The organism is Herminiimonas arsenitoxidans (assembly GCF_900130075.1).
Classification (GTDB): domain Bacteria; phylum Pseudomonadota; class Gammaproteobacteria; order Burkholderiales; family Burkholderiaceae_D; genus Oxalicibacterium; species Oxalicibacterium arsenitoxidans.
On the sequence record NZ_LT671418.1, the window covers coordinates 1,211,102 to 1,268,772 of the forward strand.

Annotated in this window: 54 protein-coding genes and 2 tRNA genes (1 of these 56 cut by a window edge); 17 read left to right on the plus strand and 39 right to left on the minus strand. The window is 49.4% G+C overall.

All coding sequences use genetic code 11. The features are described from left to right. The 6 genes from BQ6873_RS05685 to BQ6873_RS05710 all read right to left on the minus strand — a co-directional run. A protein-coding gene (locus BQ6873_RS05685; RefSeq protein ID WP_076591784.1) for an MFS transporter crosses the window boundary here: on the minus strand, positions 1-54 show its beginning. 1,137 nt of this gene lie to the left of the window's left edge; only the first 54 of its 1,191 coding nucleotides appear in the window; the start codon lies at positions 52-54; its stop codon lies beyond the left edge, outside the window. Then, positions 55-1,125 (minus strand): ACR3 family arsenite efflux transporter, encoded by a 1,071-nt coding sequence (gene arsB / locus BQ6873_RS05690; protein WP_076591785.1) that lies wholly within the window; start codon positions 1,123-1,125, stop codon positions 55-57. It lies immediately after the preceding gene. Between the two features lie 21 nt (positions 1,126-1,146). Further along, positions 1,147-1,656 carry an arsenate reductase ArsC gene (locus BQ6873_RS05695; RefSeq protein ID WP_076591786.1) on the minus strand — a complete coding sequence of 170 codons (510 nt, stop codon included), beginning with the start codon at positions 1,654-1,656 and terminating at the stop codon, positions 1,147-1,149. Positions 1,657-1,699: 43 nt separating this feature from the next. Further along, a complete protein-coding gene (locus BQ6873_RS05700) occupies positions 1,700-2,035 on the minus strand; it encodes an ArsR/SmtB family transcription factor (protein ID WP_076591787.1) in 336 nt (111 codons plus the stop codon). Between the two features lie 208 nt (positions 2,036-2,243). Beyond that, positions 2,244-2,537 carry a hypothetical protein gene (locus BQ6873_RS05705; protein ID WP_076591788.1) on the minus strand — a complete coding sequence of 98 codons (294 nt, stop codon included), beginning with the start codon at positions 2,535-2,537 and terminating at the stop codon, positions 2,244-2,246. Then, positions 2,534-2,800, minus strand: a complete 267-nt coding sequence (locus BQ6873_RS05710) for a hypothetical protein (protein WP_076591789.1) — start codon at positions 2,798-2,800, stop codon at positions 2,534-2,536. Before BQ6873_RS05710 ends, BQ6873_RS05705 begins: the two co-directional genes overlap by 4 nt. A 639-nt stretch (positions 2,801-3,439) precedes the next feature. On the opposite strand from BQ6873_RS05710, the gene BQ6873_RS05725 reads away from it, so the two are divergent. Then, positions 3,440-5,419 carry an AIPR family protein gene (locus BQ6873_RS05725; RefSeq protein ID WP_076591792.1) on the plus strand — a complete coding sequence of 660 codons (1,980 nt, stop codon included), beginning with the start codon at positions 3,440-3,442 and terminating at the stop codon, positions 5,417-5,419. Between the two features lie 460 nt (positions 5,420-5,879). Here BQ6873_RS05725 and BQ6873_RS18010 read toward each other — a convergent pair whose 3' ends face one another. Then, positions 5,880-6,239, minus strand: coding sequence for a hypothetical protein (locus tag BQ6873_RS18010; RefSeq protein WP_157889132.1), 360 nt, complete (start codon positions 6,237-6,239; stop codon positions 5,880-5,882). A 10-nt stretch (positions 6,240-6,249) separates the two neighbouring features. Further along, positions 6,250-6,450 carry a hypothetical protein gene (locus BQ6873_RS18235; RefSeq protein WP_231949288.1) on the minus strand — a complete coding sequence of 67 codons (201 nt, stop codon included), beginning with the start codon at positions 6,448-6,450 and terminating at the stop codon, positions 6,250-6,252. Positions 6,451-6,643: 193 nt separating this feature from the next. On the opposite strand from BQ6873_RS18235, the gene BQ6873_RS05730 reads away from it, so the two are divergent. Continuing rightward, entirely contained in the window at positions 6,644-6,886 is a 243-nt protein-coding gene (locus BQ6873_RS05730) for a helix-turn-helix domain-containing protein (protein ID WP_076591793.1), read from the plus strand. Here the strand turns inward: BQ6873_RS05730 and BQ6873_RS05735 are convergent. The 3 genes from BQ6873_RS05735 to BQ6873_RS05745 form a co-directional block, all read right to left on the minus strand. After that, positions 6,883-7,947: a tyrosine-type recombinase/integrase gene (locus tag BQ6873_RS05735; protein ID WP_076591794.1), complete on the minus strand. Its 1,065-nt coding sequence runs from the start codon at positions 7,945-7,947 to the stop codon at positions 6,883-6,885. The genes BQ6873_RS05730 and BQ6873_RS05735 overlap by 4 nt on opposite strands. Before the next feature lie 668 nt (positions 7,948-8,615). After that, the gene (locus BQ6873_RS18140) at positions 8,616-9,116 is read right to left on the minus strand and encodes a hypothetical protein (RefSeq protein WP_197685171.1); all 501 of its coding nucleotides are present in this window, start codon (positions 9,114-9,116) and stop codon (positions 8,616-8,618) included. 61 nt (positions 9,117-9,177) lie between these two features. After that, complete coding sequence (locus tag BQ6873_RS05745; protein ID WP_076591795.1) at positions 9,178-10,032, minus strand: hypothetical protein; 855 nt, start codon at positions 10,030-10,032, stop codon at positions 9,178-9,180. Positions 10,033-10,152: 120 nt separating this feature from the next. Between BQ6873_RS05745 and BQ6873_RS05750 the strand changes: the two genes are divergently transcribed. Beyond that, positions 10,153-10,428, plus strand: a complete 276-nt coding sequence (locus tag BQ6873_RS05750; RefSeq protein WP_076591796.1) for a hypothetical protein — start codon at positions 10,153-10,155, stop codon at positions 10,426-10,428. Between the two features lie 71 nt (positions 10,429-10,499). Next, positions 10,500-13,199, plus strand: a complete 2,700-nt coding sequence (locus tag BQ6873_RS05755; RefSeq protein ID WP_076591797.1) for a hypothetical protein — start codon at positions 10,500-10,502, stop codon at positions 13,197-13,199. 64 nt (positions 13,200-13,263) lie between these two features. Here BQ6873_RS05755 and BQ6873_RS05760 read toward each other — a convergent pair whose 3' ends face one another. The 5 genes from BQ6873_RS05760 to BQ6873_RS05780 all read right to left on the minus strand — a co-directional run bounded on the left by BQ6873_RS05760 (position 13,264) and on the right by BQ6873_RS05780 (position 18,733). Beyond that, entirely contained in the window at positions 13,264-15,054 is a 1,791-nt protein-coding gene (locus BQ6873_RS05760) for a recombinase family protein (RefSeq protein WP_076591798.1), read from the minus strand. 50 nt (positions 15,055-15,104) lie between these two features. Continuing rightward, a complete protein-coding gene (locus tag BQ6873_RS05765; protein WP_076591799.1) occupies positions 15,105-15,911 on the minus strand; it encodes a ComEC/Rec2 family competence protein in 807 nt (268 codons plus the stop codon). 8 nt (positions 15,912-15,919) lie between these two features. Then, on the minus strand, positions 15,920-16,717 hold the full coding sequence (locus BQ6873_RS05770; protein WP_076591800.1) for a TatD family hydrolase: 798 nt from the start codon (positions 16,715-16,717) through the stop codon (positions 15,920-15,922). 71 nt (positions 16,718-16,788) lie between these two features. Then, on the minus strand, positions 16,789-17,475 hold the full coding sequence (gene lolD, locus BQ6873_RS05775) for a lipoprotein-releasing ABC transporter ATP-binding protein LolD (protein WP_076591801.1): 687 nt from the start codon (positions 17,473-17,475) through the stop codon (positions 16,789-16,791). Continuing rightward, entirely contained in the window at positions 17,468-18,733 is a 1,266-nt protein-coding gene (locus BQ6873_RS05780) for a lipoprotein-releasing ABC transporter permease subunit (protein ID WP_076591802.1), read from the minus strand. Before BQ6873_RS05780 ends, lolD begins: the two co-directional genes overlap by 8 nt. A gap of 447 nt (positions 18,734-19,180) precedes the next feature. Here BQ6873_RS05780 and BQ6873_RS05785 point away from each other — a divergent pair, with 447 nt between their 5' ends. Beyond that, positions 19,181-20,227, plus strand: coding sequence for a hypothetical protein (locus tag BQ6873_RS05785; RefSeq protein WP_076591803.1), 1,047 nt, complete (start codon positions 19,181-19,183; stop codon positions 20,225-20,227). Continuing rightward, positions 20,224-21,921: a single-stranded-DNA-specific exonuclease RecJ gene (recJ, locus tag BQ6873_RS05790; protein WP_076591804.1), complete on the plus strand. Its 1,698-nt coding sequence runs from the start codon at positions 20,224-20,226 to the stop codon at positions 21,919-21,921. The genes BQ6873_RS05785 and recJ overlap by 4 nt, the downstream gene beginning before the upstream one ends. A 4-nt stretch (positions 21,922-21,925) precedes the next feature. Here the strand turns inward: recJ and BQ6873_RS05795 are convergent, their stop codons facing one another. Then, a complete protein-coding gene (locus tag BQ6873_RS05795) occupies positions 21,926-22,651 on the minus strand; it encodes a hypothetical protein (protein WP_076591805.1) in 726 nt (241 codons plus the stop codon). 140 nt (positions 22,652-22,791) lie between these two features. Here BQ6873_RS05795 and prfB point away from each other — a divergent pair. The 3 genes from prfB to BQ6873_RS05810 all read left to right on the plus strand — a co-directional run bounded on the left by prfB (position 22,792) and on the right by BQ6873_RS05810 (position 26,348). Then, positions 22,792-23,896, plus strand: a protein-coding gene (gene prfB / locus BQ6873_RS05800) for a peptide chain release factor 2 (protein WP_157889133.1) whose coding sequence is annotated in 2 segments (ribosomal slippage) — positions 22,792-22,872 and positions 22,874-23,896 — 1,104 coding nt in all. Because the reading frame shifts where the segments join, the coding sequence is not laid out codon by codon here. A gap of 60 nt (positions 23,897-23,956) precedes the next feature. Next, positions 23,957-25,492, plus strand: a complete 1,536-nt coding sequence (lysS, locus tag BQ6873_RS05805; RefSeq protein WP_076591807.1) for a lysine--tRNA ligase — start codon at positions 23,957-23,959, stop codon at positions 25,490-25,492. Between the two features lie 190 nt (positions 25,493-25,682). Beyond that, on the plus strand, positions 25,683-26,348 hold the full coding sequence (locus BQ6873_RS05810) for a glycine zipper 2TM domain-containing protein (RefSeq protein ID WP_076591808.1): 666 nt from the start codon (positions 25,683-25,685) through the stop codon (positions 26,346-26,348). A 71-nt stretch (positions 26,349-26,419) separates the two neighbouring features. Here BQ6873_RS05810 and iscX read toward each other — a convergent pair whose 3' ends face one another. From iscX to iscR, 8 genes are all read right to left on the minus strand, one after another. Continuing rightward, positions 26,420-26,614, minus strand: a complete 195-nt coding sequence (iscX, locus tag BQ6873_RS05815; RefSeq protein ID WP_076591809.1) for a Fe-S cluster assembly protein IscX — start codon at positions 26,612-26,614, stop codon at positions 26,420-26,422. An 11-nt stretch (positions 26,615-26,625) separates the two neighbouring features. Continuing rightward, positions 26,626-26,964 carry an ISC system 2Fe-2S type ferredoxin gene (gene fdx, locus BQ6873_RS05820; protein ID WP_076591810.1) on the minus strand — a complete coding sequence of 113 codons (339 nt, stop codon included), beginning with the start codon at positions 26,962-26,964 and terminating at the stop codon, positions 26,626-26,628. 114 nt (positions 26,965-27,078) lie between these two features. Then, positions 27,079-28,941 (minus strand): Fe-S protein assembly chaperone HscA, encoded by a 1,863-nt coding sequence (gene hscA, locus BQ6873_RS05825; RefSeq protein ID WP_076591811.1) that lies wholly within the window; start codon positions 28,939-28,941, stop codon positions 27,079-27,081. 114 nt (positions 28,942-29,055) lie between these two features. After that, positions 29,056-29,571, minus strand: a complete 516-nt coding sequence (gene hscB / locus BQ6873_RS05830; protein WP_076591812.1) for a Fe-S protein assembly co-chaperone HscB — start codon at positions 29,569-29,571, stop codon at positions 29,056-29,058. Positions 29,572-29,727: 156 nt separating this feature from the next. After that, the gene (iscA, locus tag BQ6873_RS05835) at positions 29,728-30,051 is read right to left on the minus strand and encodes an iron-sulfur cluster assembly protein IscA (RefSeq protein ID WP_012079111.1); all 324 of its coding nucleotides are present in this window, start codon (positions 30,049-30,051) and stop codon (positions 29,728-29,730) included. 78 nt (positions 30,052-30,129) lie between these two features. Continuing rightward, on the minus strand, positions 30,130-30,534 hold the full coding sequence (gene iscU / locus BQ6873_RS05840; RefSeq protein WP_076591813.1) for a Fe-S cluster assembly scaffold IscU: 405 nt from the start codon (positions 30,532-30,534) through the stop codon (positions 30,130-30,132). Positions 30,535-30,592: 58 nt separating this feature from the next. Beyond that, positions 30,593-31,846 (minus strand): IscS subfamily cysteine desulfurase, encoded by a 1,254-nt coding sequence (locus tag BQ6873_RS05845; protein WP_076593963.1) that lies wholly within the window; start codon positions 31,844-31,846, stop codon positions 30,593-30,595. Positions 31,847-31,863: 17 nt separating this feature from the next. Then, positions 31,864-32,337 (minus strand): Fe-S cluster assembly transcriptional regulator IscR, encoded by a 474-nt coding sequence (iscR, locus tag BQ6873_RS05850; protein ID WP_012079108.1) that lies wholly within the window; start codon positions 32,335-32,337, stop codon positions 31,864-31,866. Positions 32,338-32,849: 512 nt separating this feature from the next. Between iscR and BQ6873_RS05855 the strand changes: the two genes are divergently transcribed. Continuing rightward, complete coding sequence (locus tag BQ6873_RS05855) at positions 32,850-33,578, plus strand: TetR/AcrR family transcriptional regulator (protein WP_076591814.1); 729 nt, start codon at positions 32,850-32,852, stop codon at positions 33,576-33,578. Between the two features lies 1 nt (position 33,579). On the opposite strand, the gene BQ6873_RS05860 is transcribed toward BQ6873_RS05855, so the two are convergent. Then, the gene (locus BQ6873_RS05860) at positions 33,580-34,362 is read right to left on the minus strand and encodes a uracil-DNA glycosylase family protein (RefSeq protein ID WP_076591815.1); all 783 of its coding nucleotides are present in this window, start codon (positions 34,360-34,362) and stop codon (positions 33,580-33,582) included. Positions 34,363-34,470: 108 nt separating this feature from the next. Continuing rightward, on the minus strand, positions 34,471-36,555 hold the full coding sequence (gene uvrB / locus BQ6873_RS05865) for an excinuclease ABC subunit UvrB (RefSeq protein WP_076591816.1): 2,085 nt from the start codon (positions 36,553-36,555) through the stop codon (positions 34,471-34,473). 117 nt (positions 36,556-36,672) lie between these two features. Between uvrB and BQ6873_RS05870 the strand changes: the two genes are divergently transcribed. Further along, the gene (locus BQ6873_RS05870; protein ID WP_076591817.1) at positions 36,673-37,887 is read left to right on the plus strand and encodes an amino acid aminotransferase; all 1,215 of its coding nucleotides are present in this window, start codon (positions 36,673-36,675) and stop codon (positions 37,885-37,887) included. Between the two features lie 106 nt (positions 37,888-37,993). Next, positions 37,994-38,069 (plus strand) — tRNA-Asn (locus tag BQ6873_RS05875). Positions 38,070-38,169: 100 nt separating this feature from the next. On the opposite strand, the gene BQ6873_RS05880 is transcribed toward BQ6873_RS05875, so the two are convergent. The 4 genes from BQ6873_RS05880 to BQ6873_RS05900 all read right to left on the minus strand — a co-directional run bounded on the left by BQ6873_RS05880 (position 38,170) and on the right by BQ6873_RS05900 (position 41,543). After that, complete coding sequence (locus BQ6873_RS05880; protein WP_083664398.1) at positions 38,170-38,841, minus strand: RluA family pseudouridine synthase; 672 nt, start codon at positions 38,839-38,841, stop codon at positions 38,170-38,172. Positions 38,842-39,055: 214 nt separating this feature from the next. Beyond that, positions 39,056-40,393, minus strand: a complete 1,338-nt coding sequence (locus BQ6873_RS05885; protein ID WP_083664399.1) for an SAM-dependent methyltransferase — start codon at positions 40,391-40,393, stop codon at positions 39,056-39,058. Between the two features lie 418 nt (positions 40,394-40,811). Beyond that, on the minus strand, positions 40,812-41,177 hold the full coding sequence (locus BQ6873_RS05895; protein ID WP_076591820.1) for a hypothetical protein: 366 nt from the start codon (positions 41,175-41,177) through the stop codon (positions 40,812-40,814). 51 nt (positions 41,178-41,228) lie between these two features. After that, entirely contained in the window at positions 41,229-41,543 is a 315-nt protein-coding gene (locus BQ6873_RS05900; protein WP_231949289.1) for a hypothetical protein, read from the minus strand. Positions 41,544-42,289: 746 nt separating this feature from the next. Between BQ6873_RS05900 and BQ6873_RS05905 the strand changes: the two genes are divergently transcribed. Both BQ6873_RS05905 and BQ6873_RS05910 read left to right on the plus strand, forming a co-directional pair. After that, positions 42,290-44,986, plus strand: a complete 2,697-nt coding sequence (locus tag BQ6873_RS05905) for an EAL domain-containing protein (RefSeq protein ID WP_076591822.1) — start codon at positions 42,290-42,292, stop codon at positions 44,984-44,986. Between the two features lie 199 nt (positions 44,987-45,185). Beyond that, entirely contained in the window at positions 45,186-45,980 is a 795-nt protein-coding gene (locus BQ6873_RS05910) for a hydroxymethylpyrimidine/phosphomethylpyrimidine kinase (RefSeq protein ID WP_076591823.1), read from the plus strand. A gap of 297 nt (positions 45,981-46,277) precedes the next feature. Here the strand turns inward: BQ6873_RS05910 and BQ6873_RS05915 are convergent. The 4 genes from BQ6873_RS05915 to BQ6873_RS05930 all read right to left on the minus strand — a co-directional run bounded on the left by BQ6873_RS05915 (position 46,278) and on the right by BQ6873_RS05930 (position 48,390). After that, positions 46,278-46,352 (minus strand) — tRNA-Val (locus tag BQ6873_RS05915). 37 nt (positions 46,353-46,389) lie between these two features. After that, on the minus strand, positions 46,390-47,097 hold the full coding sequence (gene dnaQ / locus BQ6873_RS05920; protein ID WP_076591824.1) for a DNA polymerase III subunit epsilon: 708 nt from the start codon (positions 47,095-47,097) through the stop codon (positions 46,390-46,392). Between the two features lie 69 nt (positions 47,098-47,166). After that, positions 47,167-47,601, minus strand: a complete 435-nt coding sequence (gene rnhA, locus BQ6873_RS05925) for a ribonuclease HI (protein WP_076593965.1) — start codon at positions 47,599-47,601, stop codon at positions 47,167-47,169. An 18-nt stretch (positions 47,602-47,619) separates the two neighbouring features. Then, positions 47,620-48,390, minus strand: a complete 771-nt coding sequence (locus BQ6873_RS05930) for a class I SAM-dependent methyltransferase (RefSeq protein WP_076591825.1) — start codon at positions 48,388-48,390, stop codon at positions 47,620-47,622. Positions 48,391-48,394: 4 nt separating this feature from the next. Here BQ6873_RS05930 and gloB point away from each other — a divergent pair, with 4 nt between their 5' ends. Together gloB and BQ6873_RS05940 are read left to right on the plus strand one after the other, a co-directional pair. Beyond that, the gene (gene gloB, locus BQ6873_RS05935) at positions 48,395-49,168 is read left to right on the plus strand and encodes a hydroxyacylglutathione hydrolase (protein ID WP_076593966.1); all 774 of its coding nucleotides are present in this window, start codon (positions 48,395-48,397) and stop codon (positions 49,166-49,168) included. Between the two features lie 256 nt (positions 49,169-49,424). After that, positions 49,425-50,972: a transglycosylase SLT domain-containing protein gene (locus BQ6873_RS05940; protein ID WP_231949290.1), complete on the plus strand. Its 1,548-nt coding sequence runs from the start codon at positions 49,425-49,427 to the stop codon at positions 50,970-50,972. A gap of 9 nt (positions 50,973-50,981) precedes the next feature. Here the strand turns inward: BQ6873_RS05940 and BQ6873_RS05945 are convergent, their stop codons facing one another. From BQ6873_RS05945 to BQ6873_RS05960, 4 genes are read right to left on the minus strand one after another with little or no spacing between them, the layout of a single operon-like run. After that, positions 50,982-52,586: an ABC transporter ATP-binding protein gene (locus BQ6873_RS05945; RefSeq protein ID WP_076591827.1), complete on the minus strand. Its 1,605-nt coding sequence runs from the start codon at positions 52,584-52,586 to the stop codon at positions 50,982-50,984. After that, positions 52,583-53,641: an ABC transporter permease gene (locus BQ6873_RS05950; RefSeq protein ID WP_076591828.1), complete on the minus strand. Its 1,059-nt coding sequence runs from the start codon at positions 53,639-53,641 to the stop codon at positions 52,583-52,585. The genes BQ6873_RS05945 and BQ6873_RS05950 overlap by 4 nt, the downstream gene beginning before the upstream one ends. Continuing rightward, on the minus strand, positions 53,638-54,699 hold the full coding sequence (locus BQ6873_RS05955) for a microcin C ABC transporter permease YejB (protein WP_076591829.1): 1,062 nt from the start codon (positions 54,697-54,699) through the stop codon (positions 53,638-53,640). The genes BQ6873_RS05950 and BQ6873_RS05955 overlap by 4 nt, the downstream gene beginning before the upstream one ends. Before the next feature lie 10 nt (positions 54,700-54,709). Then, complete coding sequence (locus tag BQ6873_RS05960; protein WP_076591830.1) at positions 54,710-56,527, minus strand: extracellular solute-binding protein; 1,818 nt, start codon at positions 56,525-56,527, stop codon at positions 54,710-54,712. Positions 56,528-56,768: 241 nt separating this feature from the next. Between BQ6873_RS05960 and fabI the strand changes: the two genes are divergently transcribed. Then, positions 56,769-57,557, plus strand: coding sequence for an enoyl-ACP reductase FabI (fabI, locus tag BQ6873_RS05965; protein ID WP_076593967.1), 789 nt, complete (start codon positions 56,769-56,771; stop codon positions 57,555-57,557). Positions 57,558-57,671 lie beyond the last annotated feature (114 nt).

Here is a 57,671-nt window from a genome sequence, read left to right on the forward strand (position 1 = left end):
GGTAAGACCTAAAGCCGGTATAAGCCAGCTTCGTTTGGCGGTAGCAGTATCCATTTAGTTTTTTGCTTCGTACCATCCTTTGCTGCGATTGACGATACCGACGATCAGCAACATAACCGGCACCTCGATTAGTACACCAACTACAGTGGCAAGCGCTGCACCAGACTTAAACCCGAACAAGCTGATTGCCGCTGCTACTGCCAATTCAAAGAAGTTAGATGCACCAATCAAAGCCGATGGGCATGCAACCGAATGCTTTTCGCCGACAACTCTATTCAACCAATACGCCAGTGCTGAGTTGAAAAATACTTGAATGAGAATTGGGACCGCTAGCAATGCAATAATTAGTGGCTGTTCGATGATTGCGCTACCCTGAAACGCAAACAGCAATACCAAGGTCAACAACAAAGCCGAGATTGACCAAGGCTGAATGCTATCCATGACCTTGTCGAAACTAGCTTGTCCCTTCTTCAATAACAACTTACGCCAAAACTGAGCGATTAAGACTGGAACAACAATATAAAGTACGACCGATGTTAACAACGTATCCCATGGCACTGTAATACTAGACACCCCCAAGAGAAACGCTACCAGTGGGGCAAACGCAAACACCATAATTAGATCGTTCATCGCGACCTGCGACAACGTAAAGTATGGGTCACCACCAGTAAGGCGACTCCAGACAAATACCATCGCTGTACAAGGTGCTGCCGCCAATAAAATTAATCCTGCCACATACGAATCTAATTGATCTGCAGGAAGGTACGCAGCAAACCAATGCCGAATAAATAACCACGCTAGGAAAGCCATTGAGAACGGCTTGACAGCCCAGTTAATGAAGAGGGTTACACCAATACCCCGGACGTGACCTTTGATCTGATTCCATGCTGAGAAATCAATCTTGATCAGCATGGGAATGATCATTACCCAAATCAGTATGCCAACAGGCAAATTAACTTTAGCAATTTCCAACGAACCAATTGCTTGCACGCCAGACGGAAATATCTGCCCAAGCAAAATCCCGACAACAATACATACTGCAACCCAAATGGTGAGGTAGCGCTCAAATACACTCATTGATGCACTTGCGGCACGCTTGCCGGTGACTTCGCATTGAACAGACATTATTTTTAGCCGTAATTGATATTAAAGTTTGGTGCCAATGGCATCCATCTCGCGTTTGAGTGCTGTTTTTTCCAGCATCGCGATTGGCAAGCTATTGAGAAGGTTTACTCGGGTATAAATCTGTTTTGCCACCTTGGAAAACACCGCACGCTTTTCTTCGTCCGTACCTTTTGCAGCTGCTGGATCTTCAAATCCCCAATGCGCAGAAACCGGTTGTCCCGGCCAGAATGGGCAAACTTCACCCGCTGCGCTGTCGCATACGGTAATCACGATGTCCATGTGTGGAGCATCTGGCAAGGCGAATTCATCCCAGCTTTTGCTTCGTAGGTTGTCGAGCGCATAGCCTGTGCCTTTAATTTGCTCAATCGCAAAAGGGTTAACTGTGCCGCCAGGGTGACTACCCGCGCTATATGCTTTAAAGCGTCCCTTACCCATGGTGTTAAGCATTGCTTCAGCCATGATGCTGCGTGCGGAGTTGCCTGTGCAGAGAAAAAGGACGTTGTACGTCTTGTCATTCTGATCGGTAGTCATATTTCTTCCTTTGTGGGGAGGGTTGGTAAAACAGCTGTAACAACTAGGAATGCTCTTCTTCGTGGGTGTTGCAAGTCCCATTAGGCAAGCAAACATTTCCGCCACAACAGTTTTCCGTCAGAAAACCGATCAACGAATTCATCGTAGTGAAGTTGGCGGAATAGATCACAAACCGACCTTCATGCCGTGCTGTAATCAGATCGGCGTGGGTTAATTCTTTGAGGTGAAAAGACATCGATGAAGGCGCGATGCCCAGTTGCTCTCCGATTTTGGTAGCAGCCAGCCCCTCTGGACCAAGTTGAACCAGCAGACGAAAAACTGCTAGGCGAGATTCTTGCGCCAAGGCTGCTAATGCAGCAATAGTTGCTTTGGTGTCCATAGAAACTCCTTTATTCGATAATTCAATAATAGTTGAATTATCGAATAAATGCAAATTTCAAAGATATTTTTTCATGCCAAGAGTTTGCATGGAAGCATGCAATTTACTCGACACACTCGCGCCTAACTTATTATTAAACCTTCTGGCGCTGTAATTGGGGATCGGGTCGAGCGGGATCAGTAGCTCAAAATTGAACCATATCCCGATGTCACATGTACTTGTCGAGATCGGGATACTTGTCCAGCATTGGCCGCAGGCAGTCACGCCACACATCCATGATCTCCTTTCGTGCTCGCAGCCCTCTTTCGCTGTGTTCCTGCCTAATTCGGGGATCAGGCGCATCCGGCACTTTGACTCGATACTCGATGGTGATTACGTGTTCTAACGTTTCACAGTCAAAATCTTGCTCAATGCTTTTTACACTTGAAGACTCCCTGTCTTCGAAATGAAATTGCATGTCCAGTGCGGTGACGTACCTTGGGTAGATGGGTAACTGTCTCATCGCGTACCTCTCAACGAGGTCTCGGTTATTACATCAATCAATCGCTTCCGCTTTTCGGGTTTAGTTACACCGTCTGCCATTGGCCCGTATTTAAAGTCCTCTGGTTCAAAGACATCAGCTTTCATGCGATCTTCAAGTGATACAACGTGTTCTTGAGTAGCGATATCGGTAGTACGCTCTACCGTCTTTGCTGTTGATGATGTCCCCGTGTGTGAATTAAATTTTTGATTTAATGCTGGCAATAGCTCGTTCCACTTGGCCATGTTATATCCTCCGTTAAAAGGGTATTTATGCCCACTATCTTCCAATGACAGACATCTATTTTTAATACGGAGAATTCAAATGGAAATAGGCAAGTCGTACGATATTGTTTTTTCAACGGGAGACTATGAAATCGAATACGAAAATAATGTGAAGTGTGTCAAGAAAACACCGAAATCATATCGAGTTGAACGAGCGGACGGTAAGACAAGACTAGTGGGACAAGACTCGATTCTGAGGCTAAAAGAAGTTTCTGCGCTTACAGATCAGTGAAACTTGTTGCTCCCAATGACAGCCCGATGAGCGTACTTTATATCACCATCATGGTTCTCTAATCACACATTGGTGTGTATACACCCAACTTACACCTTCCAACTTCCTGAGAATCGCCGGAATGTTCTGCGACCTGCCATAAAAAATGGCCCAGTTTTTCAACGGGCCATCTAACTGTTTGATTTCCTTAGCGTTCTGTCGGTGCACCAAGAGCTTAGTAGGCTCTTGATGCACCTTCATTGAGTCGATTGTTACTGCCAACATAAATTCGTCGCAGTCGGTAATTATCAAAACAAATCTTTCTTAAATATCAACATGAATGCCCATTGTTTAATTATGATTGGTCATTCTTTGTGTGAAAGACTGCAATGGCAAAAAATGACACCATTCTCATCGATACCCTTTTACAGCACCATGCAGCAAAAAATCCAACTGAACAGTTGAGTGACGTCTTTGAAAAATTCGTTATGGATCAGGTTCTAAAAAATTTCGATCTGACGAATGAAGAACTGAATTACGGCTGGGTAGATGGTGCTCTCGATGGGGGCATTGATGGCTTCTACGTATTAGTCAACGGCAGATTGGTTACAGAGGCAAGCGATTTTTCGTGGCCACGCTCGGGAGCTGAAATCCAAGTGTATCTAATCACTTGCAAACATCAAGCGACGTTTTCCCAAGCCCCTCTAGACGCACTGCTGGCTACAGTACAGGATATATTTGATCTCGATCGTACTAATGCAGAATTAGTAGGGAAATACTCACCGGGCATCAAGAAAAGTCGTGACGCATTTGCTGCAGCGTTTAGGAATCTTTCACTTGGTCGTCCCTCACTCTCATTTAATCTCATTTACGCATCGCGAGGTGACGCAACAAAACTGGGGGAAAGTGTTGCTGCGCGAGCTCAGCAACTTACCGACTTGTTTCAATCATATTTCAGCGCATCCACTGCTACATTCGTGCCGTTGGGTTCTACAGAACTTGTGGAGATGTACAGAGAAATACGTACCTTCGCATTGGATCTTCCAGTTCAGGAAAGTTTAACGGCAGGTCAGGAAGGATACGTTGTACTGACAAGCCTTCATGATTACAGCTCTTTCGTTCAAGATGAGAAAGGTCAACTGAGGAGGTATTTGTTTGATTCGAATGTTCGCGCGTATTTAGGTGAGAATCTGGTCAACGACGATATTACCCAAACACTTGCAAACAGAGATTCCCCCAATTTCTGGTGGCTCAATAACGGCGTCACGATTCTCGCAACAAGCGCGTCATTAGTAGGCAAGATTCTTAAGTTAAAAGATATTCAAATTGTGAATGGACTCCAAACTACTGAATCTATTCACAGATTTTTTTCAATTAAGAACAACGTCCCTCCGCTAGAGGACAAAAGGAGCTTGCTTGTAAAAGTAATCGTGTCTCAGGAAGAAAATATCCGAGATCAGGTAATTCGCGCCACCAACAATCAAAGTACGGTTGAACCAGCGGCTCTCCACGCTACAGATAGAATACAAAGAGATATTGAGGACATTCTTCTTCGCTATGAATGGTATTACGAACGTAGAACAAACCATTATAAAAATGAAGATCGCCCCGATGCACGAATTATATCTCCGCTACTAATTGCTACGGGAGCTGTGGCACTTCTCCTAAAGAATCCCATTAAATCTTCCAAATTCAGACAAAAGATCTTACGTTCACCAGAAGCCTATCACCTCGTGTATTCCGAACATTTCCCGCTGGACGTTTGGCCGGTTGTCGCTGCATTGATGCGCGGGTCTGAAAGCTCCATTTTGCGGACAAAAACCGTCAACAGGGCAATCTTACAAAAGCGAGTGTCTGCTTGGCGAGGAGTACTTTCGTATTTTGCAGCAGCCAGATTGACAGGATCGTGTGCTTTTACCCATCAATGTCTAATTAGTTTAGATGTAAATAAACTGACTGATGAGTTTATGGATGAATGTTGGACCGAGATGTTCAAAGCTATCGCAAATCCTAATGCGCCGAAGGCCAATGAAACTCACATTATGAATATCGCACAAGTGTTTAAAACAAGATGGATGGTTAATGGGCATCCTGCAGATGGCTTACGTGCTATACCTGAACCAACTAATGGATCTAGCTTTCACAGAACTGCTAGCGAAGAATTTTTAAAAATGGTTTACGACGCACTTCCGGTCCAACCTTGGATGACTGGCGTGCATCATCAAGTCGCTAAAGCTTTGAATATAAAACCTTCTCGGGCAAGTAAAGCTATTCAGATATTGATGGATCGTGGGTCTGTATATAGACAGATTGATGGAATCGTTTATGACGATGATGGTCACGAAGTTTCAAGAGATGAGGCCCGTTAGAAATTCATTCGCCGTGCCACGATGCACGGCGAGCTTCATAAATGATTGATGTAGCGTGATATTCACTGCCTGATCTGAATCGTCTCCAAATCCTTCTTCTGCGCCAATGCCCTGCCAGTATCGTTGTACACGATTACAAATCCCATAGGATCTTCCCCTTGCGTCTACACTGGGATAGGTTTAGCTGCAATATTGCAGTCATCAGGCATCTGGACATAAGGATTATTAACCCGTTCCATGACCTGTAACGGATATAAAGAAGTCAATCATCTTTGATCGCTTTGTATAAAAATATGACATAAAACTGCCCGTCTTGGGTTCCGATACCTTCTCACACGTATCCCCTCGCATCCCCACTGGATATAAGGCTTTCATCCATTACCTTTCACAATTCTGGGGGTGCAAGAGTCCGTTATTAAAATGCGCATCTCCTGAAGCGCATCAAAAATTAGTCTAATCCTTACCGAACACGCGTAACTCTCTCAGCGACATACGGATGCGATGGATCAACCGTACAGATAACTACTTTTGATGGATTATTTTCAACCATCACATCAAGACGCTTGCGCTGCCCCGGTCGTATATCCTGCGTCAAAACGGCTCGATTGCTCATCATTACTCCTGAATCGTCATAAGCCCATGCAGTAGAGAGTCTTGATATTGATACTTGGCCTGTATTTTCAAACGTACAAAGCACCCAGCTCCCTTCCTTTTTGCAGTCGGTAATTTTCAGCGGTTCTGGGCATTGGTAAAGTTCGTAAGGTACACGCCCACATCCTGCCAAAAATGCTAATGCCGCTATTGCCCATGCTTTGTTCATGATGACTTCCTTAGTCTAAATTGTTTAACCAGCGGCACAAAAATGTCAGCCAAGGTGAAATGGGATTGGGACCGTAACCTGCGTTGTTATCCGGCCCAGCCAATGCCGCGATAAATCGATATAGATTACTAGTTGAACGTGGGCTGTGAATCACCCATGTCATGTGCGGCATTGTGATTTCTTCCAACAATTGGTCATGCTCGTCTGCCATACCTACTCCCCTTGTAAAAATGGAGGGCGAATGCCCTCCGAATTCCCAGCTTTGTCAGTTTTTTGACCGCATCAACGCTGGCAAACAGTCTTTGGTTTTTAGCCATTCGACTATCTGTTCATAAATCTGAAATATCAACATTGACGGTACATGTACCGTGGCTTTATGCGCATCATAACGGAATCATGTTTAGATGCCAAATCTTTCAAAAATGCGCCAAGACCCTGACCTTATTGCTCTTGGTTCTGCCCTGCGACGATTACGTTTAGAACGCGACATATCCCAAGAGCGTTTGGCCTTATTGGCTGACGTCGACAGAAGTTATGTTGGTCGAGTTGAGCGAGGTGACAACAACGTAGCACTGCTGACGTTGAAACGTTTAGCGGCAGCGCTAGAGCTATCGATGGCAGACTTAATGACCGAAGCTGGCCTTTAACCTATTCGACTGTTAATGCGATTGATGGCATCACGTGCTTTCATACTTGTTTGACTCAATTCCAAATGTGCGTAAATCATCGTCGTTTCAATTTTTGAATGTCCGAGGATTTCCTTCACTTCATATAAGCTCAACCCGTTCTGCAATAAGCGTGTCGCCAATGTGTGTCTGAAGGTATGCACATGACAGCTTTCCAGCCCGGCACGACGAATCGCCTTACGTATCGATTGGGTTGAGTAGCCGCGAGCTAGACCTTTGCGGTTTTGGAATACGTGTGGCCCGTTTCTTTTGCGCTTGAGCAGCATGTAGTACACCCGATCAGTCATATACAACACAGATCCATTGGAAACCTTTGATCTCCAAAGATGAATAATCCGGGTGTCCATATCGATACGTGCCCATTCTATGTTTGCCAATTCGCTATAGCGGCCACCGACATCCAATAGCAATATGGTCAAGTCGTATGCATCCTGAAGCATTTGCTGCATTTCTTCGGATCGCTCTACAAATGGACTAAGTCCCCTCCCTTCCCTAGCTGGATCAAGACAAGTGAGCAGATGTGTTTCTTCCTCTTCAGACATGAATCGAACAGGTGGTTTAATAATTTTTACCTGGGGAAATTCAATTACACCGACTTGATAACCCATTTTTCGTGCAAATTCACACGAACCACGGATCAAATTCAAGTTGTGCTTGATCGTTTGGTTGCTAATGCCAGCACTAGTGCGGATTTGCTTGAATCGCTCCAGCTCATGGGATGTCAATTCATCGATGTACTTAGTAACCGAGAAATGCCGAGCAACCACGTTTGCGCATGACATCAGGCCTTGATAACTAGGTGTGTTCTTACGTGAGTCACAGAACTGGGCCATTGCTTGGCCTAGCTGAATGCGCTCTTTGCGACCCAGGAATAGATTGGCATGCAATTGAGTGCGCCATTCCGCCTCCATTTGCACCGCGGCCTTCTTGTTGGTTGTTTTCGATGAACGGATGTAGGTGACGCCATTTAACTGGAAATGGATATACCAATATTTGCTGTTACCTCGTTTGACAATACTCATGGCATTACATAGGTCTTGAATACCTGACCATCCATGGATACCCAGCTGATGACAACCTATTGATTGAGAAAATCTGTTGTTGCATGCAACCACGAAGCAACGCTGAAGGTGGTTGCATGCAATCAATCATTCGCCGTTGGCGAATGCATACATCGTTGATGATTGGGATTATTCGTGCTTCGCACGTGAAAGATTCGATTTGCCGCACTCGCTTTGCGAGTTTGCAGATCTCATCTTTCAGTATTTGTTGTTCTGATTAATGCGGAAATAATAAAAATCTATGGCCCGTATGTGGCATTTACCAGCTACACACAACTCTTATCGGTTCATTGCGCTGTCATTACTGACGGTCATTACATCTTGTGGATAAAAAAAGAAGCTTGATTCCCAAGCTGACACATCAAAACTGCTATCCACAACAGCAGTAGTAAAACTTTAACCAGTGATCATCTGGCAGGCTCGTTAATGCGGCTTCACGCATTCTGTTCCCAACTCCACCGGACAGTAAGGGTATGACCGGTTGCGGCGTCTGTTAGCTTGTACTCGTGCTTGTTCCGACGCTGATTATCCCGAAGGACAAGAGTATTTATGTTGGCAAACAGATTGTTAGTCTATGGAATAAAGAAACGGCCATGGTGCATTACCACCATGGCCGTTTGTATCTCACTTTACTGCGCGGGCTTCTTTTCCTTTGAAGCGCGGCGTCGGCAGTTATACCAATATGTTTGCGCACCTTTTGGGGTCAACGTCGCACCTTCAACAAAAGCTGCAATGATCATTTCCTTTGATTCATTGCTGATCTGTGGGTACATGACACGCGCTGCATCTGCTTTCGTTTTACCTTCAGCGATCAACGCTTTTCCTTCTGCAATCGCCTTCTGGATCGTTGGCTTTGTCAAATCAATGACGACTGCTATCTCCGCTTCTTTGCTGATTTCAGGTTTGCTTGTGTTTCCTACAGCTGCTTCTTTCTTGGACATAACCATTCCCCAAAGTTGATTGATGATTTCATCTGCCTGAATAGGCGGAATCGTCTCGAATCCAGGAATGTTCTCGAAATAGTCGTTCACCACCTCCGCAAATTCGCCACGGCTCATTTCTGCAGATGGGCAATGGTCCATAACCATTTGAACGAGTACTTCAGCCTGTTCGGTTGTAAGCGTGTACATGAACATCCCTTTAATCAAGACATGTCCACCATCCATTCAAACGGGTAATAGGTCCACAGAACTACTTCTGATACTTTGGGAAAATACCCTTACAAACGTTTTCAATCATGAAGTCAGCGCATTTTTTGTATCTTGCTATCGTGGCAGCCTGACTTTCGTAGGTTGGCTCGTGGGGTATTTCGTATGGCGTCACGTTGATCTTCTTCTTACGAGCAATGATTTCGTCGCCAGGTTCCCGCTGGCTGGCTATATGCGCTTCAATTTGGTTCTTTGGAATATTAAGTTCACCTCTTTCTATCAGTTCATAGGTGTCGTATACCTCCAGCGCGTTCCTAAGCAACCGCGTCCGCGGTTTACAGCGTGCATTTTGGACTGCATAGATGTAGTACCCATCATCCAAACCCGGCACAAGATCTTGTGAATTAAAGTTCGGATCATAGCGATATCGCCCTTTCACTACGTGCTTTTTCTCCCATGTGTCTATCATTTGTGAGAAGCGCTTCATGAGGCGATCTTTTGACCAAGAAAGCTGAACAACGAACGCCTTCATGTCACTGTCCTCTTGGTAGATATCTGGTTCAAACATACCGATTTCGTCTTCGCCTTCCAACTGTTGAATGTCGAATGACCTCATTCGTCGAAAAACCCGGCTGTGCTGAAACCACCATTCCTCAAAGGTAAGGATGGTCTCACCAGCAGTAGCTGTGACGTTGGCAAAGTCATGCCGAACATCTTGCGTCCATTCTTTTCGATCCGAACGGCGCATGAATTCATACCAGTAATAGAAAACCTCTATTTCGTAAGCGCTGAACGGTTGTGACAAACGCCGATCACTCTCTGTCCATCCATCCCCGTCGCACTCTGGCACGTCAAAAAGTAATTTTTCACGCCCTTTTCCATCGATTTTTACTTTCATACGCCTCCTTTCTTAACAACATTAAATCATAAAATTCATTGGTATTTGTTAAGTTTGTTTATCAGGAGATGATTCTTCCTGTCGATTCACGACACTTTTTAAACAACTAAGGAGTACTACATGACATGGCTGAATCTGCCTGATGGCAACCAAATTGACACCGTTCTCGTTCGCTCGGTGATGCTTTACAAGGGAAAAGGAATTGCTGTTCGTGACGCGCAGCAGCGCCTCGCTGCGTACGTGAAAATTGAAGATCACCAGAAAGGCGAGCGTGCACGCGATGCCATTCTTCTGCGTGTGAAGAACCAGCGTTCAGGAGATATCGACTGGACCTTCTTGAGCGAGACATCCTCATTTCCACCTATCGAAGCTGCCAATTCTGAATCGCCACAATAATCCGCCGTTTAATTAATAACCCACTCGGTCCGACTTCGCGTCGGACCATTTAAAAAATCAAGGAAAATTGAATGAACATTCAAACAAATAATACGAACGCCACCGAAAACCAATCCGAAGAGTGCAACAAGCCACCTCTGGTGAGTGAACCGCTCAAATACACCATCAGCGACGCTTGCAACGATGATGATTTCACTGACAATCTAATCGATCCAGAGAAAGAACTTGAGCGTGAACTGCAAATCTTTGACCGTCAGATTGAGGAGTTGACGAAGGCAGGTGACACTCCCGTCATTGGCCAAGGTCCAGAAGTCGTGATCGGCTTCGATTCCGAATATGTATTCGCCAGCGAAGAAGAAAAACGCAACCGTTATCTGAGCCTGCAGTTTTATGTAATCGGTGAAGGAAAGACTTATACAAAGGTCATTTACCCATCTGGCCCACTGCAAACTGATCGTCCCGCTTTCTATCCCACAATCATCAGCTTGCTGCAAGAGTGTGTTGATGATGGCGTGATTCGTGAATGGCCAAGCAAAGTGATCTTGTCAGGCTTCTTCCTGCGTACCGACTTAGCAGCCTTCCGCGATCTATCTTCGTTCAAAACACAACTTGATGTCGCCAGTGGAAAAGTGACGACTGTAGGCTCGCCAGTTCAATTTCAGCCCGAGTCGCCTGAACACGACGGGAATCGCCTCAAACCCAAGTTTGTGGTCGTAAAAGAAGCTGCCGGTTTCACTCGTGGGCTGGTAGTTCGTTTCATCGATATCGGTAGCCATGTCGCCGTAGGCACAACGTTAGCTGACATCGGTGAACAGATCGGATTGCCCAAATTGGCCATCCCTGATGGTTATAGCATTGAGCGCATGGATGAACTTTTAAAGGGTAACAAACCTGCATTTGAAGAGTACGGGATGCGTGACGCCGAAATCGCTGCCCATTACTACCAAAAACTTAAAGCTTTCGCCCTTACCCATACAGAGAGTCGCTCAGTTCCTTCCACTGCTTCGGGGCTGGCTGTTCGCATGCTCTTGTCGCAACTGGATCAGCAAGGCACCAACTTTCATGACACGTTTGGCTTCGAAGAAAAGAAAGGTGTGTACTGGAATAACGTCAAAGGTTCTGTGGTGACTCAGAAATCCGTCATTCCGACCGAGATGCGTGCAATCACGGAGCCATTCGTTGCTAAGTGTTATCACGGTGGTCGTAACGAATGCTATACGTTTGGACCAACACAGGTTTCGGTGTGGAACGACTTCGATCTGGCTGGTGCATACACAACTGGCTTAGTTGATCTGCGTCCCGTCGATTACGACAGCTTCTGGCATACAAAGGATGAGTTGAATTTTGTTGGTCACGTTGTTGGCTTTGCCCTCGTTGAATTCGAGTTCCCAGCGGATACAAAATTTCCATGCCTTCCAGTCGAAGGTTCAAATGGCGGTTTGTTTTATCCCCTCAGCGGCCGCTCCTATTGCACCGCTCCAGAAATCGAGGTCGCATTGGGCATGAATTGCTCAATTAATGTTCTTCACGGTGTAATTATTCCTTGGTGCGAAGATGTGGACGATAGCGATTCACGTATCTTTGAAAAATTTACCACCGGGATTCGTGATCTGCGTCGTAGTTTTATCAAAGGTTCGCCGGACGAGCTGTACGCTAAGCTGATCGGGAATTCGCTTTACGGTAAGACGGCTCAAGGACTGAAGAAGAAAACTGTTTTCGACACACACGGCTTGAAAAGCATCGAACTGCCTCCTTCGAAAATCACGAATGCCATCATTGCGGCGCATACAACCGGATTCATCCGCGCTGTATTGAGCGAACAGATCGCCCGCGTTCCTGCCGGAAAAACTGTAATCAGTGCCACCACAGATGGCTTCATTACGGATGCTGAATTGTCTGAGCTTGACCTGACAGGCCCCATGGCTATTCGGTATCAATCTCTATGTGACCGCGTTGCTCCCGGAACAAAGATGCTTGAGATGAAACACAAAGTTCGCCAATTGGTCGCTGTTAAAACGCGCGGGCAAATTACTGCCGTCCCGTTCGAAGGCGAAAAGCCAATCTTGGCAAAGGCCGGTGTTTCGCCGTCGGTCCCTACTGATCAGCACAATAGTTTTATGCTTGATCTGTTTTTGAATCGCAAACCGGGCCAAACAACAATGTCAAAGCCATTCACTTCGATCCGTGAGCAATGGCGGAAGAACACCGACGTTGTGCGCCTGACTCGTGAAGCCACCTTGAATCTCGAATACGACTTCAAGCGCAATCTGATTGATGGTGACGGCATGCTACCTGTCGGCTCCATCAATCACATTAATTTACAAACTAAACCATGGAAACATATAGACGATGCTGAAACAACACGCGCTTTACATAGTGGCTGGAAGCGCCAGCATTGCATTAAGGATGTCGATGATTGGATGGATTGGTCAGAGCATGTTGCTTTTTCCGTGGTTCGCGCCCGACTGAAAAATAAAGGAAGCAACATACGTTTAACCACTAAGAAAGGATTAGCTGGTGTCTTTTGTCGTATGTTCTTAGTCGCTTTCACCAACCAAATGCACGGCATCAAAAAGACTATGAAATATGCCGAAGTTGCTAATTGGTTGACGGAAGCTGGCTATCCTACATCCCTAGAAGATGTGAAGAACTCAAGACGTGGCAAGTTCTACGAACACGTCATTCCACCATCTAATCGCATGGACGAACTTTCCTACGTGTTACTTGAAAAATTTCCAGAAATGGATCTGCCGAAGTTTTACGTTCAATAATGTGTGCTGTCTGCTGCTGGTTCAATCCAGCAGCAGCTTTTAAATAGATTACTCTGAAAAATGACTATGATGAAAGCTCGACCGTGACTTTACTCGGGTCGTCAAAATCTGGATAAATCACACGAACACCTTCCTTTCGCGCCTGAATCACAAAATAGCGGCCAATATCCCTGCGAGACGCATAACGCGCTGTGCCCACTCGTTTTGGCTCCGTTCGATAATCCTGAAGGTAATCAGCAATACGTTTTGCGTCGTAACCAACTTTCGTCAATTGCTCACGCATTGTCTTCAGTTCCTCGGGTGAGGTCAGTTTCCCAGCAGGATGCACTCGTACCTCTTTGAACAACCTACGTATTTTGTCTGCCAGGGCAGCCCTCAGTAAAAATAATTCATCGCCAGTTTTTTCCTCGAGCCTATTAATAACATCCTGCACCGACTGTAATTCCCGCGAATCATTTTTTTCAGCTAGGGCTAGCGCTTTAATTTGTGTCTGTAGTTCTACTTTTCTTAAGTTTGCGGAAGCAATGCTACTTTCCAACACCTTCATCCGTTCAATTAATGCGTCAGGCGCTGTGTGCCCACTCTCTAAGGCCAAAAGCAAGTTACCGACTTTGCGATTACTCTCTTGAATCTCTGCGTCCGTCAGTTGCAACTCGTCTTGTAAAGTGCGTACTTTGTCTTCTGCATCAGTGTTCTTATCCAAGTCGTCCAGCAATTGCTGTAGCTCCAACCCCCGACAAAAGGATAGAAAACTCTTTTCGAGGTCTTTATAGTCCCATCTGACCGCGTAACAGCCCAAACCCCTTCTTGCCTCATCACACACCAGTACTTTTTTGGATAATCGTACACTCGTCACTCCATCTGGCCCGATGCTCCTTTTTGCAGTAGCCCCCGCCAAAACCATTGACGATCCGCAGTAACCGCACTTGACCAAGCCACTTAGCAAATTAGGAACGTCCACTCCTCGCTTCCCGGTCCGACCAAACAACCTCAACTCACGTGTATTTTTCATCACAAGGAATTCTTCCTTGCTCATCAACGCTGGGAAGTAGTTTTGGATTGAGTCACCGTGCGGTTGATTTTTGCCATCAATCCATAGGTGGGGTTGAAACTCACCATGAAGCGCTGGGCTATTCAGTATCTTGCAGATATAAGAAGTGTGCCAACCGTTGCCATGATTTGAAAAATGCTTTTCTTTACGCTCATTCAGTCTTTTGGCTATCAGCGCTTGGCCTATACCATTGAGAGACCAATTGATAATTTCCTTGATGATCGCTACGCGTTCTGGAATAAACGTAAAAGTTGTTTTATCGGCGCTAAGTGCCAGCCAGCGGGGGCATTGAGCTGTCAGCTTTTTCTCGGCGATCTTATTCCGCTTATTTTGCCAAGCCGATTTTATTCGTTTACTTTTTGTTAATGATTCTTCATGCGCCCTTGCCATGATCATGATGGACATGACCAGATTGCTGTAATTATTTGCTATGGAGTCCTCGTTGTACTCCATCCCGTCAGCCAAGGTAACAATCGTGATGCCCTTCCGCATGATGGATGTAAAGACCTCCAGCGCGTACAACACCTGCTCTCTTGATAAACGGTCGAGTGATTCAACCAATAGAATTGACCCGCGGGCAATTCGACCGCTTTCAACAGCATTTAAAAAGCCACCCAAAGCACCTTTTCGGAGATTGGAGCCATCAAAGGCCGAGACTCCAAGGTCGTGTAGCCGGAATGACTGATCAAGCGTCAGGTTGTGCTCTTGGGCGTACTGCTCAGACAACTCTATTTGACGGCGAAGCGAATCACCTTTTAGCTGCTCCGCTCTGGAAAATCGGACGTACGAATATGCAATTGTCACAACACACTCAAAATAGTTGCCAAAATGAAATTATACTATTTTTTATGTGTTTATAGCCCTGATATTGAAATCAGGTGTGACACCCCCGCACGATTGAACACATTCCAGTCCGCCTGACTGATGGCGCGCTGATCGCCCACCACCAAAGCAACGATCACGCCGGCATACGGCTTATCCTGCAAGGCATTCTGTATCCGACTACGCAACCAGCCGCGAGATCGCTCAACTACGTTATTGAAACTGTAGACAAAACTATCCAAACGCTCATTCTTGAATTCAGAACGTTGATCAGGGCGCACATAACCAGTTGCTCTAATGTTTTGCTCAAGCAGCCACACTTCATAATCGAAACCATGCGGATTGGCATTGCCGTGCGGACGACGCAAGCGCACCGTCAATTGCCAGCGCTCACCAGCATGCACTTCACCAACTGCCTGCAATTCATCTTGATTAAAAGCGGAATACCAGGACAAAGACAATTTGGAAGGAATAACAGGAACGACGCCATCTAATGGCATGACTTTTTCGACCGCGAAATTGAAGCGCACGCCGCGCTCGAAATAACTAGGCAAGCTATCTATCGTACCGACGATGGTGACGTCTTTTCCTTCCAAATCCTTAGGCAATTTCTGCGTTAAGTAATACTGGGCAAACAAAGCCGCCCATGCAAAGCCCAGCGCAGCCCCCATCATTGCAAGCAGAGGGATTTTTAATTTATGCAGAAGAGAATAGCGAACGAGTGCGGCCAGCACACAGGCTGCGATAAGCAAAAGCAGAATGGAAAAATACTTGGGGAGCGATGCTTGCGTCTGCAGCCACGCAGCTCCAATGACAAAGCCGATGATCGCGCTACGCATCCGACCGCTTAACTGAAGTGACTCAACCGCGGCATGGCAGCCACTGCATTGGCAGAGGTCACGCGTGCAACATCTTCCAGCGACATCGCACGCAACTCAGCAAGTACCTGCCCTATGCGTGGTAACTCTTCCGGGCTATTACGTTGCGGGTGCAACCATGCTGGAGAAATATCAGGCGCATCAGTTTCCAGCACGATGGACTCAATCGGCAAAGTTGCCGCCATGCGCCGAATTTGCAGCGCACGCGTAAATGTCATGGCGCCGCCAAAACCCAGCTTGAATCCGAGAGAAATGAAAGTTTCGGCCTGCTGAAAACTGCCATTGAATGCGTGTGCAATCCCGCCTATGACCTGAATGCGCCGCAGATATTTAAGTATGCTGTCTTGCGATTTACGTACATGCAGCAAAACCGGCAAGCCAAAATCACGGGCAATCTTGAGCTGTTCGGAATAGAAAAAATCCTGCTTCTCACGCATCTCCGGTGTCGTCAGCATGGGTACAAAAAAATCCAAACCAATTTCGCCCAACGCGACAAAACGCGTATCGTTCATCGCCGCTTCCACCGTCTCACGCAACACAGCAAGATCACTCTCTTGCGCCTGTGGTACGAAAATGGGATGTATGCCGAGCGCATACGTGCAATTGGCGTGCTGATGCGCCAAGCCAGCCACCGTCGCGAAGTTATCGCGCGCGACGGCTGGTATCACTATCATGCTGACATTTTTCTGCAATGCCTGAGTCGCGATGACATCTTCCTCACCGGCGAATTCAGCCGCATCCAAATGACAATGTGTATCTATCCACATATCAGTCTATGAATGTGTAGCGATGAAAACAAACGCGAGAATCATGCATATTGATCCAGGCACAGATAAATTTAGTCGGTATACGGCTGCAAACCATGTTCAGACAAACGCAGTATCCGATCGCAATGCGTCGCCAGCTCGACATCGTGCGTGACGATGACAAAAGCAGTACCCAGCGTACGCGACAACTCCAGCATTAGATCGAAAGTCTTTTGCGCAGTTGCCCTATCCAGATTACCTGTCGGCTCATCCGCCAGCACGCAAGCCGGTTGTGTCACCAGCGCACGCGCCAGTGCAACACGTTGACGTTCGCCACCGGACAATTCACCCGGCACGTGCGTCACGCGATGTTCAAGTCCGACACGCGTCAGAATCGCACGCGCTGTCTCGTGTGCTTCTGAACGAGGCACGCGACGTATCATCAGCGGCATCGCCACATTGTCCAGCGCAGAAAACTCAGGCAACAAATGATGGAATTGATAAACGAAGCCCAAAGATTGGTTGCGTAGATTACCGCGTGTCTTTTCATCCAGCGTCGCAAAGTCTTTGTTCAACAAAGTAACCGAGCCATCTGTCGGCGTATCCAAGCCGCCCAACAGATGCAGCAAAGTCGATTTGCCTGAACCAGACGCACCGACGATCGCTACGCGTTCGCCTTTGACGATATCCAGGCTCACGCCTCTCAATACATTGACCGAATATTTGCCTTGCGTGAAAGTTTTCGCAAGATCGCGGCACGACAATACATGTTCACTCATAACGCAATGCCTCCGCAGGTTTTACGCGGGCAGCCCACCAACTTGGGTACAGCGTCGCAACAAATGAAAGTACAACCGCCACGCTACCGATGGTCCAGACATCGTTCCAGCGCAGATCGGATGGCAACTCACTAATCAGATAAATATCTTTCGGCAGGAACTGCACATGCAGCAGTCGCTCGATAAACGGCACGATCACGTCTATATTGGATGCAATCAGCACGCCGCCGCCTACACCTAATGCAGTTCCTATCAAGCCTACCAATGCGCCTTGAATCATAAAAATCTTCATGATCGAGCCTGGCGATGCGCCCAGTGTGCGCAGGATCGCAATATCCGCCTGTTTGTCAGTAACCGTCATCACCAGTGTCGATACCAGATTGAAAGCGGCCACTGCAATGATCAAGGTCAGGATGATGAACATCATGCGTTTTTCAGTCTGAACGGCAGCAAACCAGTTGCGATTTTGCTTGGACCAATCGCGTATCACCAGGTTGCCGGTGAGCACGCGCGACAAATCCATTGCCACTTGCGGCGCGCGTTGCATGTCATCTATTTTCAAGCGCAAACCAGATGGTGCCGGCAGTTTGAACATCTTCATCGCATCGTCGATGTGTATAAAAGCCAGCGTCGAATCGTATTCGAAGTGCCCGGAATCAAAAATGCCAACCACAGTAAATTGCTTGAGCCGCGGAATCACACCGGCTGGCGTCACCTGCCCTTGCGGCGCAATCATCGTGACCTTGTCACCCAGTTGCGCATCCATGCTGCGCGCCAGTTCATTTCCCAACACGATATTGAACTCGCCGGAACGCAGATCATTCAAACTACCCTGCCGTACCTGCGAAGCCACATCAGAAACTTTAGGTTCTTCTGCCGGCAACACGCCACGCACTGCAACGCCGCGCAAGGTTTGATCCCGCGTCAGCATGGCCTGTGCATCGACATACGGTGCTGCTCCGCGCACTTCCTTATTGGTAAACACTTCGCGTGCCGTGGCTTGCCAATCAGGCAAAGCACCTTGCGGTTCGAAGATTTCAATATGCGCCAGCACCGAGAGCATGCGATCACGCACCTCTTTCTGGAAGCCATTCATCACTGACAACACAATGATCAATGCCGCCACGCCCAGCGCAATGCCCGCCATGGAAATCAGCGAGATAAATGAAATGAAGCTGTTGCGACCACTACGTCGCCCGGCGCGCGTGTAGCGTATGCCGACCAGCCACTCGAAAGATAGATTTTTTATGATGCTCAATGAAGGCTCCTGAATGCAGCACGCAGTTTGCCATACATTCTCCCGTGCCAGCAAAGCACAGAGATGAAAAGCGGCAAGTGTACCAGTCGTTGACTATGTCCACATCCCTTACGTTCCCCGGCAAATCGAATACTAGACATTTCCTAACTATTCGCGAGTGCGAACGCGGCTATTTGGGAGGTAATGCAAGGCGTGTCGCACCGCCAAGGGTGGTTCCCTTGGCAAGTGGCGCAACGCGGCAGTACGCCCCAATAGCCCGTTCCCTCCGGGTTCTTGCCGAAAGAGGCGCTGGCCGCGTTGCGCTCCTTGCGCATAGCTCGCTATGCGACGCGTCGCACGCCTTGCCAGCACCTCTTTCGACAAGAACGCATCTCACGAATAGTTAGGAAATGAGTTCTACAACGATCTTGATAGCGGCGGATCCTGCAATTGCCCTACAATCGCGGCATGACTCAACTTGCACTCCTTTTACCCTTCGCCCTGCCACAGAAAGAATTGGCACGCGACCTGCTGCGCGAACTGAAAATGCCTGCATTCGCCACCCTGCTGGCACGCGGCAATCTGATAGAGCAACAAATATCCGATGGTTTTTCCCGCGCCTTGCCGCATGAAAACTGGCTAGCGCAGCAATTCGGCATGGCAACAGATAGCAATTCCAGCCCTTCAGTCGCCGTCAATGCGATGTCTACCTTCGGCTTGCAGGCCGATGCAGGTGTCTGGTTTATCTTGCAACCCGTGCATTTGCATATCGCGCGCGACCATCTGGTGCTGACCGATCCACAGCAATTGCAACTGTCGGAGCAAGATGCACGCGGCTTGTTTGATACCGTCCAGCCGCTATTTGAAGAGTCAGGCAGAACCTTGCTCTACGGCGATGCACGCACATGGTTCTTGCGCGCCGATGATCTGCAAGCGCTACATACATCTACACCTGATGCTGCCTGTGGCCACAATATCGATATCTGGATGCCTAAAGGGGCCAATGAACGTGATTGGCGCAGATTGCAAAACGAAGTCCAGATGCATTGGCATGGACACGCAATCAATGATGCGCGTGAAGCAATAGGTTTGAAGCCGGTTAATTCTGTCTGGCTCTGGGGCGGCACGTCGACTACCCAGACATCCTCACCCCATAAAATTGAAGAAACGTTCACTTTGGCTGGGGCGCAGCACTTGTTTGCCTCTTCGACTGCAAAGCAAATTCCAGCCAACTCCGTGACAGATTTGATCGCCGCAAAACCTCAGCAAGGTTTGTTAGTGCTAGACAGCTTGATAGCACCAGCCATGGCTGGCGATTGGTCAGAGTGGTTGGGACGTTTGCAAGCAATGGAAACTGAGTGGTTCGCCCCTTTGCTGGAAGCGATAAAGAATAGTCAGCTCGACCAATTAAGCATCACGCTCAGCCACAACACGGCTCTATCGACTATCACCATTCAGAAATCCTCTCTGCGCAAATTCTGGCGTAAACCTTCACTTGCACGGTTGGTGCCATGACACGTATTACCACACGCCCTTATCCATTCCGCGATGCCGAACGTATGCATCAAAGCGGCGTACACCCGGTCATGGCGCGTCTGTATGCCGCACGCGGCTTGCTCGACATGAAGGAACTGACCAGCGAACTGACGGCGCTGATCCCGCCACCCGGTTTACTGAAAATTGATGTCGCTGCAACCTTCCTCGCCGATGCAATTGCAGCGAAAAAGAAACTAGTCATCGTCGCCGATTACGACTGCGACGGCGCTACCGCCTGTGCAGTGGCACTGCGCGGCTTGCGTTCCATGGGCGCGATTGTCGATTTCATCGTGCCTAACCGTTTTGAATACGGCTACGGCCTCACGCCGGAAATCGTCGCCCTCGCCGTACGCGAAAAATCGCCGGACATCATCGTCACCGTCGACAACGGCATCGCCAGCATAGATGGCGTGGCCGAAGCCAATCGACGCGGTATCGATGTGGTCGTCACCGATCATCACTTGCCGGCTGATACCTTGCCGGCGGCGCGTGTGATCGTGAACCCGAACCAGCCTGACTGCGGCTTCCCAAGTAAAAATCTTGCTGGCGTCGGCGTCATGTTTTACGTGTTGCTCGCCTTGCGTGCGGAAATGCGCAAGCGCGGCATCTTCGATGCACAAACCCAACCCAAACTGGATGCGCTACTCGATCTGGTCGCGCTCGGCACCGTCGCCGACGTGGTCAAGCTCGACGCCAACAATCGCATCTTGGTCGCACAAGGTTTGAAGCGCATGCGCGCCGGACGTATGCATGCAGGCGTAGCCGCACTGTTCCGCGCGGCTGGTCGTGAAGGGCGACGTGCGTCGCCCTTCGATCTCGGCTTTGCATTAGGTCCTCGCTTGAATGCTGCGGGACGTTTGTCCGATATGTCGCTGGGTATTGAATGCCTGACCACCGACGACGAAGGTCGCGCCTGGGCGATTGCTCAGCAACTCGATGAAATCAATCGCGAACGCCGCACTATCGAAGCAGATATGCAAGACACCGCGCTCATCCTGTTGGAGAACTTCAATCCGCAGGACAAAACCACCATCAGCGTCTTCGATCCGACCTGGCACCAAGGCGTGATCGGCATCGTCGCCTCACGTCTGAAGGACAAATTTTATCGTCCGACCATTACTTTCGCCGATGCAGGCGATGGCTGGATCAAAGGTTCGGGGCGTTCAATTGCCGGCTTCCATCTGCGCGATGCACTGGACTTGGTTTCCAAGCATGCGCCTACGTTGATAGATAAATTCGGTGGTCACGCAATGGCGGCTGGTTTGACGATACGCGCTGACGCACTGGACGCATTCACACAAGCATTTGAAGCAGTCGGCAAAAATTGGTTGAATCCGAATCAGTTGGAGCGCGTAGTAGAGACCGACGGCCCGCTTGAATCAGCCTACTTCACCACACAATTCATCGAATTGATGGAAGCTCAGGTCTGGGGGCAAGGTTTTGCACCGCCGCTATTCTGCGATGAATTTCGCGTTGTGAATCAACGCATACTGAAAGAACGCCATCTGAAATTGACGCTAGAAAAAGATGGACAAAGCTACGATGCCATCTGGTTTGGCCATATAGACTCTTTGCCAGCCAGAGCCAAAGTCGCCTACCGCCTGGATGCCAATGAGTTCAATGGAAGAACGCGGGTGCAGTTGCTGGTCGAGCATGCTGAAGCTGCTGAATAAGGTTTTAACGCACCGGCAAAAATTGCAGGAACGAGCCACCAACCAGATTTTGCACATAGTTGATGCCAGCCCGGCGGTATCTTTCAGTCAAAAATTCAGCCAGCAAATCAAGCCGTCCGACGACTTTGCCAAATTCGCGCTCAAAGCTCAGATTACGACTGGCCTCGCTCATATCGTCGGATAAGAGCAGCACCTTGCCCATGCTATTGCGACGGCTGCCCAGCAACCAGACCGCGACTTCAATATTACGTCCCGCGTTATAGATATGCTGAGCATCCAGAGCATCAACCAGGAAGAATTCCGTCTTGTTACCATGTGCCGCAATGATCATATCGGCACTGCTGTAAATGAACGCCGCCACGCGATCACCGCTGAAATCCGGCATCAAGGCCAGCGATAAAGCCTTGATATCGCGCTGCCCCTGCAATCCGGGCCACGGTTGGCGCTGCTCGATCGCCTCGCGCACCCGCTTTATGCTCTCTTCCCGGCTGATGCCCGTTTTTTTCCATTCGGCGGGATTGCGCCGGTATAACTTGTCCATCAGCAGATAAAGACTATCCAGATTGTCCTTCATGCCTATGGTCGCGATACGGTTAGTGTCAGACTGCCCCATCTCCTTACCGCTGGCCGACATTCCCTTGACTTCCCCCCGTGGGGCCGGTGTCGAAGAACAGCCTGCCAATGCAGCGCACACACACAAGAATGCCCAAGCGCGTTGCGACCGCTCCATATTTATTACTCCCTTAATAATATTTATAAGAAGACAGCAAAACGGGAAAACGGTTCACCTGACAAGGTGCCCCTCGAAACGTGCTTAAAAGCGCAGTGTAGCTCAGGTATAATTCACGGTTTGATTGTTGAAGAAATATCATGGAAGCTGAACGTTTAAATTCCCTAGAATCCCTGCTCGCCGATCTCACGACTCGCGCGACCGAACTTCGGAGGTATCTTTGACTTCGATATCAAGTCAGAGAAACTAGACCAAGTCAACGGCGAACTGGAAGATCCAGAAGTCTGGAATGACCAGAAACGCGCCCAGGAATTGGGTAAAGAAAAGAAATCGCTGGAAGCGATCGTCCACACGCTGATCAAGATTGACGCCGAGCTGAATGATGCTCGTGATCTGTTCGAGATGGCGCGTGAAGAAAAAGACGAAGAAACCATCGAAGCCATCGAAGCCGATGCGCAGGAATTGCTCAAGCTGGTAGAAGGCATGGAGTTCCGCCGCATGTTCAGCAATCCTATGGATGCGAACAACTGCTTCATCGATATTCAAGCTGGCGCTGGCGGTACCGAAGCACAAGACTGGGCATCCATGTTGCTGCGCCAGTATCTGCGCTATTGCGAACGCAAGGGCTTCAAGGCCGAGATCCTCGAACAATCCGACGGTGAAGTCGCCGGTATCAAGACCGCGACCATCAAAGTCGAAGGCGACTACGCTTATGGCTTCCTGCGTACAGAAACCGGCGTCCATCGTCTGGTGCGCAAATCGCCATTCGATTCTGCCAACGGCCGTCACACATCGTTCTCCAGCTTGTTCGTCTACCCTGAAGTCGATGATTCGATCGAGATTGACATCAATCCGGCCGATGTTCGTATCGATACCTATCGTGCGTCCGGCGCCGGTGGTCAGCACATTAACAAAACCGATTCCGCAGTGCGTCTGACGCACGGCCCGTCCGGTATTGTTGTGCAGTGTCAGAACGACCGTTCGCAGCATCGCAACAAGGCCGAAGCATGGGACATGTTGAAAGCGAAGCTGTTTGAGCTGGAAATGCGCAACCGCATGAGCGAACAGCAAAAGCTGGAAGATTCCAAGACCGATGTGGGCTGGGGTCATCAGATCCGCTCCTACGTACTGGATCAGTCGCGCATCAAGGATTTGCGCACCAGCTTCGAAACCGGTAATACCAAAGCGGTACTCGACGGTGATCTCGATGATTTCATCGCTGCATCGCTGAAGCAAGGCGTGTAATTCATTTTTCACGCCTTGCTGTTTAATTTTTAATCGTATCCCCTAACAGATTGTTACCCCATGACTACGCATAACGACGACGCTGCAGCATCGCTACCGATCGACGAAAACAAAATCATCGCCGAACGCCGCGCCAAGCTGAGCGCATTGCGCGAACAAGGTATCGCCTTCCCTAACGACTTCCGTCCACAGCACAAAGCCGCCGATCTGCACGCGCAGTACGACAGCAAGACACGCGAAGAACTGGAAGCAGAGCCAGTCACCGTCGTGCTGGCAGGCCGCATGATGTTGAAACGTGAAGCAGGCAAGAAGGCTGCATTCGCTACGCTGCAAGATGCATCCGGTCCGAAAGCTGACGGCCGCATCCAGATCTACGCAACACTGGATCTGACTGGCGAAGCTGCAATGGCAGCGCTACATCACTACGATCTGGGCGATATTCTGGGCGTGGTCGGCACACTGTTCAAAACCAAGACCGATGAACTGACGATCAAGGTGAGCGAACTGCGCTTGATCACCAAGTCGCTGCGTCCGCTGCCGGATAAATTCCACGGCCTCGCCGATCAGGAAACCAAGTACCGTCAGCGTTACGTTGATCTGATCATGAATGAAGAAACGCGCCGCACCTTCAAAGCGCGTACTGCTGCGATTACGTCGATACGCAACTTCATGGCCAAGAACGATTTCATGGAAGTCGAGACACCGATGCTGCACACCATTCCAGGCGGCGCAGCGGCCAAGCCTTTCATCACGCATCACAACGCGCTCGACATGCAAATGTTCCTGCGTATTGCGCCTGAGCTGTATCTGAAGCGTCTGGTAGTCGGCGGCTTCGATCGCGTGTTCGAGATCAATCGTAACTTCCGCAACGAAGGCGTATCGATCCGTCACAATCCAGAATTCACGATGATGGAATTCTATGCGGCGTACACCGATTACAAATGGTTGATGGATTTCACCGAAGCAGTGATTCGTCAGGCCGCCATCGATGCGCACGGTACGGCAACATTGACCTACGGTGGCCGTGAGCTGGATTTGGCAAAGCCATTCCATCGCTTGACCATCGTTGAAGCCATCAACAAGTACGCACCTGGCTATACGGCTGAACAACTCAACGATGTGGAATTCATCAAAGCTGAGTTGAAAAAATTCGGCGTGAAACCGCATGCACACTCCGGTCTCGGCGCATTGCAATTGGCACTGTTTGAAGAAACCGCAGAAGCGCAGTTGTGGGAACCAACCTACATCATCGATTACCCGGTTGAAGTGTCGCCATTGGCGCGCGCATCAGACACTGTTCCAGGCATTACCGAGCGCTTCGAATTGTTCATGGTTGGCCGCGAAATCGCTAACGGCTTCTCCGAATTGAACGATGCGGAAGATCAGGCGGCTCGCTTCCAGGCGCAAGTTGCAGCTAAAGATGCAGGCGATGAAGAGGCGATGTTTTACGACGCCGATTACATCCGTGCTCTGGAATACGGCATGCCACCAGCCGGCGGTTGCGGCATCGGTATCGATCGTTTGATGATGATCATCACCGACTCGCCTAACATCCGCGACGTGCTGCTATTCCCGCACTTGCGCCGCGAAGATTAAGTTTCTCAAAGCCAATAAAAAGGACTGCTCAGGCAGTCCTTTTTTATTTAGCAGCAACTAAGTGTTGTTTTAATACTCACAGCGTTACATAGTCTTACATCTGACACAGGTTTCGGCTTTTTATTCGCGTAATAGCGGGTAATACTTTGTCATCACAAATCAACAATATCCATCTAGCCGGAGGGAAACCATGGAAACCAACAATAATTCAACAAGCCGCATACATCCTCTCATCGCTGCTGCTGCCGTTGCAGTACTGCTAGTCTGTTTGGTTGGCGTTGCTGCCATGACCGGTCTGCTGCCAAACTCAAACAGCACGGGCTCACAAAAAGAAGCAATTGCCGCTCTGGAAAAAGATGCTGCGGATAAAGCAGCTGCAGCGCAAGCAGCTGAAGACAAGGCAAATCAGGCTCGCCAGGAAGCTGACGAACGCCAGGCAGCCGCTATCAAGGCAGAAAATCAGGCCAAAGCACAAGCCAAGGCATATAACGCTCCCACTAAAGTCGCACAAGCCGCACCTATTTGCAGTAATTGCGGTTGTATCGAATCGATCCGTAGTGTACAAGTAGCGGCCAAACCTAGCGGCGTAGGTGTCGTTGGCGGCGCAGTGGTTGGTGGCTTGCTGGGCAATCAGATCGGTAACGGCAACGGGCGTAGCCTGGCTACAGTCGCAGGCGTAGTTGGCGGTGGATTTGCCGGTAACGAAATTGAAAAACGTACACGTACGGCAACAGCTTATGAAGTACGCGTACGCATGGACGACGGTCGCATCCGCACCTTCCCATACAACAACCCACCTAACTGGAACACTGGTGATCCAGTCCGTGTAGTAGATGGTTATCTGCGTGCACGTTAATCCTTCTCAGCAATAAAAAAAGCGACCTGCGGGTCGCTTTTTTATATCTTCATCGTAATAATACGAATCGATTATTGCGCTTCTTCTATCCACGCCATTTGAATGGCTTCCAGAATTTTCTCGCCGGAATGGTCAGGCGCATCGTCAAAACCATCCAGTTCGCAGACCCAGCGATGCAAATCAGTAAAGCGTATCGTCAATGGATCGATGTCAGGAAATTTATCGTTCAACTCTTCCGCAATGCGGATGGTATCTGTCCATTTCATCTCAGCTCTCCTTAATGATTTTCGCTGGCGTGATTAATTGTATAGCGTGGAATCTCAACTACCAGATCTTCTTCTGCCACAATCGCCTGGCATGACAGGCGCGATGACGCTTCCAGTCCCCAAGCCTTATCCAGCAAATCTTCTTCTGTATCGCCTGCTTCGTTCAAGGACTTGAATCCTTCACGCACAATCACGTGACAGGTGGTGCATGCACAAGATTTTTCACAAGCGTGCTCGATATCGATATCGTTTTCAAGCAAGACATCGCATATCGACTTACCAGCCGGCGCATCGATAACAGCGCCGTCAGGGCACAGGGCATGATGAGGAAGAACAACTATTTGGGGCACTTGGTTTACCTCGAAAGTTTAAGTATTAAAACGCTGAATAAAAGTCTCTGGTTACCGACTTCATGCCAACGCAAACCGGCTCTTCATCCATAGAAATAAATGAAGAGCGATGAATCAAATCTCGTCCAGCTTTTTACCGGAAAGCGCCGTACGCACACTACGATCCATGCGGCGTGCAGCAAATTCTTCAGTACCGTGCGCCAGCGCATCCACTGCCGCCTTGATCGCTACATGGTCGCTACCGCTGCTGCTCTGCTTAACCGATTCCAGCAAAGCGAGTACATCTTTACGTTCGTCATCCGACAACAAAGTACTATCCGCATCCAGTGCTGATTGCGTTGCCAACACGATGCGCTCGGCTTCTACCTGCTCTTCGCGCAAGGCACGCGCAACCATATCAATATCAGCCGACTTGAATGAGTCTTGCAGCATCTGCGCAATCTGATCGTCCGCCAATCCGTATGATGGCTTGACGCTGATCGACGCTTCCACGCCCGAGCGCAACTCGCGTGCCGACACCGACAGCAAGCCATCCGCATCGACTTGATAAGTCACGCGTATGCGTGCGGCACCGGCCGCCATAGGTGGAATACCGCGCAATTCAAAACGCGCCAGCGAACGACAATCCGTCACCAGTTCGCGTTCGCCCTGCACGATATGCACGGCCATCGCGGTCTGCCCATCTTTGAAGGTGGTGAACTCTTGCGCGCGTGCACATGGAATTGTTGAATTACGAGGAATAACTTTTTCTACCAAGCCGCCCATCGTTTCGATACCGAGCGATAAAGGAATCACATCCAGCAGCAACCAGTCGTCGCCGGCAGCGCGATTACCTGCCAGCAAATTGGCTTGTATTGCAGCGCCCAGCGCGACGACTTTATCCGGATCGATATTCGCCAAAGGCGTCGCCTGGAAAAACTCGCCGACTGCCTTGCGGATATGCGGCATACGCGTTGCGCCGCCAACCATGACGACGCCATCGATATCGTCCACAGTCAAATCTGCATCACGCAGTGCTTTCTTTGTCGGCGTAATCGTCTTCGCAACCAGATGCTGCGTCATCTTTACAAAATCGGCAGCAGTGACGGTAACGTGCACTTCTTCGCCTGAACCCAAGGCTGCATCGATCTGCGTTTCCGCTTTGGTCGACAGCAACTCTTTGGCTTCACGCGCCTTCACCATCAGCACGCTGAGATCTTCATCCGACAATGGCGCCAATTTAGCCTGCTCAATTACCCAGCACAGCAAACGATGATCGAAGTCGTCGCCGCCCAGTGCAGAATCACCACCGGTAGACAAGACTTCAAACACGCCCTTAGTCAGCTTCAAAATAGAAACGTCGAAAGTGCCACCGCCCAAATCGTAGACGGCAAACACACCTTCCGAACCATTATCCAAACCGTAAGCAATCGCTGCTGCCGTCGGCTCATTCAGCAAGCGCAGCACATTCAAACCAGCCAGTTGTGCCGCATCCTTGGTGGCTTGACGTTGTGCATCGTCGAAATATGCCGGCACGGTAATTACCGCACCAACCAGATCGTCGCCCAACGCGTCTTCTGCTTGCTGACGCAAGGTCGCCAGAATTTCTGCCGAAACTTCAACCGGGCTTTTGACGCCAGCGACGGTTTTCAACTGCACCATGCCGGGCGTATCGAGGAAGTCGTAAGGCAGGTTCTCGACATAGGCGATGTCTTTCAAGCCACGTCCCATGAAGCGCTTGACCGAAGCAATCGTATTCTTTGGATCTGTATTCTGTGCCGCCAGTGCCTTGTAACCGATTTGCGCGTTGCCGTTCTTCATGTAATGCACGACGGATGGCAGCAAAGCGCGCCCTTCTTCATCGGTCAATACTTCAGGAATGCTATTGCGTACCGTTGCAACCAGGGAATTAGTCGTGCCGAGATCGATACCGACTGCCAGCCGATGCTGATGCGGCGCGGTAGACATGCCAGGTTCGGCGATTTGAAGGAGAGCCATATTCGTTTGTAACTTATCTCAAGATGAGATGACCGCCATGGGCAATCATCGTTAGCGCGTTACTGCATTACTCGCGCATTAATCGGTTTTACTGCACATCGATGCCGCGCCAAATCAATCCGGCAAGGCATCCAGTGCATAAGAAACTTCTTCAGCAAATTTTTCCAAAAACATCAGCTGGCGCACCAATCCGGCCGCCTGCGTAAAATCGTCGGCATCCAGCAATACGCCTATCTCGGCCACCGTGGTTTTACGCGCAGCACGAATCGCGTTATCCAATTCGTCCAGCTCATCGCGACTTTTGTGCGCACGCGCATCATCCAGCGCTTCGCGCCACTCCATTTGCTGCATCAGAAATTCGACCGGCATCGCCGTATTCGACTCAACCTGCAAATCGACACCATTCAATTCGCACAGGTAGGCGGCGCGCTTGAACGGGCTCTTCAACGTCAGGTAGGCTTCATTGGCACGGGTCGCCCATTGCATCGCCACACGTTTCTCGGCGTCTGACGCATGTGCGAACTTGTCCGGATGCACTTGGCCCTGCACGCTGTGATAGGCACCATCCAGTGCCTTCAGATCGATGGCAAAGCGTTGCGGCAGGTGGAAGAGATCGAAGTGGTTTTGCATTCTTGTGCGCTGGCTATTTGCTGGCTTTTAAGGCGATGCAAACTTCATCGCGTGGTGAAAATATTCGGTTTATTCAATAAAAAAGCCTGCGCACATTCGACAGGCTCAATCAGAATAAGGTGTTCCCGCCAGGCGCGAACGCCTAGCAGCCAGCTATCAAATACGGAAGCTTTCGCCGCAACCGCATTCATCCTTGACATTCGGATTGCGGAATTTGAAACCTTCGTTCAAACCTTCGCGTGCAAAGTCCAGCTCGGTGCCGTCGATATACGGCAAGCTTTTCGGATCAACAAAGACCTTGATGCCGTGCGATTCAAACACGCTATCTTCGTTCGCGCTTTCGTCCACATATTCCAGCTTGTAGGCCAGGCCGGAACAACCAGTCGTGCGCACGCCGAAACGAAGGCCGATACCCTTGCCGCGCCGTTCCATATAGCGAGTAATGTGTTTCGCTGCTTTTTCAGTCAGTGTAATTGCCATGATCTTTGCTCAAAAAGATTGTCGTTGCCTGTAGTGCGTATCCGTTTATCGGACACGCACTACAGGCGCTTAACAAGCTTAAGCCGCTTCTTTCGATTCAGCTACGCCGTGCTTGGTTTTGTAGTCCAGCACTGCTGCCTTGATCGCATCTTCCGCCAGGATCGAGCAGTGAATTTTCACTGGTGGCAATGCCAACTCTTCAGCGATTTGCGTATTCTTGATCGCCATTGCTTGATCCAGCGTCTTGCCCTTGACCCATTCGGTCACCAGCGACGACGAAGCAATCGCCGAGCCGCAGCCGTAGGTTTTGAACTTGGCATCTTGAATCACGCCATCAGCGCCGACCTTGATTTGCAATTTCATCACGTCACCGCAAGCCGGCGCGCCAACCATGCCGGTACCAATTGTTTCATCACCCTTGTCAAACGCACCAACGTTGCGTGGATTTTCGTAGTGATCGAGAACTTTGTCTGAGTAAGCCATTTTGATACTCCTTGTTAAGCCTTATTCCTGTTGGTCAACAACAGGAACGAGAAAGATATTAGTGCGCTGCCCATTGGATCGTGCTGATATCGATCCCGTCTTTATACATATCCCACAGTGGCGACAATTCGCGCAGCTTGGCCACTTTTTCTTTCATCAGCTTGATCGTGAAGTCGACGTCTTCTTCTGTCGTAAAGCGACCGAAGGTGAAACGAATCGAGCTGTGCGCCAGTTCATCGCTACGACCCAGCGCTCTCAATACATAAGATGGTTCCAGACTGGCCGAAGTACAAGCTGAACCTGAAGAAACAGCCAGATCCTTGATTGCCATGATCAGTGACTCACCTTCAACATAGTTGAAGCTGACGTTCAGGTTATGCGGTACACGGTGATCCATATCGCCATTGATATAAACCTCTTCCATATCCTGCAAACCCTTGGCCAGACGATCGCGCAGAGCACGGATACGAACAATTTCCGTAGCCATTTCTTCTTTTGCGATACGGAAAGCTTCGCCCATACCAACGATCTGGTGGGTTGCCAACGTGCCGGAACGCAAGCCGCGTTCGTGACCACCGCCGTGCATTTGTGCTTCGATACGGACGCGCGGTTTGCGACGTACATACAAGGCACCAATACCTTTAGGACCGTAGGTTTTGTGTGCAGTAAAGGTCATCAAGTCGACTTTGGTTTTTTCCAAATCGATCTCTACTTTGCCAGTTGCCTGTGCTGCGTCGCAATGGAAAATGATGCCCTTGCTGCGGCACAACTCACCGATCTCGTCGATAGGCTGGATCACACCAATTTCATTGTTGACCAACATGACCGATACCAGAATCGTATCTGGACGAATTGCTTCAGCCAGTTGCTCGATGGTGATCAGGCCATTGTCTTGCGGTTGCAAATAAGTTGCCTCAAAACCCTGACGCTCCAATTCACGCACGGTATCCAGCACAGCTTTGTGCTCGGTCTTTACCGTGATGATGTGCTTGCCCTTGGTTTTGTAGAATTGTGCAGCGCCCTTGAGTGCAAGGTTGTTGCCTTCCGTTGCACCTGAAGTCCAGATGATTTCACGCGAATCAGCATTGACCAGCGCAGCGACTTGTTCGCGCGCATCTTCAACTGCCTTCTCTGCTGTCCAGCCATACATATGGCTGCGCGAAGCTGGATTACCGAACTGCTCACGCAAGTAAGGAATCATCTTGTCAGCGACGCGTGGATCGATAGGCGTAGTCGCCGAATAATCCATGTAAATCGGGAAATGCGGCGCCTTGATCGTATCTATCAGGCTTTTGTCTAACGGGGCATTCATCTTTTTAGCTCCAATAATCAAACGGCTGCGTGGTTGCGGTGCACGACCACCACGCATTGTTCAGAAATCTTTTGTTTTTGCTGGTCTACCAAATCTTTCAGCGACACAGAATCCAGGTAATCCACCATCTTGGCGTTCAACGTTGCCCATAGATCATGAGTCATACAGCGACCACCATGCTCATGCTCAGGACTGTGGCAATTTTCCTTGCCGCCACATTGCGTCGCATCCAGCGGCTCGTCGACGGCAATAATGATGTCTGCCACCGTCACATCTTCTGCACGGCGTGCCAGGTTATAACCACCACCCGGTCCGCGCACCGATTCAACGATTTCGTGACGGCGCAATTTGCCAAACAATTGCTCCAGATACGATAGCGAAATCTCTTGCCGTTGGCTGATTCCGGCGAGCGTGACAGGACCATTGTCCTGGCGCAATGCCAAGTCAATCATTGCTGTTACAGCAAAACGGCCTTTAGTCGTCAAACGCATGAATCTTGCCTCCAGTGATCAACAGAAATGAATAACCTGAGTTGTTGATCGATTTGGTCAAGTATAACAAACTTGACTGATTCTGTCAGGTACCCACTTTCCCGCAGCCAGCCTCGCTCAACAGCACAAACTGCACTCAATTTCCACACCTCGATTTTATCGAAAAGTAGTCTCCTCAGACTTGACCGAGGTCACCAAGCAGGATATTGCCCAACAAATATCAAGAATTAAAAGTTGCATGAAACACATAACTTTAATTTCCATAAAGAAACATTCTCACCAACACTTCACTGCATCTACCCAAGCCAATAAGAACCATCACTCCCATAAAAATTAAATATTGAATGATTATTCAATTTTAAAATTCAAAAAATCAGGCACATGGCAACAGAATAGAAAGAGAGAAAATCCATGGAAAGTTCATTCTATTCACTCACAAAATATATTTGAGCGAATATTCAATTTATAATTGATGCTTCGTTCATTAATTGAAACCTCGTTTCGCATTCGCAATGGCCACACGCATTTCCAAGACTCCGCAATCGCCTACCCAAAAAGCTGACAAGAAACGCATCGAAGTCCTCAAAGCCGCCGGCAAATGCTTCCGCAAAAACGGCTTCCACCAAACATCCATGCAACAAATCTGTGCCGAAACAGGACTTGGGCCGGGCGCGGTCTATCGCTATTTCACTGGCAAAGAAGCCATCATTGAAGCCATGGTGGAAGATGAACGCCGCCAAACCCGCGCGATGCTCTTGCAAATGCGCGAGGCAGAATCCATCCAGCAAGCACTGAGCGCGACTACTCGCCTGTTTGCCGAGCGCTATCGCGCCAGCGGCGATGCCAGTTTAATGACGGAAGTCTATGCAGAAGGAATGCGCAGCAAGCGCGTTGGCATCGTATTACGCAAAATCGAAGCTGAATGGATCATGGGGCTGACCAATCTGCTGCGCACCGCGCAAGCACGTGGACAGATCGATGCATCGCTGGATGCGGCGCAAACGGCCTTATTCCTGACAGGGATGTGGGATGGGATGGTGATACGCCAGCATTTTCACGCGCACGATGACCAACACGCGCTGCCAGCCTTCTTTGAAGTAATGATCACGCGTCTGCTGACGCGTGAAGGCAAGCCGGAAAAAATCGGCAAAACAGCATCAGCCGCACAAGCCAATGTTGTCGCACCGACTGCTGAAACAAAAGAGCAAGCAGCCGACCTGCGCCAGCTCAGCCTGATCTAAATTACTTCCGCAACAAATGCATAGAGCCAAACAGCTCTTGCATCACTGAATTTGCAATGAAGCTCAAGTTATACGGATGCTCGGAAACCTTCTTGGGGAGGCGCGCACTCTCGGGCAAAGCCTCCAACTGAACTGCAATCTTGCCCCACAACACCAGCGTCGGCGGCGTCTTGCCCGACTGCTGCGCGTGATCTGCCAATGCCGCAAGCACGGTTTGCAAGAACGGCAGCCAAGCCTTCGCATCCTTAACCGGCGCAACATGCGCACGAAATACCAGCGATGCATTCAGCAAAAGAAAACCATGTTGCGTGAGATTGCTCTGCAAGTCAGGCAAGGTTTGAATCACCGTTGTCGGTGCTGCCTGTGCATTCTCCGACACGCCAGCCAATGCATCACCGGTAGTTTGCTCTATCGCCAGTTGACCATCCGCGACCAAAAGCATCTTCATGAAGTTGCGTAAGGATGTCGCGCGATTCACCTGTTTGGACAAGCCTTTTTCCGACCACAACGAAGACACCGCCCCATCCATGAAGCAAACGCCGGTCGCACTATCAGCACGCGGATACGGCCCCTCGCCTACCAACACATAACGCACTGCATCCAAAGGCTGTGCAAATGCGGCAAACAAACGACCTCCATTCGGCAGGTAATCATCGCTCGCCAACATCGGCAGGTAATCGGGAAATGCCTTGTTGACTGCGTTCAAGCCAGCCAACAGGATAGGACGCCAGGATGCGTCGGCAGCATCCAGCATGGCTGTAAAAGACGGTGGAATTGTTTGCATGAGATTTATAAGGACAGAGATTGATGCGTGCGAACGAAAGCAGCGATTGTAGCCGCTACACTTTGCGACACAATACAAAGTGTAGCCACCACCACATCGCCTATCTCATTAAGTCGGCACTATATGATCTTCACCCGGCGCACCGAATAACTGCTCTTTCAGTATTCGCAACTGATCGCGTACCTGTGCAGCTTTCTCGAACTCCAGATTTTTTGCGTGGCCGAGCATTTGTTTTTCCAGCAGCTTGATTTCCTTGCTGACCTGTTTTTCGCTCATCGCCTCGTATTTAGCGTGCTCCTGCGCTGCGTGCAATTCTTCGCGCGCTTCTTGCGGACTGTACACACCATCGATCAATTCGCGTATGTGCTTCTTGATGCCTACCGGCGTAATGTTATTAGCGGTATTAAAAGCGATCTGCTTGGCGCGGCGACGTTCGGTTTCATCGATCGCACGACGCATGGAATCAGTCACCTTGTCGCCATACAGAATCGCCATCCCGTTCAAGTTACGCGCAGCACGACCTATGGTTTGAATCAAGCTACGCTCGGAACGCAAGAAACCTTCCTTATCCGCATCCAGAATCGCGACCAGCGATACTTCCGGCAAATCCAGACCTTCGCGCAGCAAGTTAATGCCGACCAGCACGTCGAATGTACCGAGACGCAAATCACGAATAATCTCTACACGTTCTACCGTATCGATATCGCTATGCAGGTAACGCACCTTGATGCCGTTATCCGTCAGGAATTCCGTCAATTGTTCTGCCATGCGCTTGGTCAGCGTCGTGACCAACACGCGTTCATGCTTCTTCACACGATCGGTAATTTCCGACATCAGATCATCAACTTGAGTCGACGCCGGACGCACGCTGATCAATGGATCGACCAAACCAGTTGGACGCACCACTTGCTCGACCACTTGATCAGCATGTGTCTTTTCATAATCGGCTGGCGTTGCAGAAACAAACACCATCTGCCGCATCTTGCCTTCGAACTCATCAAAACGCAGCGGACGGTTATCCAGCGCTGACGGCAAACGGAAGCCATAATCAACCAGATTAGTCTTACGCGCTCTATCGCCGTTATACATACCGTTGAGTTGCCCCATCAGCACGTGTGACTCGTCCATGAACATCAGGGCATCTTGCGGCAAATAATCCACCAGCGTCGGTGGCGGATCGCCAGCTTTGGCACCACTCAGATGACGCGAGTAATTTTCGATGCCTTTGGTGAAGCCGATTTCCTGCATCATTTCCAGATCGAAACGCGTACGCTGTTCCAGACGCTGCTCTTCGATCAGCTTGTTTTCCTTGCGGAAGAACTCAAGACGATCACGCAATTCATCTTTGATCGTTTCAATCGCACGCAACACAGTGGCGCGCGGCGTCACGTAATGCGAACCCGGATAAACGGTAAAGCGCGGGATCTTTTGCTTGACGCGGCCGGTCAGCGGATCGAATAGTTGCAAGCTTTCAATTTCGTCATCAAACATTTCCAGACGAATTGCCAATTCAGCATGTTCTGCCGGGAAGATATCTATCGTGTCCCCACGTACACGGAAGGTACCGCGACCAAAATCGACTTCATTACGCGTGTATTGCATGGCGATCAGACGCGCGATCACATCGCGCTGGCTGACCTTGTCCTTGGCGCGCAAGGTCAAAATCATCTGGTGATACTCGCTAGGATTACCAATACCGTAAATCGCCGAGACGGTCGCGATAATCACTACGTCGCGTCGCTCCATCAGGGATTTAGTGCAAGACAAGCGCATCTGCTCGATGTGCTCGTTGATAGATGAATCTTTCTCAATGAACAAGTCGCGCTGTGGAACGTAGGCTTCTGGCTGGTAATAATCGTAGTAGCTGACGAAGTATTCCACCGCGTTCTGCGGGAAAAACTCACGGAATTCGCTGTAAAGCTGGGCCGCCAGCGTTTTGTTCGGCGCGAACACAATCGCTGGCCGTCCCATACGGGCGATCACATTGGCAACTGTATAAGTTTTGCCAGATCCGGTAACGCCAAGCAAGGTTTGGTAGAACAAACCATCCTCTATACCCTCGACCAATTTTGCAATTGCAGTCGGCTGATCCCCCGCCGGAGGAAACGGTTGATACAAACGAAATGGAGAGTCTGGGAAGGTGACGAATTTCGATTCGTCAACGGAATTGGAAACCTGGGATAAATCAGCCATTTAAATCCGACCTTTGGTAAAATAGTGAGTCGCATTTTCCGCAGGACTTATGGTCTTGCGCTTCACACAACCCGTCTGCAACACGACCGTTTGCAGCTAACTTTTGATGTTATCACGATGAACGCACCTATTCCTGCTTCGCTCCTCAACGCCATCGAAATGGCGCCCCGTGACCCGATTCTTGGCATTACCGAGGCATTTAATGCCGATAAGAATCCAAATAAGATCAATCTTGGCGTTGGCGTATACAACGACGACAACGGCAAATTGCCGCTGCTCGAATGCGTACGCAAAGCCGAAGTGCTGCTCGCGGAAAAACTGTCACCACGCGGTTACTTGCCTATCGACGGCCTCGCTGCTTACGATAAAGCAGTACAAGAACTCGTATTTGGTGCCGATAGCGCCGTAGTCAAGGAAAAACGTGCAGTCACTGCACAAGCAATCGGCGGTACCGGCGCATTGAAACTCGGCGCTGACTTCCTGAAACGCTTTGCGCCTAACGCGCAAGTGTGGATCAGTGATCCAAGCTGGGAAAACCACCGCGCACTGTTTGAATCGGCTGGTTTCGTCGTCAATAACTACCCGTACTACGATGCAGCAACCCGCGGCGTAAACTTCGCCGGCATGCTCGACACATTGAAATCGATCCCTAGCGGCTCGATCGTTTTGTTGCACGCTTGCTGCCACAACCCAACCGGTGCAGATCTGACCGACGCACAATGGCTGCAAGTCATTGAAGTCGTATTGAAACGCGGCTTGATCCCATTCCTCGACATGGCTTACCAAGGCTTTGGCGACGGCATCGAATCCGACGGTAAAGTTGTACGTCAATTCGCTGAAGCAGGCGGCCCAGTTTTCGTATCGAACTCTTTCTCCAAATCATTCTCGCTGTACGGCGAACGTGTTGGCGCTCTGAGCATCGTTGCGGTCAACGCAGAAGAAGCAACACGCGTCCTGTCGCAATTGAAACGCGTTATCCGCACCAACTACTCCAACCCACCTATCCACGGCGGTCAAGTCGTTGCAACAGCTCTGGCAACACCAGAACTGCGCGCACTGTGGGAAGAAGAATTGGCTGGTATGCGTGTTCGCATCCGCGACATGCGTCAAGCGTTTGTACAGAAGCTGAAAGAACAAGCACCTGCACACAACTTCGACTTCGTCATTCAACAACGCGGCATGTTCTCGTACTCTGGCTTGACCAAAGAACAAGTGAATCGCCTGCGTGATGAGTTCTCGATTTACGCTATCGATACTGGTCGTATCTGTGTTGCTGCGCTGAACACAAAAAATATTGATTACGTCATTGCGGCAATCGCAAAAGTTCTTTAATATTCGGCCTGCGGTAAATTTCTGAGTGGCAGCAAAACGAAGCAAAGAAATTTATCGCAGAAGCTTTGACAAGCGAGCAAGAAACATCTTATAATCTCGCTTCTGTTCCCTGATAGCTCAGTTGGTAGAGCGACGGACTGTTAATCCGCAGGTCCCTGGTTCGAGTCCAGGTCGGGGAGCCACAGAATATTAAGGGCCTAGTTGGAAAACTAGGCCCTTTTCTTTTGTCCTTTCAAATCGTGAATGCGTTTTCTACGCGAGCTCACAAACCCCACTCCACATTTAAAACGGACAGTCGCTCATACCGTAAAAACGTTCGCCGCTAATTGGATGTTCAAACTCCAAAGTAGTCGCATGCAATAAAAGCCTGGCAGCCATACGCTCACTCTCAGGCGTGCCGTAAAGATCGCAGCCGAGAATGGGGTGTCCTAGTCCTGCGCTGTGTATGCGCAATTGATGGGTGCGCCCTGTATGCGGCGTGAACAATACACGAGTGGTATCCGCTTCTCTCTGCCTACTCAGGACTTGGTAATGACTGCTCGCAGCCTTGCCTGTATCAAAACAAATTTTTAGTTTTGGGAAGTTGACTGGATCTTTGGCGATCGGCAACTCAATATCACCAGCGTCTGCATCGACCTGCCCGGCCAATACTGCCTGATAAGTTTTGACCACAGTACGCGACTGAAATTGTCGATTGATATGAGCCGCGATCGTTTTGTTGAGGGCAACAACCAATAAACCAGAAGTGCCCAGATCCAGTCTATGTATCATCAGCGCCGTCGGGAACTGCTGTACCAGACGATAATGTACCGAATCCAGATTGAGAGGATTCTTGCCTGACAGCGTCAACAAGCCGCTGGGTTTATTGATCAGCAATAAGGCATCATCCTGGTAGACGATTTCAATGTCGTCTACACAGGGCGGTGCCACAAAGTTATCTATACAAGCAGTCATTATTACGAATCATTCCTTGATCTGATCAAACATCGATAAGACGAACTGCACATTACGACTGAACAACTATCAATATTGCCCAACTCGGGACTCATCTTACAGAAAAGATTCGTCGATAACTCCATTAAGAAATCGAGCCACAAAATACAAAGGGCCTAGTGTAAGAACCAGGCCCTTTTCTTTTGTCTTTTCAGACAGTTTTAATTCTCGATTTCTAACTACCCGCAGCGTAGATATCACTCCGCGTCAATGGCACTGCAGGAACTGGCCCGCCTGGTTTCGATGCAAGGATTTGATAGATGCCAGTTCCCCCGTATTCAAATTCCAATGCACATGCCGCCATATACAAACGCCAGACGCGGTACGCTGATTCGCCGACATACTGCAGCGCATCCTCTCGCTTATCTTCTAATCTGCTGACCCATTGTCTGAGCGTAAGCGCATAGTGCGGACGCAACGCCTCGACATCATGAATTTCAAAACCGGTCTGCTCCATACGACGTTGAATATTGCTGACTGTATCCAGCTCACCATCCGGGAAGACATAACGATTAATGAATTCCGTATCTATCGTGCGTTGCCAGCCTTCTTCATCATGCGTAATGCCGTGATTAAGGAATAGACCACCCGGACGCAACACGCGTTTGATCGTGGAGTTATAGACCGGCAAATTAGCTAGGCCTACATGCTCAAACATGCCAATACTGGAAATCTTGTCGTAGACAGACTCACCTTCCAGATCGCGATAATCACGCAACTCAACCGTCACCAGATGGCTCAAGCCTTCTGCCTGAATACGCGCTTGCGCATACTCATACTGTTTCTGACTCAATGTAATGCCATGCGCCTTCACGCCATAATGACTTGCAGCCCAGCACACCATTGCACCCCAGCCACAACCAACGTCAAGGAAGCGTTCACCGGGCTTCAAACGCAATTTGCGACAGATATGATCCAGTTTGTTTTCTTGCGCTTGCTCCAACGTGTCGTCCAGCGTATGAAAGTAGGCGCACGAATACACCATCTGCTTGTCCAGCCACAATTTATAGAAAGAGTTCGACACATCGTAGTGAAAGGAAATCGCCGCCTGATCGCTACTCTTGGAATGCTTGTGCGCAAAATCACCAGAGCCGAAAGGTGTGGTCGGCAAATTTTTTGGTTTGGATGGAAGGCGCCATGCATCACGCAATAGCGCCCAACGCGTCCCCAGTGAAAAATCGAAGGATGCAAAATACTGCTTCAAACCAAGCGCCGCATACAGATCGCCATCGATATCGATCAGGCCATTGATATAGGCATCGGCCAGCGGCAAAGGACTGCGGCCGAATACCAGCTTGCGCAAGACAGCGGGATCTCTTAACAGCAGCGTGAATTTCGGTGTCGTAATTTCGATTTCGTCGAGCTTTTCACCCATCAAACGAAATGCTGTCGCACCTGGAAAATTATGCAAAAGATGCTTCAGAATACGCAGCGCAGCATCTGTCTGCGGAGTACTGAAAGATTCTGGTAACAAGGAAGAAGAGGTTACGAGATTGTTGTTTCGATCGTTCATCGCTTAAGCCCTATCTGAAAAAATCCTGACGGGACCGCACACGCTCGTGCGGCTGCAATAAGAATGGTATAGACATGAAACGCGGCCCGACGTTCACTGAGCCTGGAGATAATCGCTGCCTGTAATGCGCAGCCGATTCTACTTCTCCTACCGCCAGTCATGGACTGGAGCAGGTTTGATGCAAGTAAGTAATCAGATTTCATGTAACTTTCCTCCTTTTTTTAAAAGCAGAAAAACAGTTACTCCGACTTCATCAGGCATTCAGCACGCCCAACCATACTCATTAACTTAACCGCGCCATGATGCCATCGAAATGGCAACATGGTAGCTAGAGGCGATTATACGATCATGTTTGCAAATCTGCCGTTCACGCTGAAACTCAGGGAACGTGCAAATATGACTTCAAGAAAAACTGAAATTATTTACTACGAGCATCAATATCAGCCAGGCATTCCCGGCCTTTTTCAGTGATATCGAAACCGCCATCCGCTTCTTTCGCTGCGATATGACCTTTCTTACCAAGGAAGGTCACCACATCCGATTTCAGCACAGCAAGCGGATCATTGGCTATTGCACGCAAGCCATTGATGCAGCTCTTGATGAACAAGGTTTGCTTGCCTTTATCGGTCAAGACAAGATTGCCGCTTTTTGCATACTCGATATATTTGAGTCCAAGCAGACGCTTGGTATTTCTTGCCACGCAGGCAGATGGTCGTCCTTGCTTTACGCCAGCAACTATTTCATCCAGCGCATTGAACTCATCTACTGATAAATCACCACCCATTACTGCATCCAATCTCAAATATATGTGTACCTGCCGCCGAATGGCGACAAATTAAAAGCGCGGCAAATCAGCCAAGGTACGACCAGGAACATCATGGTCGATCGTATCAATGTCTTCAATGCCGTGTTGATGGATAACGATGTGAACTCTAGGACCCAACACCATATCGTTTCCAACCTTGAACGCTGTAGCCACCTCATCACCGAAATGCAAGGCATCGACTACCAGACTAACGTCATGTTCTGCTGTCACTGCTTCCCAGCCTGGAGAACCATCCCCTTTACGGTGTCCCCTTCCCCATCTAACCATTTCAACTCTATCGCCTGCATCGTTAAAACGCACTGCCTCAATCAAATGTACTGACATCGATGTCTCCATAAAAATATGTCATTATTTTTCTGACCTCATGGTACGCGTCCCATAGCCTGACAGCAAGACACAGATTACGACGAAATCACTCCAATCAATCACAACAAGATCACACCACGTCAAAACGTGGACCGCATTACCTCATCAAGCCTAACGATAAATTCCCAAGACATTAATGCCAAGGTCTGGCATCTCAAAAATGGGGGAGGCAAAATCAGATTAAACGTCAATTTACATATCAATTAATTAATGATTGCTCGATACGTCCGAATGAATTTGTTAAATCATCAAATAAAAATTTGTCTAACAAGCTACACGCAAAGTAGCAGGCAAGCGAATTTCCCTCTAGGCAATACTGTACTAACCATCAAAAATATCGCCATTTGTTAATTAACTGATTACCACTAATTTACATCCCATATTTATGGGATAACAGCAATATTTTTGAATGACTAAACTAAGTCGCTCTACGCAAACAGCAGAAGCAAATATCTGCATTCAACAAAATAAATATACGTTGAGCTTGTTAGGGGAAAAGCCGCTTTAAACACAACCTTTATACAAAGAAATTGCTACATATTTAAATTTTTTAGACAAGCCTGTTAGCAAGAAACGTTCTTCGACCTCCCGGATTGTTTAGTCACCAATCCCAAGAGCCAGCGCAGAGTCGCATTCTTTCGCTGTCGCTCGCTTACCTCCAATTTCCATCTCAGAAAATAACCTACGTTCGGTTGACTATTCTTATGCATGCGAAAAACCAAGGGGATTACCCGCGCGATAGCTCACCGAAAATCAGTTTCATTCAACGTCATCTACGTCTCGTCATTTTGTGGCCCCTGCTCGCCTTGTTATTGATGGCTTTGCTATGGAGTGCCATCTATTCAAAACTGGCGAACGACAAAAAACTGCTACAAGAAAATGCAGCCAAACAAGCCGTTTCCATTTCCAAGGCTTACGCACAATATTTAACCAGAACCCTGGAACAACTGGATCAGCTATCACAGCAAATAAAATATGGATGGGAACGTTCTAACGGTTACCTAGGCTTTGAGGAAATGGCGGATCAAGGTTTATTGAACATTCCACAATTTGCATCCATCGCCATTTACGATGAGAACGGTGTACCTGTAACAACCACGATTCCTGTTACTGAAACGTTCACCGTCACTGATCGCGATTATTTTCAATTTCATCAAAAAAACGTTTCCAGCGAATTACGTATAGGTGCACCTACGATAGGTAGATTAAGCAAGAAAAAAATCGTACAAGTATCTCGCCGACTTGAAAACGAAGATGGCACATTCGGTGGCGTTCTCGTCATTGGAATTGCTCCAGAATTCTTTACACTTTTTTCCGACGACCCCATTCTTGGGCACGATGGAATACTTGCCTTCGTTGGTGAAGATGGTGTTGAACGCATGACCAAAGTGAATGACCACTACAGTGACGGCCTATCACTCATACCACTTCCTACGGCTAAAAATAATGGCATCGCAGACATGACGGCTAATGTCGCCCTGCTTCCCAGCGCGCAGACGCATTTCATCACAACACAAAAAATAAACGACTATCCTTTTTTTGTATTGGTCGGCTTAAGCAAGGAAGATATTCTGCTGCCTTATGAAGACCATCACGACATGTATCGAAAAATTGCCATCATCGGCAGTGGCATTCTGTTTCTATTTGCTGCCATGGCGATGTGGATGTCGATACGATTGGCTTGGCGAAAACAGCAAGCCGATGCCATCAGGGAGACCTATCGCATCGCTACGGAAGGTGGTAACGAAGGGTTTTATATTCTGCTGCCGATGCGTGACAGGAATGGATACATTACCGATTTCCAAGTCGTGGATTGTAATGAAAAAGGTGCATCGTTCTACAACATCGATAAAGAAAAATTTACCGGCGTCAAAGTTTCAGATTTCTATTCTGGCTCATATTTTGAAAAAGTCATGGGTGCTTATCGCATCGCGATGGAAACCGGCTTCTATGAAGATGATTACCCAGTGCCGCCAGAAAGTCCTATCGATGCAGAATGGCTGAAAAGGAAATTTGTCCGTTCAGAAAATGGCCTCGCCGTTACCTTGCGCGACATTAGCGAACCCAAGCGCCACGAACGTGAAATGGCACGTCTAGCGACAGAAGATGGCCTGACAGCTTTGCCGAATCGCCATTGGCTCATGACGTATCTGCCAAGAGCGCTGGCAACAGCCAAAGCCAATCACACCATGTTGGCTATTCTGTTCATCGATCTGGATGATTTTAAAAATATCAACGATACACTCGGCCATTCTGCTGGTGATCAACTCTTGTGTACTGTAGCAATGCGCTTAAGATCCGTCGTGCGCGCAAGCGACAAAATCATCAGAATCGGCGGTGACGAATTCACCGTCATATTGGAAGCGATTCATAGCGAAGAAGAAGCCGCGCATATCGCGTTTTCCATCAACCAGATTTTGCGCGAACCCTTTGATATCTCACGCGACACGACACCACAAAAAAACAAGATAGGTGCCTCCATCGGCATCAGCATATTCCCGCGCGACGGGCAGGATGTGGAAACCTTGATCAAGAATGCGGACATCGCAATGTATGCAGCAAAAACCGGCTGCAAAGGGCAATTCCGTTTTTATGACCACACGCTATACGAAGACATCAAGATGCGGCTCAATACAGAACAGGAGCTGCTGCAAGCGGTCAAGGAAGATCAATTCCTGATCTATTACCAACCGCGCGTGCAAACGTTGACCGGTAAATTACTTGGTGTAGAGGCACTCATCCGCTGGCAACATCCAGAACGTGGACTGGTCATGCCGAACGACTTTATCAGCTTGGCTGAAGAAACAGGTTTGATCAATCCAATCGGTGAAATCGTCGTCGATAAAGTATGCGCACAACTTGCTGCATGGATAAAACAAGGTGTTGAAGTTGTCCCTGTATCCGTCAATGTCTCCCCGCATCAGTTCAATGAAGGCAAGGTCAAAAAGATGCTGGCGGCCAATCTGGAAAAATATGCGATTCCTGCGAAGCTCCTGGAAATAGAACTGACCGAATCAGCAATGATGCGCAATGTCGGCGACATCTTCGATGAAATTACCGCCATCAACGGGATGGGCATCAAGGTACATGTCGATGATTTCGGCACCGGATATTCATCACTCTCTCTATTGCAACGACTGGATATGGATGTACTCAAGATCGACCAAGCATTTACTTCGCAACTTGGCAGAGGCAAAGATGGTGAAATCTTCTTCACCGCAATTGTCTCTATGGCAAAAGCGCTGGGCATGCGCGTGGTGGCTGAAGGTGTGGAGACCATAGAGCAATTAAAAATTTTACAAACACTTTCTTGCGATGAAATACAGGGATATTACGTTGCGCGGCCCTTACCGGCTGGTGACATCGCTGCGGTGATACACAAACAAAACCTCTTCCCTTGATCGCACCAGCGACAATACGTCATCCTGCGTGCTGCTCCCGCAATTCGCATCGAAGCAGGCAGTCGCAGCTATAATGTTCACCGCAACGCGTCTGGCTACGATTGTTCAAATCAATACTCGCGCCACACATTTTTTTCAGGTCTGCCGTCACTGTTAGTAATAGCTACAGGCAGCCATGTTTAAAGAGTCAATCTGCACAATGAATACTTCTGCACGTCCTATCGTTCTTTGTCTCTCCGGTCACGATCCCAGCGGCGGTGCCGGCCTGCAAGCTGATATCGAAGCGTTAATGGCGCAAGGCTGCCATGCTGCGCCAACGGTTACTGCACTCACCGTGCAAAACTCGGTCGATGTATCCGACTTTCGCGTACTGGATTCCGCATGGGTATTGGCGCAAGCCGAAGCGGTTATCACCGATTTACCTGTGGCCGGCATCAAGCTCGGCATGCTCGGTTCAGTCGAGATGGTAGATACCGTCACACAAATTCTGCGACGCCTTGCTCATGTTCCGATTGTGTGCGATCCCGTATTGCGCGCTGGCGGTGGCGGTGCACTCGGCAAAGATGAAGTCGGCTATGCGATGCGTGAGCGACTCTTGCCGCTTGCAACAATCGCCACACCAAATCTACCGGAAGCACGCATTCTGGCTGAACTGCCAAACGGCACGCCGGATCAATGTGCAGAAAAATTACTGCCCTTCTGCCAGCACTTGCTCATTACCGGCGGCCACGGCGATGAAGAGGAAGTTCATAACCGACTGTATTCACGCGACGGTACCTTCCAGACATTTACCTGCGCGCGCTTGCCAGGCAGCTATCACGGTTCAGGCTGCACACTCGCCAGTACTCTGGCTGGTCGACTCGCATTAGGAGAAAATATTGTGACTGCAGTGGAAGCGGCGCTGGCTTATACATGGCGCACCTTGCGCGATGCAGATCGTCCAGGCAAAGGCCAGCATTTCCCACGTCGCCTGCCATTGGATTTTTGCGCGTAAGAACAAAGCATCTCTTAGAAAACAAAAATGCCTGACGGGAAACCGGCAGGCATTTTTATTGTGTAAGGGCTTCGTAAAAAGAAGCGATACGGGATTTATTTTGCCCCAGAAAGCAAAAAGCCCGCGACCGAAAAGGAAGCAGGCTAGTATTTTCGACTCACCCAGTCCTATAGTGGAAAGTGGCAAATCTGTGAACGAGCGAACTCGTTACGCAATCAATATACACTTATTCCCAATGAGAATGCAAGCGTTATTATGAATATTTTTCAAAAGATGAAAAATACATAATGGAAATCGTGGTGGGAAGTACAAGTTTCGAACTTGTGACCTATCGCGTGTGAGGCGATCGCTCTACCCCTGAGCTAACCTCCCGAAGCGGCGCAAATTATCTCACAAAAGCAACTAGGCATCAATTCGCCTCAGCCTTGCGCCACAGACATTGCCCTCTCACTTCTTTGTCCAGACTTTTCATCACGACTTCATGCTCGGCTAATTCTTCTTCCGTTGCCGGCTGTAGCAAAACATCGGCAATCGCGACCATTTCCAACGCAAGGCCATCACTATCAACCTCCGGCCCACCCAGATCCATCGTCAGGCTGTTTTGACCACGTGTCATGGCCAAATACACTTCAGCTAATAACTCGGCATCCAACAACGCGCCGTGCAATGCGCGATGCGCATTCGAGATGCCGTAGCGATCGCACAAGGCATCGAGCGAATTACGTTTGCCCGGATGCATTTCCTTCGCCTGCACCAACGTATCAACGATGTCGCCTACATGCTCTTTGAAGCTAGGCGTATTCACACGCTTGAACTCGGCATCGAGAAAGCCAACGTCAAACGGTGCATTGTGGATGATGACTTCTGCACCGCTGATGTAATCGCGGAATTCATTGGCAATTTCCGCAAACTTCGGTTTATCGCTGAGAAATTCTGTCGTCAAACCGTGGACTGCCAACGCGCCCTCTTCCGAGTCGCGCTCAGGATTGATGTAGTGATGGAAGTTATTACCAGTCAAACGTCGATTGACCAACTCGACGCAACCGATTTCAATGATACGATCGCCGGAACGCGGATTCAAGCCTGTGGTTTCGGTATCGAGAACAATTTGTCGCATGCTTATTTAATATTCCAGAATTCAGTATTCAAAAGGTGTGAGGAAAAACGAGTACTTATCGAGCCCAGCTTAGACTGCGACTTCGACGCCGCGATTGGCAAGCGCATCGGCGCGCTCATTACCTGCATGACCATTATGTCCGCGTACCCAGCGCCATTCTATTTTGTGGCGCGCCTGTGCCGCATCTAGCGCCTGCCATAGATCTACATTCTTGACCGGTGCCTTGGCCGCGGTTTTCCAGCCGCGCGCCTTCCAGCCATGTATCCATTCGCTGATGCCTTTTTGTACGTACTGACTATCAGTATGCACCACGACTTCACAGGGACGCGTCAACACATTCAACGCTTCTATCACTGCCTTCAGCTCCATACGATTATTGGTGGTATTCAGCTCGCCACCGAATATTTCTTTCTCGCGTTCGCCCATCACCAGCAAAGCACCCCAGCCCCCGCGACCAGGATTGCCTTTGCAGGCACCATCGCTATAAATATCTATCTTGTCCATGCTCATATTGTGTATTTCTTATCTATGTATTTTGTTAGTTGCGGGTACGCCTTGCGGTGCGCCTGCTTTTTGTCTCTTCAAGGCCGGTCCTATCAAATGCATGCCTTTGACACGCTTGATCGCCTGCACCACGTAGACTGCGCCCAAGTAAGGCCACCAGCGCTCGCCGATATTTTCCATGAAGGAAAAACGATTCAGCCATTTCTCACTTTCACACGGCGGTGCGTAACAACCGAAATATCCGTTGCTGACTTCCATATTCAATAACTTCAGCCAATCTCTCATACGCGGCAGGCTGATGAATTCGCCTTCCTGCGGTAAAAAATAAGATTCGCTCAAGCGTCCCAGCATCTGGCGCGCGCCCCAAAAACTGTAAGGATTAAAACCGCAGATAATGAGCTGCCCTTCGGGAATCAAGACACGCTCCACTTCGCGCAGTACTTGATGCGGTTCTGTCGCAAATTCCAGCACATGCGGCAGAACAATCAAATCGATACTGGCAGATGCATACGGCAGTTCTTCAAAATCCTGCACTACAACAATCCGCCGCGCCTCATTATTACTGTCAGTTGATGGAACATTTGTATCCGTCAGCCATGTATGCGGCATCCGGCTCGCACGCAAGGCTTGAATCTGTGGCAAACCCAGCTGTGTCGCATTGAAGCCAAAAATATCCACAGTCAGCTCGTCCAGGCGCGCATGCTCCCAATTCCGCACGTAATTGCCGGTCGGCGTCTCTAGCCAGGGGCCGAGGGATATAATGGATTTTTCTGTAGAAAATGTTTCCATGCGTATGTTGAGTGTACTAACTGTTCCCGCGTTTAACGACAATTACCTTTGGATTATCCACGATGGCGTACATGCTGCCGTGGTGGACCCGGGCGATGCTGCGCCGATTCTTGCCGCGCTGGAAACGCACAAGCTGTCGTTGGTCGCTATTCTACTGACTCATCACCATAGTGACCATGTCGGCGGCGTATCAACTCTCCTGCAACACTGCAAAGTGCCGGTTTTTGCACCACGTCATGATCCGATTGCCAACGTGACCACAGCGCTGGATGAGGGCGATATCGTCAACATCCCCGAGCTAGGCCTTAATCTATCTGTGCTGCACGTGCCCGGCCATACGCTAGGCCACATCGCTTATGTAGCAAAAGAACAAGGCTGGCTGTTCTGCGGCGATACCCTCTTTGCCGGCGGCTGCGGTCGCTTGTTCGAAGGTACACCTACACAAATGTTGTCATCGCTGGACAAGCTGGCTGCACTGCCGGATGACACCAAAGTCTACTGCGCGCACGAATATACGATCTCCAACCTGCGCTTTGCGCTTGCAGCAGAGCCAGACAATGCTGCACTTTCAGCACGATTCAAGGCAGACCAGGCAAAACGCGATCAAGACATTCCAACCGTACCTTCCAATATAGGGCTGGAAAAATCAACCAATCCCTTTTTGCGTGCACGTGAACCGGCAATTGCTCAACATTTGATAGCCGAAGGCCGCGTAAATAGCAAAGATCCTGTTGCTGTTTTTACCGCCTTGCGCGAGTGGAAGAACAACTTCCGCTAAACGTTTTACCCACCTCAGGTTTAAAAACCGATAGCCGTTTGCATGAAAATTGCTTCATGGCATATACCGATATGCGCGCATTTCCCATTTCCTTGCGAAAACATTATCGCTTTGACACCCGTTTTTAGTGGAAATAGCCACGGAAAACACTAGCTGTTGTGTAAATTGTCTTGACTCGGAAAATGCGCATTACTTACACTCGGCCATTATCCTTTTCAACCGGCTGCTCATGGGTCGGTCATTTTTGCGAGATCCCATGCCTATATCCGATTTTAAAGTGCCATTCAGAATTACTTCCGCCGCCGCTCTATTGAGCATTGCAGGCTTCGCCCACGCCGCCAGCGATCTATCCTTACCAGCGTACAACTGGGTAAAAGACGCCGCCCTCCAAGACAATCCCAGCCTCGCCAACGATCCACTCAGTGAATTTGTCGTTACCAGCGACGCAGACGTCTGGGCACGCATACGCAAGGGCTTTGCGATTCCCGATCTGGTTGATAACCAGTTAGTCATCAACCAGACACTTTGGTACAGCTCGCGACCTGACTATATCGGCCGCACCACCAAGCGCGCATCGCTCTACCTGTACCACGTGGTGGAAGAACTGGAAAAACGCAACATGCCGACTGAACTGGCATTACTACCGTTCATCGAATCCGCATTCAACCCACAAGCCTATTCCACAGCCAAAGCTGCCGGCATGTGGCAATTCATTCCATCTACCGGACGTGATTTCAACCTGAAACAGAATATGTTCAGGGATGAGCGTCGTAGCGTGCTGGCTTCAACCGATGCAGCACTGACTTATCTGCAAAAATTGTATGGGATGTTTGGTGACTGGCAACTGGCACTCGCGGCTTACAACTGGGGCGAAGGCTCAGTACAACGCGCGATCAAGAAAGCAGAAGCAGCTGGCGTAGGAACCGACTTCAACAGTCTCTCCGCTTACATGCCGGCAGAAACAAAGAACTACGTACCCAAGCTGCAAGCCGTCAAAAACATCATCGCAACACCGGATGCCTACGGCATTACGCTGTTAAAGGTTGATAACCAGCCTTACTTTGTCAGCGTTGCAAAAACACGTGACATCGACGTCAAGCTGGCAGCGCAATTGGCAGAAATGCCTATGGATGAATTCAAGGCCTTGAATCCGCAATTCAATCGTCCTGTCATTACCGGCAGCAGCAATACACAAATTCTCCTGCCGCAAAGCAATGCTGATAAATTCAAGGCTAATTTGGCGAAATGGGGACACGCATTGTCTTCATGGACGGCGCACCGCGTGACCAATGCACGCGAACGCATAGAAACGATCGCAGCCAAATTCCACACGACACCGCAAGTTATCCGTGAGGTCAACAATATCCCGCCGAAGATGTTGCTAAAGGCTGGCTCGACCATCCTGGTGCCACGCACAGAAGATTCTGCACAAAAGGATATTACGCAGGAAGTTGCCGACAACGCGACGCTGGCGATGACACCTGATGTGCCGGATACCAAGCGCATCAACGTGACCGTGAAGAAAAAAGACACCATCAATTCGCTGGCGAGCCGTTACAAAGTCACTATCGCGCAAATCAAGAACTGGAATAATCTGCGTCACGACAAACTGGCCAGCGGACAGAAGCTGGAATTGCACGTCCCGTATAGCGCCGTAGCAAACAAAACGAAAACCAATACAAAGCACAACATCAAGCAAGCTAGCCACACCGTCAAAACAAAAACGGTTGTCGCGAAATCTCACAACAACCGTTCCAACAACAAAATCAGCGTAGCTTCCGCCAGCGGTAGCAACATCAAATAAGCTTACTCTCTACGCATGCCCCGCTGCAGTATGCTCATCGGGGCGAGCGTAAACCGAGGCTGCCAACAAACGTTGTGTATAAGGTTCAAGCGGGTTCGATAACACGGACTCCGTCACACCCTTCTCTACTACCTTGCCATCCTTCATCACCATCACACGATGCGCCATCGCGCGTATCACTGCCAAATCGTGGCTGATGAAAATGTAAGCCATGCCGTATTTGCGCTGCAACTCTGCCAGTAGCAACAAGACCTGATGTTGCACCGACACATCCAGCGATGAAGTAGGTTCATCCAGCAAAATCAGATCCGGCTTCAATACTAGCGCACGCGCAATCGCAATCCGCTGACGCTGCCCACCGGAGAACTCATGTGGATAACGCGTCATCATCTCTGGCGATAATCCGACTTCCAGCAAACCATCAGCCACCGCTTTGCGAATTCCTGCTGCGCCCAATTTAGGTTGATGCAAGGCCAAACCTTCGCCTACGATTTGTTCTATGGTGCGGCGTGGTGACAGCGAGGCAAAGGGATCCTGGAATACGATCTGCATGCGCGCACGTAAAGGTCGCAGTGCATCACGACTCATATCCGCGATCGACTTACCTTCAAATGCGATTGCACCCTTCACCTTCGCACTGGACAGACGCAACAAGGCCAAACCCAGTGTGGACTTGCCGGAGCCTGATTCGCCGACTATGCCTAACGTTTCACCGGGACGTACTTGCACATCAACATCATCGACGGCAACAAACGGCGTGGTTTTGAACCAGCCTTTTTTGATATCGAAGGTACAGCGAATCTGTTCCGCATTCAGTAGTGGTTTGGCCGTCTCGTTCACGGGATTGACCAATTGATGCGGTTGGCTTGCCAATAATTTCTGCGTATAAGCTTCGCGCGGAGCGGCGAACAATTCTTGCGTGGTCGCTACTTCGATCAACTTGCCTTTTTCCATCACACCGACACGATCAGCAAAATGACGTACCAGATTCAAGTCATGCGTAATCATCAGCACGGCCATATTTTCTTCGCGCTGTAACTGATTCAATAATTCGACGATCTGTACTTGTATCGTCACATCCAGTGCAGTGGTCGGCTCATCGGCGATCAACAATTTTGGTTTACACGCCAAAGCCATCGCAATCATGGCGCGCTGGCGCTGTCCACCAGACAGTTGATGCGGATACGATAGTGCGCGTCGTTGTGGCTCTGGAATACCAGTCTTGTCGAGCAATTCGACTGTACGTACAGCTGCCTTTTTTGCACTGATACCCTCATGCAGCATCAATACTTCTGCAATCTGATTGCCTATCGTGAACAAGGGATTGAGCGCTGTCATCGGCTCCTGGAAGATCATCGCTACATCATTGCCGCGTACCGAACGCATTGCCGCTTCGGTTTTTTGCAGGATGTCCTGACCTTCAAACAGAATCTTGCCGCCATACGTCGCATCCTGATTCAGACGTAATAGCGAAAGTGCAGTGACGGTCTTGCCCGAGCCTGATTCACCTACCAGCGCAAATTTTTCACCGGCAGCAATACTGAAGCTGACATCGTTGACAACTTTGCTGGTATCGAAGGACACCTGCAAGTTTTGAATATCCAGCAGACTCATGCTTTCCTCCGGACATCCAGCGAGTTGCGCAAGGCATCGCCAATATTGGTCAACAGCAGCAACATCACCGTCAGCACTACAAAGGTCGACAAAGCAATCCACCACGCATCCAGATTATTCTTGCCCTGTGCCAGCAACTCACCAAGGCTGGCTGTTGATGCAGGCACGCCCAAACCAAGAAAATCCAGACTCGTCAAAGCCAGAATCGCCCCACTCATGCGGAACGGCAAAAAGGTCACTACCGGCGTCAGGCTATTCGGCAGCACGTGACGCCAGATGATCTGTCCATTCGACAAACCCATCGCACGCGCCGCCTGTACATATTCCAGATTGCGATTGCGCAGGAAGTCGGCACGTACATAATCAGACAAACTCATCCAACCAAACAGTGAAAGCAAAATCAATAGCAAACCTATGCTCGGTTGAAAAATCGAAGCAAAAATAATCAACAAATACAGCTCAGGCATAGAGCCCCAGATTTCCATAAAGCGCTGGAAGAACAAGTCCGTCTTGCCCGCGAAGTAACCCTGGATCGCACCTGTAATCACGCCTAGCAATACCCCAGTAACCGTCAGCGCCAATCCGAATAGCACAGAGACACGAAAACCGTACAACAAGCGTGCAGCCACATCGCGTCCTCTATCATCGGTACCCAGCCAATTCTCGGCAGAAGGTGGTGCCGGATTCGGTGAGGTGGCGAAATAATTCAGCGTGTCGTAGTGGTAATGATTAAGCGGATAGATCGCCCAATTGCCGTTCTTCTTGAATTGATCACGTATGAAAGGATCAAGATAGTCGGCAGGCGACTCGAAATCACCGCCGAACTTTTTCTCCGAATACGTATTGAAAATGGGGAATACCAACTCGCCGTTATAGCGTGCGATCAATGGTTTGTCGTTGGACACTAGCTCTGCCATCAAACTGATGGCCACCAAAATACTGAAAATGATCAGGCTCCAGTAGCCGCGACGATTCTTCTTGAAGCGTAACCAAACGCGCCGTCCCGGCGATACAGACTCTGCGGCAGGTGATGAAGAAGTGGAAGGTAAATTCATCGGTTGAGACTTTCAAACTGCAAGCGCGGATCGGCCCAGACGTAGCACAAGTCACCCAGCAACTTGACCACCAAACCGATCAGCGTAAAGAGATAGAGCGTACCCATCACAACCGGATAATCTCGTCGGATCACCGATTCGTAAGACAGCAAGCCCAAGCCATCCAGCGAGAACAAGGTTTCGATCAACAGACTGCCGGCAAAGAACGCACCTATGAATGCAGCGGGGAAACCAGTCACCAATGGAATCAATGCATTGCGAAATACATGCTTGTACAAAACTGCGTTTTCGCTCAAACCTTTGGCGCGCGCGGTCAGCACATATTGCTTGCGAATTTCTTCGAGGAAGGTGTTCTTCGTCAGCATCGTCATCACGGCAAACGAACCTGCCACCGATGCAGTCACCGGCAAAGTGATGTGCCACAGATAATCAAGCACCTTGCCAATCAGCGACAGTTGATCCCAATTATCCGAGGTCAAGCCGCGCAGCGGAAACCACTGCACAAAGCTGCCGCCGCCGAACATCACCAACAGGAAAACACCGAGGATAAAACCGGGAATTGAATAACCGACCAGCACCACGATGCTGGTGAGCGAATCGAAACGACTACCTTCGCGCACAGCTTTCGCGATCCCAAGCGGCAGCGAGATGAAATAAGTCAGAAAAAAAGTCCACATCCCTATCGTGATAGAGACCGGTAATTTCGACACCACCAAATCCCATACATCTTTGTGATGATAAAAACTTTGTCCGAGATCAAAGGTGGCAAAACCTTTCAGCATTTGCCAAAAGCGTTCCACGGGCGGTTTGTCGAAACCGTACAGCGCCTTGATTTCCGCTACGCGCTCGGCATCTATGCCCTGACGGCCACGATATTGCGAGCTACCACCGCCACCTGCCTCACCGCCTGCGCCAAACTGCCCTTTCAATTCCACCAAAGCCTGCTCAACCGGGCCCCCTGGTACGAACTGAATGACAGCAAAGGTAATCGCGATCACACCCAATAAGGTGGGGACCATCAGCAACACGCGTTTGATTATGTAAGACCACAGATTCATCGCAAGATCCTCATTTTGCTTTTTCTTGCCACCAGGTTGAAATCACATAAGGATCAGGCTGGTAATACAGCGGCAACTTGACCGGCATGCCAAAACGGTTCCAGTAAGCGATCCTATGCGTAGATGAATACCATTGCGGAATGACAATATGCTTGTTTAACAGTACGCGATCCAATGCACGGGCAGCACCTTGCAGCTCTGTCCGACTATCTGCCGCCACCAGCGCTTCAACAAGGCGATCGACGGCAGGATCTTTTAAGCCCCAAACATTGCTCGAACCTTTTTCATCCGCCGCCTTGGAACCGAACATATCGAACATCTCATTACCAGGTGTGCTGACGTCCGAGAAGCGGATGCTGGTCATATCGTAATCAAAGTCTTCCATGCGCTTTTGTATCAAGGCATAATCAGCCGTGCGTTGCGTCACTTGAATACCTAGCTTTTGCAAGTTGCGTACGTAGATGCTGATCACCCGCGACATGGCGGATTGATCGTCCATGATTTCAAACGCAAATGGCTCACCTTTGGCATTACGCAAAGCACCGTCGCGATATTCCCAACCGGCTTGACGGAATAGTTCGACTGCTTTCAACAAGTTGGTACGCAGCGAACCAGGTGGATTGGTATTTGGCGGTATCGGTGCTGGACCGAATACCGCCGGGTCCAGTTGCTTGCGCAGTGGCTCCAGCAATACCAGTTCGTCTGCTGAAGGCGAACCTGTGGCTGCCATCGGACTGTTATTGAAGAAGGAGTAAATGCGTTTGTAAGAACCAAAGAATAGCTGGCGGTTCATCCATTCATAGTCGAGTGCCAAACCCAGCGCCTGTCGCACACGTACATCCTGAAATTGCGGGCGACGCAGATTCATCATGAAGCCTTGCATGCCGGCACCGTTGGAATGCGCCAGCTCACGTTTAATGATTGCACCGCTATTGAATTTCGGCCCCTTGTAACTACGCGCCCAATTCTTTGCGCTGTTCTCCACGACCAGATCAAACTCACCAGCCTTGAATGCTTCCAGACGCGCCACATCATCCTTGTAGAAGCGATAGTTGATACGTGCGAAGTTGAACATGCCTTTGCGCGTAGCAAGATCTTTGCCCCAGTAATTCGGGTTCAGCTTGTAACTAATGGAACGACCAGTATCGTATCTATCAATCAGATAAGGGCCGGTGGTTATCGGCGGTGTCAGTCCTATCTTGTCGAAGTCAGTACCCGCTGCCCATTTGCGCGAAAACACAGGCACGCTGCCAACAATCAAAGGCATTTCACGATTGAGCGTCTTGAAGTCGAAACGCACGGTGCGTTCATTCAGCACCACGCATTGCTTCACATTCGCTAGCAGCGATTTGACTTGCGGCGCACCTTTGGCTACCAGCGTGTCGAAGGAATATTTGACGTCTGCCGCCAGCACCGGATCGCCATTATTGAAGCGTGCTTTCGGATTGAGGCGGAAAGTCATGGCCATACGATCTGGTGCCAACTCCATATCTTCAGCCAGCAAACCGTACATGGTCGCCACTTCATCCGTAATGGCTTCAGAGCCGCTAGAAGAAGTCGTCAGGCTTTCAAACATCAGATTGGTAAGTCCGGCCGCCGATACACCCTTCATCGAGAAGGGATTGAATTTATCGAAGCTGGTACGGCGATCTGGGTTCGCAAGGAATAATTCACCACCTTTAGGTGCGTCCGGATTCACAAAATCAAAATGAGTGAAACCGGCCGGATACTTGGGCGTGTCGTAGAGAGAGAAAGCATGTGCGGCAAAGGCGCTGCTGCGTTGAGAAATAAAACAAAACAGCAGAAGAGAAAAAAGTGATTTAGCCATGCGCCTGTCGTGGATAAGTTGCCTGCTGATCGCGCTGCTCGGTAAGCCACAGCATATTGACGTTCTGGCTATTCTACAGAATCGCATAGACGCAAGTACACTCTTACATACACCTGCGACAAAGCTGGCAAAAACCGGAGAATTGTCACAAAAGTTGCCGTTGCGCCGACTAGCCCCTACAATCTTGCCCATTCCGCACTTATTCGCGCGCTTTACTGTCGAAAATCCACTGGAGTCGTTCATGGCATTCTTGCAAGGCAAAAAAATCCTCATCACCGGTTTGTTATCGAACCGCTCCATCGCATACGGCATTGCTGCTGCTTGCAAGCGCGAAGGCGCTGAACTCGCATTCACCTACGTCGGCGACCGCTTCAAGGATCGCATTACCGAATTCGCCAAAGAATTCGACAGCACACTGGTATTCGATTGCGACGTCGGTAGCGATGAACAAATCGCTGCACTGTTTGCCGATCTGGGCAAATCGTGGGATCACCTCGACGGTCTGGTTCACGCAATCGGCTTTGCACCACGCGAAGTTATTGCTGGCGACTTCCTCGACGGTATTTCACGCGAAGGCTTCAAGATCGCGCACGACATCTCCGCATACAGCTTCCCGGCGATGGCCAAAGCTGCGCTGCCGATGTTGCGTCCGAATGCAGCATTATTGACCTTAACCTACCTCGGCTCGATGCGCGCGCTGCCTAACTACAACACCATGGGCCTGGCAAAAGCATCGCTGGAAGCCAGCGTACGTTACATGGCTGAATCGCTCGGACCAAAAGGCGTACGCGTCAACGGCATCTCCGCTGGCCCGATCAAGACTCTGGCTGCCAGCGGCATCAAAGACTTCAGCAAGATCCTCAACTTCGTCAAAGCGCATGCACCATTGCGTCGCAACGTCACGATCGAAGATGTCGGCAATGCAGCAGCCTTCCTCTTGTCCGATCTGTCGGGCGGCATCACTGGCGAAATCACTTACGTCGACGGCGGCTTCTCGCATGTGGTCGGTGGCATGAACGGCGTGGAATAAACGCGATGCATCGAGTCCAATAAACGACTCGATTCCATCATACGAAAACGCGGCAGTACGCTTACTGCCGCGTTTTTTATTGGCAGAGACACAAGTACAGTTTTAAATCTCCTC

What these genes read in the sequence shown, in the direction of transcription:
- BQ6873_RS05960 (WP_076591830.1), bottom strand. Translation starts at nt 56,527, where the DNA reads ATGGCTAAATCACTTTTTTCTCTTCTGCTGTTTTGTTTTATTTCTCAA.
- BQ6873_RS05895 (WP_076591820.1), bottom strand. Translation starts at nt 41,177, where the DNA reads ATGGGTGGTGATTTATCAGTAGATGAGTTCAATGCGCTGGATGAAATA.
- iscX (WP_076591809.1), bottom strand. Translation starts at nt 26,614, where the DNA reads ATGAAATGGACAGATACCATCCGCATTGCGGAAGAGTTGAACGATAAA.
- BQ6873_RS05755 (WP_076591797.1), top strand. Translation starts at nt 10,500, where the DNA reads ATGAACATTCAAACAAATAATACGAACGCCACCGAAAACCAATCCGAA.
- BQ6873_RS05900 (WP_231949289.1), bottom strand. Translation starts at nt 41,543, where the DNA reads ATGTCAGTACATTTGATTGAGGCAGTGCGTTTTAACGATGCAGGCGAT.
- iscA (WP_012079111.1), bottom strand. Translation starts at nt 30,051, where the DNA reads ATGGCAATTACACTGACTGAAAAAGCAGCGAAACACATTACTCGCTAT.
- BQ6873_RS05700 (WP_076591787.1), bottom strand. Translation starts at nt 2,035, where the DNA reads ATGGACACCAAAGCAACTATTGCTGCATTAGCAGCCTTGGCGCAAGAA.
- recJ (WP_076591804.1), top strand. Translation starts at nt 20,224, where the DNA reads ATGACACGTATTACCACACGCCCTTATCCATTCCGCGATGCCGAACGT.
- BQ6873_RS05770 (WP_076591800.1), bottom strand. Translation starts at nt 16,717, where the DNA reads ATGTGGATAGATACACATTGTCATTTGGATGCGGCTGAATTCGCCGGT.
- BQ6873_RS05710 (WP_076591789.1), bottom strand. Translation starts at nt 2,800, where the DNA reads ATGGCCAAGTGGAACGAGCTATTGCCAGCATTAAATCAAAAATTTAAT.
- BQ6873_RS18235 (WP_231949288.1), bottom strand. Translation starts at nt 6,450, where the DNA reads ATGGCAGACGAGCATGACCAATTGTTGGAAGAAATCACAATGCCGCAC.
- BQ6873_RS05725 (WP_076591792.1), top strand. Translation starts at nt 3,440, where the DNA reads ATGGCAAAAAATGACACCATTCTCATCGATACCCTTTTACAGCACCAT.
- BQ6873_RS05855 (WP_076591814.1), top strand. Translation starts at nt 32,850, where the DNA reads ATGGCCACACGCATTTCCAAGACTCCGCAATCGCCTACCCAAAAAGCT.
- BQ6873_RS05735 (WP_076591794.1), bottom strand. Translation starts at nt 7,947, where the DNA reads ATGAGTATTGTCAAACGAGGTAACAGCAAATATTGGTATATCCATTTC.
- BQ6873_RS05940 (WP_231949290.1), top strand. Translation starts at nt 49,425, where the DNA reads ATGCCTATATCCGATTTTAAAGTGCCATTCAGAATTACTTCCGCCGCC.
- BQ6873_RS05795 (WP_076591805.1), bottom strand. Translation starts at nt 22,651, where the DNA reads ATGGAGCGGTCGCAACGCGCTTGGGCATTCTTGTGTGTGTGCGCTGCA.
- BQ6873_RS05810 (WP_076591808.1), top strand. Translation starts at nt 25,683, where the DNA reads ATGGAAACCAACAATAATTCAACAAGCCGCATACATCCTCTCATCGCT.
- dnaQ (WP_076591824.1), bottom strand. Translation starts at nt 47,097, where the DNA reads ATGCGACAAATTGTTCTCGATACCGAAACCACAGGCTTGAATCCGCGT.
- BQ6873_RS05765 (WP_076591799.1), bottom strand. Translation starts at nt 15,911, where the DNA reads ATGCGTAGCGCGATCATCGGCTTTGTCATTGGAGCTGCGTGGCTGCAG.
- BQ6873_RS05745 (WP_076591795.1), bottom strand. Translation starts at nt 10,032, where the DNA reads ATGAAAGTAAAAATCGATGGAAAAGGGCGTGAAAAATTACTTTTTGAC.
- BQ6873_RS05785 (WP_076591803.1), top strand. Translation starts at nt 19,181, where the DNA reads ATGACTCAACTTGCACTCCTTTTACCCTTCGCCCTGCCACAGAAAGAA.
- fabI (WP_076593967.1), top strand. Translation starts at nt 56,769, where the DNA reads ATGGCATTCTTGCAAGGCAAAAAAATCCTCATCACCGGTTTGTTATCG.
- BQ6873_RS05905 (WP_076591822.1), top strand. Translation starts at nt 42,290, where the DNA reads ATGCATGCGAAAAACCAAGGGGATTACCCGCGCGATAGCTCACCGAAA.
- lysS (WP_076591807.1), top strand. Translation starts at nt 23,957, where the DNA reads ATGACTACGCATAACGACGACGCTGCAGCATCGCTACCGATCGACGAA.
- gloB (WP_076593966.1), top strand. Translation starts at nt 48,395, where the DNA reads ATGTTGAGTGTACTAACTGTTCCCGCGTTTAACGACAATTACCTTTGG.
- BQ6873_RS05845 (WP_076593963.1), bottom strand. Translation starts at nt 31,846, where the DNA reads ATGAATGCCCCGTTAGACAAAAGCCTGATAGATACGATCAAGGCGCCG.
- BQ6873_RS05930 (WP_076591825.1), bottom strand. Translation starts at nt 48,390, where the DNA reads ATGGAAACATTTTCTACAGAAAAATCCATTATATCCCTCGGCCCCTGG.
- BQ6873_RS05880 (WP_083664398.1), bottom strand. Translation starts at nt 38,841, where the DNA reads ATGACTGCTTGTATAGATAACTTTGTGGCACCGCCCTGTGTAGACGAC.
- hscA (WP_076591811.1), bottom strand. Translation starts at nt 28,941, where the DNA reads ATGGCTCTCCTTCAAATCGCCGAACCTGGCATGTCTACCGCGCCGCAT.
- BQ6873_RS05750 (WP_076591796.1), top strand. Translation starts at nt 10,153, where the DNA reads ATGACATGGCTGAATCTGCCTGATGGCAACCAAATTGACACCGTTCTC.
- iscR (WP_012079108.1), bottom strand. Translation starts at nt 32,337, where the DNA reads ATGCGTTTGACGACTAAAGGCCGTTTTGCTGTAACAGCAATGATTGAC.
- BQ6873_RS05705 (WP_076591788.1), bottom strand. Translation starts at nt 2,537, where the DNA reads ATGAGACAGTTACCCATCTACCCAAGGTACGTCACCGCACTGGACATG.
- iscU (WP_076591813.1), bottom strand. Translation starts at nt 30,534, where the DNA reads ATGGCTTACTCAGACAAAGTTCTCGATCACTACGAAAATCCACGCAAC.
- BQ6873_RS05695 (WP_076591786.1), bottom strand. Translation starts at nt 1,656, where the DNA reads ATGACTACCGATCAGAATGACAAGACGTACAACGTCCTTTTTCTCTGC.
- BQ6873_RS05870 (WP_076591817.1), top strand. Translation starts at nt 36,673, where the DNA reads ATGAACGCACCTATTCCTGCTTCGCTCCTCAACGCCATCGAAATGGCG.
- BQ6873_RS05955 (WP_076591829.1), bottom strand. Translation starts at nt 54,699, where the DNA reads ATGAATCTGTGGTCTTACATAATCAAACGCGTGTTGCTGATGGTCCCC.
- BQ6873_RS05730 (WP_076591793.1), top strand. Translation starts at nt 6,644, where the DNA reads ATGCCAAATCTTTCAAAAATGCGCCAAGACCCTGACCTTATTGCTCTT.
- BQ6873_RS05860 (WP_076591815.1), bottom strand. Translation starts at nt 34,362, where the DNA reads ATGCAAACAATTCCACCGTCTTTTACAGCCATGCTGGATGCTGCCGAC.
- uvrB (WP_076591816.1), bottom strand. Translation starts at nt 36,555, where the DNA reads ATGGCTGATTTATCCCAGGTTTCCAATTCCGTTGACGAATCGAAATTC.
- BQ6873_RS05950 (WP_076591828.1), bottom strand. Translation starts at nt 53,641, where the DNA reads ATGAATTTACCTTCCACTTCTTCATCACCTGCCGCAGAGTCTGTATCG.
- BQ6873_RS05910 (WP_076591823.1), top strand. Translation starts at nt 45,186, where the DNA reads ATGAATACTTCTGCACGTCCTATCGTTCTTTGTCTCTCCGGTCACGAT.
- BQ6873_RS18010 (WP_157889132.1), bottom strand. Translation starts at nt 6,239, where the DNA reads ATGAACAAAGCATGGGCAATAGCGGCATTAGCATTTTTGGCAGGATGT.
- BQ6873_RS05885 (WP_083664399.1), bottom strand. Translation starts at nt 40,393, where the DNA reads ATGAACGATCGAAACAACAATCTCGTAACCTCTTCTTCCTTGTTACCA.
- arsB (WP_076591785.1), bottom strand. Translation starts at nt 1,125, where the DNA reads ATGTCTGTTCAATGCGAAGTCACCGGCAAGCGTGCCGCAAGTGCATCA.
- rnhA (WP_076593965.1), bottom strand. Translation starts at nt 47,601, where the DNA reads ATGGACAAGATAGATATTTATAGCGATGGTGCCTGCAAAGGCAATCCT.
- lolD (WP_076591801.1), bottom strand. Translation starts at nt 17,475, where the DNA reads ATGAGTGAACATGTATTGTCGTGCCGCGATCTTGCGAAAACTTTCACG.
- BQ6873_RS18140 (WP_197685171.1), bottom strand. Translation starts at nt 9,116, where the DNA reads ATGTACACGCTTACAACCGAACAGGCTGAAGTACTCGTTCAAATGGTT.
- hscB (WP_076591812.1), bottom strand. Translation starts at nt 29,571, where the DNA reads ATGCAAAACCACTTCGATCTCTTCCACCTGCCGCAACGCTTTGCCATC.
- BQ6873_RS05945 (WP_076591827.1), bottom strand. Translation starts at nt 52,586, where the DNA reads ATGAGTCTGCTGGATATTCAAAACTTGCAGGTGTCCTTCGATACCAGC.